The organism is Paenibacillus sp. EPM92 (assembly GCF_016586185.1).
GTDB lineage: Bacteria > Bacillota > Bacilli > Paenibacillales > NBRC-103111 > Paenibacillus_G > Paenibacillus_G validus.
Genome location: NZ_BCPS01000107.1, coordinates 1 through 50,537, shown reverse-complemented (window position 1 = coordinate 50,537; position 50,537 = coordinate 1). Strand labels below are relative to the sequence as shown.

Genomic DNA, 50,537 nt, shown 5'->3' with positions numbered 1-50,537 from the left:
CATGCGCATTCGTGGGTGCAGGGGCACGAGTCGGAGGACGAAGCGTTCCGCAAGTTCGCTGAAGCGCTGCCCGATCACGTGACGCTGCTCGTCGATACGTACGATACGTTGAAGAGCGGCGTGCCGAACGCGATCCGCACAGCCCGGGCGCTTGAAGCGCAGGGCAAGCGGATGCAGGCGATCCGGCTGGACAGCGGCGACCTGGCCTACTTATCGAAGACGGCTCGGGAGATGCTGGACGAAGCGGGACTGTCCTACGTCCGGATTGTGGCGTCCAACGACCTGGACGAGAGCATCATCTTCAACCTGAAAGCGCAGGGGGCCCGCATCGATACGTGGGGCGTAGGCACGCAGCTTATTACGGCAGCCGATCAACCGTCGCTCGGCGGCGTATATAAGCTGGTCGCCCGGGAGCGCGATGGGGAGCTCGTGCCCGTCATCAAAATTTCCGGGAATCCGGAGAAGGTGACCACCCCCGGCCTAAAGGAGGCGTACCGCCTGATCAACAGAAGCACGGGGAAAGCGGAGGCCGACTACATTGCGCTGCGGCATGAGCAGGACGTCCGGCAGGGCGAGCGCATCAAGCTGTTCGACCCGGTGCATCCGTACATCTACAAGTATCTGGACGATTACGAGGCGATTCCGCTGCTGCAGCCCATCTTCGTGAATGGCGAGCAGGTCTACGCGCTGCCCTCGCTGGGTGAGATCCGCCGCTATCATCGAGAGCAGCTTGCGCTGTTCTGGCCGGAATATTTGCGCAAGCTGCATCCGGAAGCGTACCCGGTCGATCTCAGCACGGAGCTGTGGGAGCTGAAGATGGAGATGATCGCCAAGTTCCGGTATTAAGTTTTCCCCGAAAGTGGACCTTCCCCTGGAAAGGAACGTGTGCCGATGACCTCTGTTCAAAAAACAAAAACAATCAGCGTTACCGTAGATCGAGGACCCGGGGAGGTTTACGAATTTATAGCCAACCCGGAGCATCTGCCGCAATGGGCTCCGGGATTTTGCCGGTCGGTAAGGCGGGCAGAGGAGGAGTGGATCGCAGAAACGCCGGACGGCCCGATGACGATTCGTTTCGTCCCGGGCAACGAGTTTGGCGTGTTGGATCATTACGTCAGCCCGGCGCCGGGACAGCTGATTCTGAATCCGATGCGCGTTATTCCCAACGGGCCCGGGTGCGAGGTCTTGTTTACTGTGTTCCAGCAGCCCGGCATGTCGGATGAGCAGTTTACAACCGATATACGTTTGGTGGAAAACGATTTGCAGACCTTGAAGGGCGTGCTGGAACGTTTGCTGTAACAGGAAACATTGGCAGGCACCGCCAACGCCTTCTCTCTCCACCTTTCTAACGCCGCACATCCTCATGACTCGCAGGCTTGATACAAGCTGCGAGTCATGAGGCTTGGTTGGTTTTGATAACCGGACATGATATAGTAGAGTGAACGAAAAATCAATGATGTAAGGGGCCTGTGCACTCCATGATCGATCATATTGTACTTGTTAAATTCAGTGAATCTACGACCCAGGAGCAGTTGACCGAGGTTGTGGAACGGTTCAAAGCGCTGCGGAGTCATCTGACGGGAATCGTCGATCTTCAAGCAGGCCTGAATTTCTCGGAGAAAAATCAAGGCTATCAAGTCGTGTTGTCGGTTCGCTTCGAAGACCGTGCCGCGCTCGAAGCCTATGGGCCGAACCCGGAGCATCAAGCGGTCGCCGCTTATATTCGGGAAGTCGGACGCGTGGATAGTATCGTGGTTGATATTGAAGTTTAAACATGCGAAAGAAGCCGGCTGCCGCGAGCAGCCGGCTTCTTTCGCTTGAAAGGCGGAACTCTGCGGTGTCATTGATTTTGGCCGGGGGCGAAGGATTGGCCTTTACGGGTCATTTCGGCCAAACGCATCCACTGCTCTTCCGTAACGTCAAGCAGCTCGTTGAATTGACCTGCTCCCTGCAGCCACTCCCCGCCGTCGATTGTGACGACCTCGCCGTTCAAATAACCGGCATAATCGGAAATCAGATAAGCGGCCAAGTTCGCCAGCTCCGCTTGATCGCCCACCCGCCGCAGCGGCACCCGGTTAACCAGCTTCTCGGCTAACTCTGGCGTAGGGGCAAGTCTGGACCCGGCTCCATCCGTTGGGAAAAGTCCCGGCGCAATGGCCGCTTGCCGGATTCCGTGATGCGCCCACTCCACGGCAAGAGAGCGGGTAATCGCCAGTACGCCTGCCTTAGCCGCTGCGGATGGAACGACAAACCCTGAACCGGTGGAAGCATACGTAGTGACGATATTTAACATCGTGCCGCCCGTTCCTTGCTCGATCCACCTTTTTCCGACCTCCAGCGTCATGTAGAAGGTCCCGTGCAGAACAATGTTCAATACCGCATCCACAGCACGCGGGGACAACCGCTCCGTAGGGCTGGCGAAATTTCCGGCCGCGTTATTGATCAGAACATCGATGCGCCCGAAGCGCCGTTCTACGGCATCTACCATTTCTTCAATTTGACGGGGATCTCTGACGTCACAGCTTTTATAATAAACCTCTTTCCCGCCGACGCCCATCTCCGCAGCGGCTCTTGCCAAAACTTCCTCGCGGCGGCTTGTAATCGCGAGCTTCGCCCCTAGTTCCAGGAATCTCTCCCCCATGGCCCGCCCAAGCCCGGTACCGCCTCCGGTGATCAGAACCACCTTATTCTTCAATAATTCCCGATCGAACATGCGCTGCACCCCCTGCAGAAAATGGTGTATACCGAAACAACCCCGCCAGCCGTTAGAGATACAGCTTAGTTCTCTGTATGATGCAGGAGCTCGCGATATGTCTGGATATGCTGGGATTTTGTTGACCCCACAGCGCATACAAAAAAACAGCCCGCCCTCTTCAAAGAGGACGGACTGTTCGGTTTTACAAGCTGAGGCTATAATCGTGAACCAGATGGCCCTCGAGGAATTTCTCGCACTCCAGTGCCGCCATACAACCGCTGCCGGCTGCTGTAATCGCTTGGCGGTATTTGCTGTCCTGTACGTCGCCACAGGCGAAAATGCCTTCGACATTCGTTTGCGTCGTGCCTGGCTTAACGAGGATGTAACCGACTTCGTCGGTTTTGATTTGACCTGCGAGGAAGCCGGTATTCGGCTTATGACCGATTGCGACGAAAATACCGTCGGTTTCGATCACTTCTTCGACGCCGGTTTCGTTGTTCAGCACTTTAAGGCCGGTGACGCCTTTATCGCCGGAGATGACTTCCAGCGGCGTGCGGTTCAAGCTCCATTTGATTTTGCTATTCTCTCTGGCGCGATCCTGCATGATCTTCGACGCGCGCAGCTCGCTGCGGCGATGCACCAGCGTCACTTCGGACGCGAAACGGGTCAGGAAGTTCGCTTCTTCCATGGCGGAGTCGCCGCCGCCGACCACGATAATTTTTTTGCCGCGGAAGAAAAAGCCGTCGCAAGTGGCGCACGTGCTGACGCCGCGACCGATGCTTTCCTTCTCGTTCGTAATGCCGAGCAGCTTGGCCGATGCGCCGGTGGAGATGATCAGGCTCTCCGCCACCAGTTCGCCCATGCCTTCAACGTTCAGCTTGAAGGGGCGCTGCGACGTGTCGACGCTGTTCACCCAGCCGGTCTTGAATTCGGCGCCGAACCGTTCGGCTTGCTTACGCATATTAGCCATCAGTTCCGGGCCCATGATGCCTTCCGGAAAGCCCGGGAAATTTTCAACTTCCGTCGTTGTGGTCAATTGACCGCCCGGCTCGGGACCTTCAATGACAAGGGGATTTAAATTGGCACGAGCCAAATAAATGGCCGCCGTTAAGCCGGCAGGGCCAGTACCGATAATAATCGCTTTGTGCATGACGAGTTCCTCCACTCTTCTGCTATTCTTGCAGTTCATTGGTGTATCTTTTCGACCATTATACCCCCCGGGGGATCGTCAAGTCATGATCGCTTCATGAGGGTTTGATGAAGAAATGATGAAGTTGAATGAAACCTGCACATTCGTGTCGAGTGATCGGCCGCTTTGCGCTTCGTTGGCCGTCATGACCCTAGAAATAAAGTAACCAGATGAGCGCTGCCAGTAGGATGCGGTAGATGGCGAACGGCACAAGCTTGACCCGCTGAATGATTCTCAGAAAGAAACGGATCGACACGAGGGCGAACAGAAAGGCGCTCATAAATCCGGCTATGAAAAACGGAAGCGCACCCGCCGTCATGTACTCCCAGTTTTTCAACAGCGATACGGCGCTGGCCCCCATCATAACCGGCACGGCCATCATGAAGGAGAAATCGGAAGCCGCCCGATGGCTCATGCCGAGCAGCACGCCGCCCGAGAGCGTCGAACCCATCCGCGAGAAGCCGGGACACAGCGCGAAGCATTGAAACAGCCCCATGTACAACGCTTGCTTGTAGCTCATCTGATCGACCGTCTCCGTGGTCGGGCGTTTAGGACGGAACCCGTCCGCCGCTATCATCAGAACGGCTCCGCCCATCAGGCCGATCATGACGGTCTGCACCGAAAACAAATACGTATCGATCACATCCTCGAAAATCAGGCCGAGCACGCCGAAAGGCAGCAGTCCGACGATGATCTGTCCCAGCTTCAGTCTATCGCCGAGTCTTTGGTCGACCGTTATATTTTTTTTCCATCCGAGCAGGTTCAGGAATCGGTCTTTAAATACGACAACGACGGCCATAATCGAGCCTAGCTGAATGACGACCTTGAAGGTGTTGGCCACCGGGGGCGAGAACAGCTCCTTCGAGCGGAACAGCAGGTCGTCCACGATGATCATATGCCCGGTCGACGAAATCGGAGCGAACTCGGTCAACCCTTCTACAATGCCTAGCACGACGGCAACGAAAATTTCCCATAAGTTCAACAGTGTAGTTTCCTCCCGACATGAAATCATGCTTTTTATCCAATTTATGCCCTTGTCCGAAACCTCATGATAACCGTCCCGCATGCCTCTTGCGAAACGGCTATGCGTTCCGGGCCGGCCGGCCTTCTTCATAGACGTCCAAACCGCGGCTTTCCCCTTCAGTTTCCTACTTCCAAACGGTTTTTTTTTCTGGTACATTGATTACACAAATGTGAGGATATGGGGGACCGGACGATGTACAAGCTGATTTTGGCAGAAGACGAAGAAGACGTCCGAGAAGGGATCGTGCAGGAAATCGACTGGGCGCGATACGGCTTCGAGGTGGCGGACACGGCGGAGAACGGCAAGGACGCGATGGAATTGATCGAACGGTGGGTGCCGGACGTCGTGGTGACGGATATCAAGATGCCGTTCATGGACGGCCTGCAGCTGTCCGAATGGATTCGCGAGCGGTACCCGACGACGAAGGTGATCATCCTCACCGGCTTCGATGAGTTCGAGTATGCCCAGAAGGCGATTAAGCTGCAGATCGACGAGTATGTGCTGAAGCCGTTCTCTGCTCAGGAACTGATCGACGTGCTGGTCAAAATCAAGGAGCAGATCGATGAGGAGACCGAGCGCAAGAAGAACATGCTGACGCTGCAGGAGCATTACCGTCAAAGCCTGCCGGTACTGCGCGAAGTATTTCTGTCATCGCTGGTCACGCGCAAGCTGCCGCGCCGCCAGATTGAGGAGAAGTGCCGAAACTATCAAATCGAGCTGGATGGCGACGCGTATGTCGTCTCGGTCATCAGCCTCGATAAACCGGGGGAAGAGGAGCCGGGGGCCGGACAATCGGCCGAATCGCTGCGTTTTTCCAACGATATGGAGCTAAAAGCATTCGCTGCCCTGAACGTGACGGAGGAAATTGCCGACAAGCACAACCTCGGACTCGTCTTTTTGCACAACGGACAGCTGGTGGCGATTACAATTCACCGGGACGAGGCCAACGAACCGGCTATAAAGAAAACGCTTACGATCATGGAAGAAGTACGTCAAAGCATCGAAAAATATTTAAAATTTACCGTGTCGATCGGCATCGGTACGGTTTGCCGCGATGTGACCGATTTGTCCTACTCGCATCAGGATGCGGAGCTGGCGCTCGACTACCGGCTTATTCTCGGAGGCAACCGGCTGATCAGCATCGACGACGTGGAGACTCGTTTTGTGGAAAAGCTGCGATTTGACGAGTTGAAGGAGCACGCGTTGATCCGCTGCCTGAAGGTCGGGACGACGCAGGAAATGCAAGAAACCGTGGACAGCCTGTTCGAAGGCATCGTCGATCTGCAGGTGTCGGTGAAGGATTACCAGATTTACCTGATGGAAATCTTGACGGCGATTCTGAAGGCGGCCAAAGACGCGCGGGCGGACCTCGACGCGATCTTCGGAGCGGACTTCATGCCACTGGCGGAGCTGCACCGGTTCGCCGAGCTGCAGGAAGCGAAGAGCTGGGTCGTCGGGCTGTGCACGCGCCTCATGCAGGCCATAGCATCCGACCGGCAGTGCACGTACAAGTCGCTGGTCGATCAGGCGAAGGAATATACGTTGAACCACTTTCACGAAAGCGACATTTCCATTAACAAGGTGTGCGGCCATCTGCATATTAGCGCAGGCTACTTCAGCAGCATTTTCAAGAAAGAAGCGAAAATGACGTTCGGCGCCTACCTGATGCACATTCGCATGGAGGCGGCCAAGGAGCTGCTGCGCACGACCGATCTGAAGGCATTCGAAATCGCCGAGAAGGTCGGCTATACGGAGCCGAACTATTTCAGCTTCAGCTTCCGCAAGCACGTCGGGGTTTCGCCGAAGGAATACCGCGGCGCCTCGTCGGAGGGCGCTTCATGAAAGCCGGACGCTGGCGGCGCAAGCTGCTCGATACGTGGAGGGGCAAGAGCATCCAGTTCATCATCACGGCTTCGTTCACGCTGATTACGCTGCTCGTGATGATCGTCGTCAGCGGCATTCTGTACAACAAGTTTTCCGGGACGGCCGAACAGAACGCGTTCCTCAGCAATGAGCAGATTGTGGAGCAGGTCAAATATAATCTCGAGATTTATTTGCAAAATATGGCGCAGGTGTTCGAGAAGGTCGATAGTAAGGTTCGAGCCGGCGACGCCGTGTCGAACGAACGGCTGCTGGAGCAGATCGGCACGATTCTCGAAACGCGCAGCGATGTCGTGTCGATGGGCTTGTTCGGCGAGGATGGGACGTTGATTAACGGCCTGCCCGCCGCGCCGATGCGCGCCAATACCCGGTTGACCGAGCAAAGCTGGTTTCGGGCGGCGCTGGAAAACCCGAACCACCTGACCTTCTCGCTCCCGCACGTACAGAACTTGTATAAAGGCGAATACAAATGGGTCGTGTCGATGAGCAAAGGCATCAAGATCAACCGCGAGGGCCGCACGTATAACGCCGTGCTGCTGGTGGACGTCAACTTTCGGACCATCGACGACTTGCTGCGCCGCGTCAGCCTGGGCAAGAAAGGATACGTGTACATCATTGACGATTCGGCGGGCAATATCGTATACCACCCGCAGCAGCAGCTGATCTACGCCGGGTTGAAGTACGAGAACGTGGAGCAGGCGCTCAAGTATACGTTCGGCAACTATGTCGATTCCTCCAGCGGCGAGAAGCGTCTCATTACCATCAAGACGGTAAACAACATCGGCTGGAAAATTATCGGCGTCTCGTATATGGACGAAATCGTGACGACGCGCAAAGAGATCGGCACGTTCATTTCGTGGCTGCTGCTGTTCGTTATCGTGTTCGTGCTGCTCATTTCGGCCTTCATGTCGGCCCGCATCTCGATGCCGATCAAGCGGCTGGAACGTTCGATGCGCAAGGTCGAGCAGGGGGACTTCGACATTCATCTGGAGGTGCAGGGCGAGGACGAGGTCGGCCGCTTGTCGCGCCGCTTTAATTTCATGGTGGTACGCATTCGCGAGCTGATGGGTCAAATCATCCACGAGCAGGAAGCGAAGCGCAAGGGGGAGCTTGAGGTGCTGCAAGCCCAGATTAACCCGCATTTCCTCTATAATACATTGAATTCGGTTGTGCGCATGGCAGGCAGCGGCAAGAGCGAAGAAGTGATCACGATGATTACGTCTTTGTCCAAGTTTTTCCGAATCAGTCTCAGCAAGGGCAAGCATATTATTCCCGTGCAGGATGAGCTGGAGCATGTGCGCCATTACCTTATCATTCAGAAAATGCGCTACAAGCGCAAGTTCGACTTCGTGATCGAGGCGGACGACGAGGTGTTGGCCGTCCCGACGCTGAAGCTTATCCTGCAGCCGATTGTCGAGAACGCCATCTACCATGCCATGGAGATTATGGTCGACGACGGGCTGATCGAGATCGCCGCGGAACGGCTTGGCAGCCGGGTACGGCTTCAGGTCCGCGATAACGGGCCGGGCATTCCGCCGGACAAGCTGGAGCGGCTGCTCTCCGGCGATGCCAGGAGCGATGAGGGCTCGGGCGTCGGGGTAAAGAACGTGCATGAGCGGATCCGGCTGCATTTTGGCGAAAGCTACGGTCTGGAGATCGAGAGCAAGCTGGAGGTCGGAACGACGGTCACACTGTGGATCCCGTTCGACTCGGGGCGAGAGGGGGCGGGCGTATGAACCGGAGCAAGAAGCTGCGTTGGCGCTGGTGGACGGCGGCGCTGACGCTGGCCGTCATGACGCTGCTGCTCGCTTCCTGCAGCAAAGAGACGACGCAGCCGCATATCGCGGAGGCGAAGAAGCAAGTGGCGCTGGTGCTCAAGACGCAGCACAGCGACTTCTGGCGAACGGTGCGCACGGGGGCGGAAGCGGCCGCCAAAGAGTTCAATGTCGAGCTGATTGTCGAGGCCCCGGTGCAAGAGGAAGACGTGGCGGGGCAGGTGAAGTACGTGGAAGAAGCGATTAACTTCAAACGCGACGCGCTCGTGCTTGCGGCTAACGACGGCGCCGCCCTGGCAGAGCCCGTGAAACGCGCCGCTGCGCAGCGGATGCCGGTCATCGCGATCGACACGGAGGTTGAGACCGGTAAGACGGAGGCGTTCATCGGCATCAACCACTACGAAGCAGGCCGCAAAGCGGGGAAAAAGCTGGCCGAGCTGCTCGGCGGGAAGGGCCGCGTGGCGCTCGTCAGCTACAAGCCGGACGCAAGGAATGCGGCCGAGCGCGAACGCGGCGTGCTGGAGTCGCTGGCGCAGCATCCGGATATCCGGATCGCCGATAAGACGTATTGCTACTCCGATCAGCGGTTGTGCGGCGAGCATGCCCGGCAGCTCGTGCAATCCGCCGAGCCGGTCGACGGGATCGTGGCGCTGCACGCCGTGTCCTCGATCGGCGTCGCCGAGGAGATCGAGCGGCTCGGGCTGCAGGGTAAGGTCAAGGTCGTCACGTTCGACAGCACCCTGGAGGATATCGAATACCTCCAGGAGGGCGTCATTCAGGCGACGATCATCCAGAATCCGTTTAGCATGGGCTATCTGGGCGTCAAGTATGCGGTCGACTTGCTCGGCGGGAGCAAGAAGGTGCCTGCTCGTTACGACACAGGCACGACGGTCATTGACCAGAACAACATGTTCTGGTCGGATAATCAGAAGCTGCTGTTCCCGTTTGTGAAGTAACTTGGTTGTAACGACCGTTTGAATTGAAAGCTTGAAAGTGAAACGACAGCGTTACGGACTGGGGAGACTGGTCTGTGACGTTGTCTTTTTTATCTCCCTATGGCCCGGGCAGTGTCATCCCCCGAGATCAACATATGAGAATTTCGATAGAACACATGAGAATATTGCATGGGAATAACGAAGAAAATCGCAGATAATAATCATGCAAGCGTTACATTTCCATTCCAAACATAAAACAAAACGGAGGTCTTTAAGCGATGAACAAAAAAGTGGTATCCATGGTAGTCGCAGCTGCTCTGGCGGCAACGGTTGCAGGTTGCGGCTCTTCGGGCAAAACCGGGGCGAACACAGGCGCTGCGCCGGCGGCCGGCTCAACTTCAGGCGGAGCGGCGGCAGCTCAGCCGACGATCGGCGTCGCGATCTACAAATTTGACGATACGTTCATGACCGGCGTTCGGAACGCCATTTCCGCAGCAGCCGAAGGCAAAGCGAAGGTCGACATCGTAGACAGCCAAAACTCGCAGCCGACGCAAAACGATAAAGTCGACCTGTTCATCACGAAAAAAGTAAACGGTCTGGCGATCAACGCCGTTGACCGTACGGCAGCGGGCGTCATTATCGACAAAGCGAAGGGCGCGAACATTCCGGTCGTCTTCTTCAACCGCGAGCCGCTGGCCGACGATATGAAGAAATGGGATAAAGTCTATTATGTCGGCGCGAAAGCGGAGCAGTCCGGTACGATGTCCGGCCAATTGGTCGTAGACTACTTCAAATCCCATCCGGAAGCGGATAAAAACAAAGACGGCGCGCTTCAATACGTCATGCTGAAAGGCGAGCCGGGTCACCAGGACGCCGAGCTGCGCACGAAGTTCTCCGTGAAAGCGGTCGAAGACGCCGGCATCAAGGTCGAGAAGCTCGCGGAAGACACGGCGATGTGGGATCGTGTAAAAGGTCAGGAGAAAATGGCCGCGTTCCTCGCGTCCCATGGCGATAAAATTGAAGCGGTCTTCGCGAACAACGACGACATGGCGCTCGGCGCGATCGAAGCATTGAAGGCGAAAGGGTACTTCAAAGACAACAAATACATTCCGGTTGTCGGCGTAGACGCGACGGCTCCTGCGCTGAAAGCGCTTGAAGACGGCACGATGCTCGGAACCGTATTGAACGACGCGAAAAACCAGGGTAAAGCGACGCTCAATCTGGCGCAAGTGTTAGCTTCCGGCCAAACGCCATCCAAAGACAACATCGGTTATGAGCTCACAGACGGCAAATACGTATGGGTTCCTTATAAAAAAATTACAAAAGAAAACATGAACGACGCGAAATAAGACAGCGTAGAAATCGGGGCAGGGGCAAGGGAGAATGCATGCTTAAGCCCTTGCCCTTTTCCATGTTATTTCCCTCATAAGCCTCTGAATGTCAGAGGGCGAGGCGTTTCAGGCGCAAGGAGGCGTTAATCAATGACGGAAACCCGTTATTTGCTTGAGATGAATCAAATTACGAAAGAATTTCCCGGCGTGAAGGCGCTGGACGGGGTCACCCTCAAGGTGCGCCCGGGTACGGTTCACGCGCTGATGGGGGAGAACGGCGCGGGTAAATCGACGCTGATGAAATGTTTATTCGGCATCTATAAGCCGGACGGCGGCGACATCATCCTGGAAGGCCGTCAAGTGAGCATTAACCATTCGAAGGATGCGCTGAGTATGGGAGTCTCCATGATTCATCAAGAGCTGCATCCCGTTCCGTTCCGCAATGTGATGGAAAACATCTGGCTCGGCCGGTTTCCGGTGAAAGGCTTCGGGCCGTTCAAAATAGTCGATCATAAGAAAATGTATGAAGATACCGTCAAGCTTTTTCAAGACCTGGACATGGATATCGATCCGTACACGATCGTTCGCGAGCTGTCCGTGTCGAAAATCCAATCGCTCGAAATCGCCAAGGCCGTTTCCTTCCGATCCAAAGTCATTGTCATGGATGAGCCGACATCTTCCCTGACCGGCAACGAGGTCGAGCAATTATTTAAGATCATTCATCAATTGCGCAGTCGCGGCGTCTCCATTATTTATATCTCTCACAAAATGGAGGAGATTTTGCGGATTTCCGACGATGTCACGATCATGCGCGACGGCAGGCTGATCGGCACTTGGGAGGCCAAAGAGCTGACGACCGACCTGATCATTCAGCGAATGGTCGGACGCGATCTCAGTCAACGCTTCCCGGAACGGCATAATACGCCGGGCGACGTGCTGATGAAGGTAGACGGGCTGACGAGCCCGCACCCCAAATCGTTCCGCGACGTATCGTTCGAGCTGCGCAAAGGCGAGGTGCTCGGTGTCGGCGGATTGGTGGGCGCCCAGCGGACGGAGCTGATCGAAGCGTTGTTCGGTCTGCGCACGGTCGCTTCGGGCGAGATCCACATCCACGGGAAGAAAGTGAAGATCAAGACGCCGATCGACGCGAAGAAGCACAAGATCGCGCTGCTCACGGAAGAACGCCGGGTGACCGGGATTTTTCCTGTGCTGAACATTAAAGAGAACACGATCATCGCCAACCTGGACCGCTATTTGAATCCGTTGAAGCTGATCAATGATCATAAAGCCCGGATCGATACGGATCAAAATATCGGGAAGCTGCGGGTCAAAACCCCGAATTACAAGACGCTGATCAAAAATTTATCGGGCGGCAATCAGCAAAAGGTGCTGCTTGCACGTTGGCTGCTTACCGAACCTGAAATTTTGATGCTGGACGAACCGACTCGCGGCATCGACGTCGGTGCGAAGTTCGAAATTTACTCGATCATTGCCGATCTGGCCAAGCAGGGCAAAAGTATCATCATGATTTCTTCGGAGATGCCCGAACTGCTCGGGATGTCGGACCGGATCATGGTCATGTCTGACGGACGTCTGTCCGGCATTATAGACGGTGCTAAAGCGACCGAAGAAGAAATCATGCGCCTGGCTGCCAAGCACCTGGGTTAACGGAGGGAATAGGAACATGGATACAAAAAAACTAACCGGGTTCGTCACCCAAAACGCCATTTACATCGTGTTGATCCTGCTGGTGGTCGGGATTGCCTTTAAAGATCCGCGCTTTTTGTCCGTCGATATTCTCCGGGATATTTTGCTGCAAAACTCGACGCGGGCCATTATCGCTCTAGGGGCCGCCTTCATCCTGATTACGGGCGGCACCGACTTGTCCTCCGGACGCGTCGTCGGTTTATCGGCGGTGTTGTCGGCCTCGATGCTGCAGATCAGCGATTACCCGAGACGCTTCTTCCCCGACCTGCCTGAGCTGTGGGTAGGGCTTCCGATTGTGTTCGGCATTCTCGCAGGCTTGATCGTCGGGCTTATCAACGGCTGGGTGGTGGCGAAGCTCAATGTGCCGCCGTTCATTGCCACCTTAGGCACGATGGTCATCGTATACGGCGTCAACTCGATTTACTTCGATATGAAACCGAACGAATCGCAGCCGATTGCAGGGTTGCGCAAAGATTTTACGGACATCGGATCCGGGTTTGTCGGGCCTAACGGGCCGTACTCCATTCCTTACATTGTCATTATCGCGGTCATCGTGTCGCTTATCGTGTGGGTTATTTTCAATAAAACACGGCTGGGCAAAAACATGTACGCCATCGGCGGCAACGTGCAGGCGGCGACCGTATCCGGGATTAACGTTGCACGCAACCTGATCTACATCTACGCGATCGCAGGTGCGCTGTACGGCCTCGGCGGGGTTCTCGAAGCGGCGCGAACCGGCGGCGCGACGAACAACTACGGGAACATGTATGAGCTTGACGCCATTGCGGCATGCGTTGTCGGAGGCGTATCGACGGCTGGCGGGATCGGTACGGTGCCGGGCGTGCTGGCCGGCGTGCTGATCTTCGGGGTCATCAACTACGGCTTGACCTTCGTCGGAGTGAGTCCTTACTGGCAATTGATTATTAAAGGCTTAATCATCGTCGCGGCGGTCGCTTTCGACATCCGCAAATACTTGGCTAAGAAATAATGATGGACAGAGGCTGCCAGCGAGAAACTGGCAGCTTTTTTAACAATAGCGGTTGGCGGTGAGGGTGTGCCGGCATATCCGACATGACCGTAAAGGGGGCGCTGTCAGCATGACATTGAGACAAAAAGTGGTTGGTGTTTTTATCGTCATTTCGTTGCTCGTTACTTTGAACAGCTTGTTTTCATTCTTATTCTTAAAGCAGATGCAAGGCTCCTACAAGTCCTTGATCGACAGGGGACTAGCCGTTCTTGAGCAGGTCGGGGGCATCCGCGAACAGACGGAACGGCAAAACTCGCTGCTGTTCGGCCTGTTGGTCGATCCGTCGAAGGAGAAAGAACAGGTTCTTGCAACCGTGAATGCGAAGTTGTCGGAATCGATCGCGCAGCTCGAGCAGCTGTCGGAAACCGATGAAGAGCGGAGCGAGGTGCGGAAGCTGGCCGAAGCGAACGCCACGTTCGCCCGTTTGACGCAGAAAATTACGGATTACCTCAACCGGGGTGAGCCGGGGCTTGCGAGTCGATCCCGTTGTCGGAAACGTTGACCCAATCCTCGACACGCATTCAACAGATCGAGCAGCAGCTGATGACGGGGAAGCAAGCGGCGAACGAGCAGTTGGTTGCGAAGACGATCCGCTCGCTGATGGGGGTAAGCGCCGCTGCGTTGGCGTTCGCTATAGCGGCCGGATTTCTGCTCTCGCGCTTTATCGTCAAGCCGCTTCGCGCTATGGCGCAGGCGGCCGCAGCTATCGCGTCCCGCGATTTGACGGTTTCCGATATCCAAGTGACAAGCCGCGACGAGATAGGCAAGCTGGCGTCGGCCTTTAATGGAATGAAAGCGGAGCTGCGGACCATGGTCATGGAGCTGACCGAGCATGCGGAAGAGGTGGCGGGCGCTGCTGAGCGGCTGAGCGGCAGCTCGGAGCAGGTCAGCCATTCGCTTGAGCGGATCACGGAGATCGTCGGGGATATCGCAACCGGCACGTCGGAGCAGATGCAATCCGTCAACGAAAGTGTCTCTTTGATGGAAACGATGTCGCGTTCCGTCGATCACATCGCCAGTGCGACAACAACGGCGGATGCCAAATCGTCGGCCGCCCTTACAACCGCGGCCGGGGGCAGACAAGCCATCGCCACCGTAAGCGGGCAAATGGACTCGATCCGCAGCACGATGACCGTCATGGCCGAAGGCGTCTCGCAGTTAGGCAGCCGGACGATGGAGATCATGAAGGTGAACGAAGCGATCGCCGCCATCGCGAAGCAAACGAACATGCTGGCGCTGAACGCATCGATCGAATCGGCGCGAGCCGGCGAAGCGGGCAAAGGCTTCGCGGTCGTCGCGGAAGAAGTGCGTAAGCTGGCCGTTCAGACGTCCGCCGCAGCCGGCAAGGTTGTGGAGATGATAGCAGGCATTTCGCAAGAGAAGGACCGGGTTATCGCCTCGACGCAAACGGGGTTGCGCGAGGTGGAAACCGGTATGGACGTCGTGCGGCACGCAGGCGACGCGTTTCACCGCATCCAGCAGTCCGTCGAAGAAGCGGCGCTCTGCATCGGCGAAGCGGGCGATCAGTCCGGGCACGTCGTGCGGCAATCGCACAGCGTCGTAGACAAGGTGCGGCAGGTACAGACGATTGCCGAAAGGGCCGTAGCCCATACGCAGGATGTCTCAGCGAGCGTAGAGGAGCAGTACGCCTCGATGGAGGAGGTGGTTTCATCGGCCGAGGTGCTGCATACGATGTCCGGCCGGTTGTCCGCCCTGATCGGCCAATTCCGGGTGTAATCTCGAGAGTCAGGCTGCAGGCGCAACCGGATGTCTCCAAGCAAGCGTCCTGTACAGCGCCCCGAGCCCGCGCTTGCAAGCACGGGCCTTGCAAACACGGGCTATACAGCACCGGGCCTAGCAGCAAGCGTTACTTTGCCTTGTTCACCGGGACGCCCTTGGCTGTGTACTCCTCCAGCGTCAGCCCTTGCTTCACGATATCCTTGGCGAGATCCACGCCGACATAACGCAAATGCCACGGCTCGTACTGGTAGCCGGTAATGGCTTCCTTGCCTTTCGGGTAGCGGATGATGAAGCCGTATTCGTGGGCATGCTCCGCCAGCCATTTGGCTTCTTGGGTCGCGCCGAAGCAGTCTTGGGCCGGACATTTGCCGTTGCTGCCGGCAACGTCGATGGCCAGCCCCGTTTCGTGCTCGCTGTGGCCGGGCTTGGCGCTGTACTTGTTCGCCTTTTCTTCCCCTTCCTGCTTCACGTAGTTGTTGTAGAGGGCCGTTTGCGTTTCGTGCGAACGGTAGGCGGATACACCGGCCAGCGGTAGTCCGGCATCCTTAGCGGCCTGGAACAGTTTCTCCAGGGCAGCGGCCGCTTCCTTGCGCATTTTGCGTTTCTCCAGCTTTTCCTTGAACGTAAAAGGCACGTTCGGATCGACCAGATCCTGCGGCTTGTAGTCTTCCGGCAGCTTGGAGGTTTTGTTGACGAGCACAGCGATCTCCGCAGGCTTAGCGACCACTTGAACGGCCTCGCCCTTGGAAGCGCCGGGTGCAGTCGAGCTGCCGCTTGCCCCTTTGGGGTCCGGCTTTGTGTTCGTACTGTCTGTCCCTGGCGCCGGTGCTGCCGGCTGAGCGGGCTTCGTCCCGGCGTCGCCGCCCGATGCTTGCGGATTCGTGCCGTTCGCGCCGGAATTCGGCGCTTCCGAAGCAGGGGGCGTTGTCGGAACGGCGGTTTGTCCCGCCGCGTTCTGGGAAGACGCATCGCCGCAGCCGGAAGCGATAACCAGCAGGCAGGCGAGTGCGCCCACCGTATACCAGGTGGGTCGAGCATTTCGCATGATGATAATTCCTTCTTTCGCAAGTGATGATATCTGTTAGACGGAACCGGTTCTCCAAAGGTTCCGGTCCTTGTGCCCGAATCCTTCTATTGTACCGCTCAGCGTCCGGCGATTCAACGGATCGATCCGCGTCTCTTGCCGAAGTTGCCGAGGTGGCGTACATTTAGACTAAAAAGGGTTGAAGAACATGACGACGAAAGAGAAGTCGGCGGAGCTGGAGCCCCGGATTTATACGGATAAGCTGGAGGCTTGGTTAAGGCCGTATGCCGATGAGGAAAAGGCGGGACCGATGCGGGCCTATATGCGGGATCAGTTCGCTTTTCTGGGCATTCGGTCGCCGGAGCTAAAGCAGCTGATGCGCGAATTTATCAAGGAGCATGGAATTCCCGTCGGGGACCGGCTGCAGGAAACATTGCGCATGCTGTGGCGTCTGCCGGAGCGGGAGTTCCAGTACGCGGCCCTGGTGCTGCTGGACAAGCGGGAGCGGACCTTGTCCGCGGAGCACCTCGCGCTGCTTGAAGAGCTGATTGTAACGAAGCCGTGGTGGGATACGGTCGATCTGTTGGCCGGCCATGCGGTAGGCGCCATCCTGAGCAGACGTCCCGATCTGATCGAGACCTATGCGGACAGGTGGATAAACTCCGATTCGATGTGGCTGCAGCGCACGGCGCTTCTGTTTCAGCTCCGGTACAAGTCCGGTACGGACGCGGAGTTGTTATTCCGGTTAATCCGGCAGTGCGCCGATTCGAAGGAGTTTTTCATCCGCAAGGCGATCGGCTGGGCGCTGCGCGAGTATTCCAAAACAGACGAGACTGCGGTGCGCCGCTTCGTGGCCGAGACGGCGCTCTCTCCGCTCAGCGCCCGGGAGGCGCTGAAGTACATGGACCGCAAACGCTGAATCGTACGGAACCGTTAATCGAGCCGAAACCCTTGTCCCTCCAAAAACGGCCGAATGTGCGCCCGCACCGGCTTCCGGTACTTGTCCGCAATGCCGCGCGACCAGTTCGTTAACGTCCGGCCTTGCGTACGTACTTTGTAATATTCGTGCATCGTGCGGTCGTAAGCCTCTATGCCGCTGCGGACGGCTTCGTCGCTATAGGCGTTCTCGTGCAGCAGGCCTGCAAGCGGCAGCCGGGGGCGAATCGTCGGCTCCTGATCGGGGACGCCGATGCACAGCCCGAAGATCGGATAGACCAGCTGCGGCAGCTCGAGCAGCCGGCTGACTTCATCGGGCGCGTTGCGGATGCCGCCGATGTAACAGACGCCGAGGCCGAGCGATTCGGCGGCTACGGCGGCATTTTGCGCGGCGAGCGCGGCGTCGACGGTGGCGACGATGAAGCTTTCGGCGTTCTGATGGAACGGTTCGCCGTGCTGCGCTGTGGCGATCTGCAGCCGGTTCAGGTCGGCGCAGAAGACCAGGAACATGCCGTTATGCGCCACGTACGTTTGATTGCCGGCGAGGCGGGCGAGCGTTTGTTTTTTATCCGGATCGGACACCGCGACGATGCTGTATGCTTGCACGTTGCTGGATGACGACGCCATCTGGGCCGAGGTCACGATCGCCTCGAGCTGTTCCTTTCGCAGTGGAATGTCTTTGAATTTGCGGATGGAACGGTGGCTTTGCAGCAGCTGAATGACGGCATTCATGGAACGTGTACCTCCAGGTTTATTTTGTCATATGCTTCCATATTATCGAAATCGTTATTCCGCCGTCAAACCGGCAGCTCGCGAGCCCGGGCACAGACGCGGCAGGGTGCCGTTTTTCCCGCAGGAGAAGGCGGGGGAGGCGGCGCTCCGGCGTGTTTTTTCATAGACAATGCGATATAATGGGACTCGTACCCAGCGTGCGATTGCGAAAGGAGACACTTACTTATGGCAGGCAGGAAAGAAGACGAACTGGACTTGACGCTGCTCGGCAACGAGAAAACGAAATACCCGATGGAGTATGCGCCGCAAATGCTCGAGTCCTTCGATAATAAACATCCTTACCGGGACTATTTTGTGAAGTTTAACTGTCCGGAGTTTACCAGTCTGTGCCCGATTACGGGCCAGCCGGATTTCGCGACGATCTATATCAGCTACATCCCCGATATTCGGATGGTTGAGAGCAAGTCGCTGAAGCTGTACTTGTTCAGCTTCCGCAACCATGGCGATTTCCACGAAGACTGCATGAACATCATCATGAACGATCTGATCAAGCTGATGGACCCGAAATACATCGAAGTATGGGGCAAATTTACGCCGCGCGGGGGCATTTCAATCGATCCGTACTGCAATTATGGCCGCCCCGGCACCAAATACGAGCAGATGGCCGAGCATCGGCTGCTGAACCACGACTTGTATCCGGAAAAAGTCGACAACCGCTAAAGGTTGGCGCTGCGAGAGGAGACGGCTGCGATGTTGAAGCTGGGCATATTGGATCAATCGCCGGTGTTCCCCGGCTATCAGGCGGGCGACGCGATTCGGCATACCGTCGAATTGGCGAAACAGACTGAGTGCTGGGGCTACTCGCGCTTCTGGGTGTCGGAGCATCACGACACGTCGCGACTGGCCGGCTCATCGCCGGAGGTGCTGCTCGCGGCGCTCGGCGCGCACACGTCGCGCATCCGCATCGGCTCGGCCGGCGTGCTGCTGCCGCACTACAGCCCGTTCAAGGTCGCGGAAAATTTCCGCGTCCTTGAAGCGCTGTATCCCGGCCGCGTCGATCTCGGCATCGGCCGGGCCCCCGGCGGGATGCCGATCGCTTCGCAGGCGCTGCGCTACGGGCGGCCGAAGGAGCGGGATGAGCTGTTCGGCGAGACGCTGCGCGACTTGGCCGGATTTTTAAGCGACCGGCTGGAGCCCGGCCACCGGTTCGAGGGCGTGCGCGCGGCTCCGCTGGTGGAGACGGCGCCCGACATTTGGCTGCTCGGCTCGAGCGGCTTCAGCGCGGAACGCGCGGCCGAGCTTGGGGCGGCGTTCTCGTTCGCCCATTTCATTAACGGCGACGGCGGCCATGAGGCGATGCGGCGTTATTTCGCCGATTACCGGCCGGGGCCGCTCGGCCGCGCTCCCCGCGCGAATGTATGCGTGATGGTCATCTGCGCCGATACCGAAGAGGAAGCGGAGCGGATCGCCGTGCCGCTCGATCTGTCGATCCTGCTGCGCGAGCAGGGCCAATTTCAGCGGCCGTTCCCGACCTACGAGGAGGCCGTCGCCTACCCGTACACGGAGTGGGACCGGATGCGCATCCAAGTGAACCGGAACCGGATGATCGTCGGCGATCCCAAGCAGGCGAAAGCGCGTATGCTTGCGTTCAGCGAGGAGTACGGGGTGAACGAGCTCATCGTCGTCACCGTCACGGCCGATCCGCAAGCCCGGCTGCGCTCCTACGAGCTGCTCGCGGAGGCGTTCGCGCTGCGCGGTTGAGCGCGCCGGGCACGGTGACGTCTAGCCGGGCGCAGCAGTGCGGCGCATGCCGCCGCTGCGAAACCCGGTGCATGCAGCTCGCATCGCTGGCTTTCGCCGGAATTGGCGGAACGCCGGTATCTGCATTTGGCTGGAATCAGGCAGCTAAATCGAAATAGCGGAACAGAGGTATCTTATTCGCCGCCAAAACGGGCCTTGAGCCCTGACTTTTGGAACAATAAGGTATCACCGTTCCGCTATTTTTGTTAAGTACGGCTCATTCCGTGGGAATAGCGAACGTTAGTTCCGCTATTGTACAGGGACGGATCGAGCCCCTGCCGGTTTATGGACGCGTTCGACCCGCAATTGAATTTGCTTATCCAGATGCTCCGGCTTGATGCTCGGGTTGCCCGCATTGATGCGCGGGATTTCCATGGGATTGGAGCTGCGCGTCGCCATCTCGCTGACGATCGTGAACGCGTACCGGAATCCGGCGTCCCGTATAAGCGACTTGGCCGTATCAGAGAAAATGCCGAACGGATAGGCATACGCCTTGGCTGCGTCCGGGCTGCCGTACAGCTCTTGCAGCCGCTGCGCGCATGCTTGGCTGTCCTGGCTTACCCTCTCGATATACTGCGCTTCGTTCTCCGGACCGCCGCCTGTTTCGAGCCGGCCGGTCAACGCTCCTTCACGTCCTGCTTTATAATGCAGCGCGTTAGAGTGACACTGTACGTCGAACATCCCGGCCCGGTAGCCGAGCAGCTCGCGGATATTTTCCCGGCTCAGCGCCGGAATCGAGGGGGCGTCGGGAGCAGCCAAATCCTGCGTGACGATAAAATTAACCGCGGGGATATCGAGTTCTTTTAGAATCGGAAACGCATAGTCATAGAAGCTTCTGTACCCGTCGTCGAACGTAACGAGCACCGCCTTCTCGGGCACGGGGGCCCCTTCGTAAAATCGGATGAATTCGGAGAGCGAGATGAAGGTGTAGCCTTGTTTTTTTAAATACGACAGCTGGTCGCGAAACAGAGCGCTGCTGACGGTGCTTGAGCTTTGGTCCGTGTCGTGTACGTGGTGGTACATCAGTACGGCGACTTGATCGCGGTACGTCTGCTTCGGATTCGTTCCCCACAGCTCAAGCAGGCTGATGAGTATTACAGCGACCAGAAGGCCGGTCAACAACTTTCGCGTCATGGTCTAATCTCCTTCAAGGCCCGGTAGGGTCTATATACAGTTATAGCGATTAGCCCGGGAAATTTCAAGCAAGCGTGAGCCCTGCGCCCGCTGAACGTATTTTTTTATGCATCGGCGCGTTGCTTCGGCAACTTTTTCCATGGTGAGGGCGTCAATAAAGTGGATTGATAAGCCTTCATAAGGAGAGGAAGATTCGCTTGAAACTGATCAAAAAAGCCAGCTCGATCGCCGTCGCCTCCGCACTCCTTCTTACCTATGCTCCGCTTGCCTGGGCGGACGAAGCGGCATCTCCGTCAAGCAGCGTCGGCGCACCGGCGAAAGGCAAGGAAGAGACGCTGCCAAGCAACGTGAACATTACGAAAGAACGGGCCATCGAATTGGCCAAATCGTACATCGACCTTCCCGAAGGGTATGCGCTGCAATCGGTTAACCTGAATGCTTACGCGGTGTTCCGGCAGAAACCGGTTCCGACTTGGAATCTGTACTACGCCAAGAGATCGAAAGATCACGATTACGGCAGCATCAACATCACGATCAACGGGTTAACCGGCAAACTGACAGGGTACTCTTTCTATAACAACGATCCGAATTACAAACCGAGCTACCCGCCGAAAGTGAACTTCCAAGGTGCGAAGGAAATCGCGTCCCAATGGATCGATAAGCTGAACCCGGCAGACCGGAAGGAGCTTCGTTACAACGACCGCCAAGAACAATCGTTCCGCCCGCCGTTGAACGGCGATTATCAGTACAATATCCGCTTCGATCGTCTCGTCGGGGACGTGCCTTTTCCGCAGGATGGCATTCAAGTGTCCGTGAACGGAGAAGGCCAGGTAACCGGTTACAGCTATTCGTGGACCGATGCCGTGAAGTTCGAGCAGGGCGTAACGCCGATTGGCTTGGAGAAGGCGGCTCAAGCGTTCCGCGACAAAGCGGATGTGAGCCTCTCGTATCAAGTGCCGTACGAATCCCGCGGTGAGAAGAAGCCGCTGATCTCGTATGGGATGAGTACGTTTTTCTTGGCTGCGGCGAAGGGCGAACCGTGGAACCCCAGCGATTTGCCGCTGATCTCCTCTGGAGAACGGAAACCGTTGACGGACCAGCCACTTGGGGATGCGCCGTCTGCAAGCCTCAATTTGTCCAAGGAAGAAGCGGCAGGGAAAGTCTTGAGCGTCTTCAAGCTGCCGCAGGATGCGAAGCTGGAGGATGCTTCTTATAATGAGTATACGAACCCGGAAACGGGCAAAACCGAAGCCAATTGGAACTTGCGCTGGAACCTGGCCCCGGACAAAGATACGCTGGGCAAGGGCGAGAATATGGTCTGGGCGAGCGTGAACAGCCATACCGGCGAAATCAAGAACTTTAACCGGAACCTGTACATGGAGTCGTCCAAACCGATCGAACCGAAAGTATCGGCGGAGGACGCTTCGTCCAAAGCGGTGGAGCTGGTGAAGCAGCAGCTGCCTGCTTATACCCATCAGCTCGTGCTGGATGCGGGCGTCTTGAAGCAAATTCCCGAAGAACGGCTGAAGAACATGCGTACTTGGGACGTGCGCTTTAACCGCGTCATTGACGGCGTCGCTGCCGGCGGAGAGGGTGTGAACATCAGCATCGACCGGGAAACGGGCGATATCGTCAACTACTACTTCTCTTTCAGCGAAAGGCCTTATCCGCAGCACAAGCCGGATGTGATCGCCCTCGATAAGGCAAAGGAGCTGCTGTTCTCGCAATACGATATCGAACTGTCGTACGTGCTTGATCAAGGGATTACTCCTTATCTGTCGAGCGGCCTGGCGGATAAATACAAGCTGATGGTAGCCTCCGGCGAGATTTCGCCGGGTACGCAGCCAGGCTCGGGTACGGACATAGCGCCGGAAGCAAAGCTGGTGTACGGCCTGGTGCCGAAGTATACAAGGGAGCCGTTCTTCCTGGATGCGCAAACCGGCCAATGGCGCAGCGCTACGACGGGCGAGCCGATTACGCTGGAGAAAGCGGTCGCTACGGATATCGAGGGCCACTGGGCGCAGCGAGAGCTTCAATTGATGCTCGACTATCAAGCGCTCGACGTCAAAGACGGCAAAGTGAACCCGCAGCAGGCGATGACCCGCGGGGAAATGATCAAAATGCTCGTCATTGCCATGAACGGCGGCAATTACGGCATTTATTACGCGAGCGACCGGACGGCCTCCTTCGCCGATGTGAAGAACGGCTCGACCTACTTCGCGTACGTCGAGAATGCCGTAGACCGCGGACTCCTCGACCCGGGAGCCGAGTTCAACCCCAACGCGATCATGACGCGGGAAGAAATGGCGCAGCTGATCGTTCGCGCGCTCGGCTACAAAAACTTGGCCGAATACGAGGCGGTATTTAACGCCAATATCGCGGATGCAGCCAAGCTGAAGCATATCGGTCAAGTCGCCATCGTCGTCGGCTTGAACATCATGTCGCTGACGGACGGCAGCTTTAGTCCGGACGAACAAGTCACGCGGGCGGCAGCGGCAACGGCATTTTTCCGTTACTTGCAGAAGCGGGCGGAGCTGCAGCAGCCCCCGCGCTATTACTACTAAAAAATGACCAAAAGCACTGCCTCCGGGCAGTGCTTTATTCGTAGAAGCTGGAGCGAAGTACAGTGTAGCGGGCTTAAGCTATTCGGCGAACCGGTCGGCCACGGAGCTTGCGCCAAAAGACAACGGTTTAATGCGCGCCTCATAGCCGACCGATGTGACCCAACCGCAAATTTCTTGAATCAGCGCTTTCGTCTCGCCCTGCTGTCCGATATCGATATGGATTTCGAGCGGCCATTGCGACAGCAATTGGTCCATGCCTTTGCGGTTCAGGACGTCGACGAGCTCCAGGCTTAGCTCGGTCTCCTTGTAGATGCGTGTGCGGAGGTCGTTTAAGGGACGGCTGTTTTTCCGGCTGTAAAAGAAACGGGCCCCTCTGCCGATTCGGTGAATGATCACAGCGGTAATGAGCGTCGTATACTTGCGGGTCGTGTGCGAATCGGTACCGATGACGATTTTATACTGCGCATCGGGGTCGGCCTGCACGAAGGCATGCAGATCCAAGATCATGTCTTCCAGCGTGACGGAACCTTTGGTAGGGCTAACGAACATAAGCGGCTCAACTCCCTCCAAATTTGAAATGGACCTCTCTCTATATTTTACGCCAAATGAAGCAAAATAGTTTAAAGTTCCGCGGCTTCAGCCGCCTAATTATCGTTCAATCCGCATGAAACAAGAATAGGCGGGTCAACCTGGGACAGAGATTTCTAAAAATTCTGAAAAATAGATGCAAGTGCAGCGCTTTCATCATATAATAGAAGTAATCTGCCGGCATTGGCCGCAGCAAAAGGAGGCATGGAGTCATGGAAGGAAGATTGTCCGTCGGGTTGATGTTCGGAGTGATGCTCAGCGTTCCCCTTTGGCTGTCCATGATCGGATGGATGCGGTTGGTTGAATCGGCTGTCGGGTATTTGTCCCGGCTGCACGTGCTTTAATTTTACTATCGCTTTACTTGTTAACGCTTACAATATAATTTCCGGTGAAGATTACATGCGGCTGCGGATATGGAAGGACTGTGTTTCGGGAAGGCTTGGTGCCTGCTCGAAATGACAGTCCTTCTTTTTGTTTTATCCCTCTCCTAAACCTGTCAGGTTCCCTCGTGTTCCTTTTTGCGCGGCATGCTTGTACAATAAAACTTATCGGATAACCTAGCGTATGGCTTGTCAAAAGGAGGCTGACCCATGCCAGGGACTACGAATAAACGACGCACGCCCGGGAAGGAAATGCGCGTGTTGTCCATAACGCTGGCAGGGTTGCTGCTGCTGTTCGCCCTGCCGTGGCACACTGCCCATGCCGGAATAGTAGAACGGATTAAAGATATATACGGGATGCCCGAGCAAGTCGGGCAGCTCCAGGAGCAGTATGAAGAGACGAAACGGCAGCTCGAGCAAAGCCGGGAACAAATGGAGGAGACGGTGGCCCGATCTGAGGAAGCCGCCCGGCAATTCCGGGAGGCGGAAGCGAGGCTGCTGGAGGAGAACCGTGAGCTCCGCAGCCGCAACGATCGGCTCGAGCAGCTGCTCGAGCAAATGGAGGCCGCAAGACGGGCCCAATCGGTCCGAAATCGGCAAATTGCCGCTACCGCGCTGACTGCTGCCGGATTGGCGCTGCTTTATTTCATCATCACCCGGGTCATCCGCTTTACTTTATGGCGGCGGGGACGGGGCGGCGCGCAAGGGGGATCCGAATGAACATTCACGTGGACGGAACGGGGACGGAAGGACAAGCGGCGACGGTGGAGCTGTTCCACGGGGATACCGCGCATGTGCTGCACCCTTCCCGGATCATCGCTTATCAAGGCTCTCCGCAGGGGCGAGAGGACCGGATTTTAAATTTGTCCGGCATGTACCGCAAGAAAAAATGGGTCGAATCGCGCATCGCCGGACCCGCCCGGTTCGTGCTCGGTGTGCCGATGGGATTTCGTTTAAAGCCGTTGGAGCTGCCCGAGCAGAGCGACCTGCTGTTCGATATCCGCCATGTGCTGTTATATAGCGGCGGGATGAAGCTCGAAAGCCGCTTTCAGAAGGTCAAGCAAGCGCTTGTTACGCAGGACTGGGCGCGGATGAAATTTTCCGGGGGCGGACTGCTCGGGCTGCTGTCGGCCGGACCGCTCTGCGATTTGACGCTCGACCCGCACCGGCCCGTATATGTCGATGTCGGCTGCCTCGTCGCGTTCCCGGAGAAGGCGGCGATGCGGCTGCGTGTGTACGGCAATCCGCTCGCCAGCCAGCGGATGAATTATCAGTGGGAGATGACCGGGTACGGGAAGGTGCTGCTTCAGCCGACGCCGCGGGATAAAGCGTTCGCCGCCGGGATGCGGCAGGATTCGCTGCTTCGCCGTGTATTAAGAGAGGCGTTGCCCTTCGGCGGCATCTTCATTAAATGACATTTTATGTATATGTTAACAACTTTTATAGGTTTACGTGGGAAAAGAAGGAATTTATAATCATACGTTAGAATTACTATATAGAGAGGACTTTATGTCATACAGCCTACTTAATTGAGGTGAAGTATGGAATACCTGCACGGAACTTACAGTTTACCTCTTGTGCTGCTCTCTGTATCGATTGCTTTCTTTTCTTCTTATTGTGCGCTGTATGTAAACGAACGCTTACTCACGATGAAAGGCAGATCCAGGGCGGTTGGGATGGGGCTCGGTGCGGTGGCCGCGGGGCTCGGCATCTGGTCGATGCATTTCGTCGGCATGCTGGCGTACCGTCTGCCCGTTGAAGTTCACTATGATACGACGTACTTGATCTTGTCGATGCTGCTGCCGGTCGCGGGGGTGTGGGCGGCGCTGTGGTTCATGACGCGAAGCGCCATTTCCGGTTTGCAATCGCTGGCCGGCGGGCTGTTTACGGGGCTGGCTATCGCCGGGATGCACTATACGGGCATGGCGGCGCTTCGGCTGCCCGCGGTGCTGTCTTACGAACCGTACCTGGTTGCGTTGTCCTTCCTCCTTGCGTTTGCGCTGTCGTTCGCCGCAATTCGGCTTTCGCTCCTGCATCGGCGAAAGCGCAGCCCATCCTCGCCTTGGAGGAAAGCCGGGGCAGCCGTCGTGTTCGGAACGGCGATCGTGGGCGTGCATAACCTCGGTATGCTGGCAGCTCAATTCAAAGCGCAGGGCCAAGTCGATGTCGTTCATCGCGCCGTTCGTATTGATGAGATGCTGCTCGCCTCATGGCTCGGCGCCGCCGCGCTGCTGATCGTCGGGATCGTTGCCGTCAGCCAGCATATGGACGGGCGCTTCGCGCTCCGGGTTGCCCACTTGAACAAGCAAAGATACGATTCGATCTTCGAGCACAATCCCGACATGGTCTGTATGTTCGACCTGAACGGTCGGCTGCTGCGTACGAATCCGGCGGCGGAGCGGGTCACGGGTTACGAATCCGGCGCCTACCTGGGCAGGCCGTTCACCCAATTTTTAAGCCGCCGCGACAGCCTTAAGATTCGTTCCTGCTTCGCAAGAGCGCTGCAGGGAACGCCGCAAACCGTCGAATGTACAATCCGCCATCGTTCCGGGCAAGAGATTATTCTGAGCACGACGATTGTGCCGATGATTGCGGACGGGAAGATCGCTGACATTTATACGATTTCCAAAGACATTACCGAGCAGAAACGTACGGAGAAGCAGCTGCTGCAAGCCAAGCTGGAGGCGGAACGGGTGGCGCGGATCAAGAGCGAGTTTTTGGCCGTCATGAGCCACGAGATTCGCAACCCGCTCAACGGCGTGATCGGCATGAGCGAACTGCTGCAGGAAACGGCGCTCTCCGCTGAGCAGCGGGAATATGTGAAGATCATCGCCAAGAGCGGCATGGGGCTGCTCACCGTCATCCAGAACATTCTCGATTTCACCAAGATGGAATCCGGCAAAATGACATTGAATCAAGACCCCTTTAGCCTGCAGGTTACGCTAGAGGAGACGCTGCAGCTGTTCCTGCGGCAATGCCAGCAGCAGGAGCTGGATGTACGTTGGCAGCTGGATCAGGCGCTCCCCGCTTTGGTGGTCGGCGATGAAGGGCGGCTGAAGCAGGTGCTGCTCAACCTGATCGGCAATGCCGTTAAATTTACCGAAAAAGGCGGGATCGACATTCACATTCGCCAAAAAAAACGCGAGGGGGATCGGTTACAGCTTGAATTCACGGTTCGGGATACCGGCATCGGAATCGCCGAAACGAATTTGCCGCATTTGTTCCAGCCCTTCTATCAGACGGAAAATACGGCGAGGAAGCATGGGGGGACCGGGCTTGGCCTGGCGATATCAAGGCGGCTCGTCGAATTGATGGGCGGGACCATCGCCGTGGAGTCGAAGATAGGCGAAGGGACGAAGGTCATATTCACCATCCAGGCGCGCGTTTATGAAGATCGGACTGCAGTTGTCCCCTTATAAAGCCAGGCGCTTTCGCTCGCGGCTTGCAAGCTTCGGATTTCGATCCGGAGCTTGTTTCCGGTTGCAAGGAAATATCCGAATTTCCTGAAAACGTAAGAAACCTTTTTGCCGTGGCCGTCGTATTATAGTTGGTTGGGCACATTATAGCTAGTAAGGTTTGGAGGATGAAACAGATGGCTGCCAAAGCGGCGGGGATGGACGGGTTGTTTCGCAACCGGTTCGTGCAGGTGATTTTGTTGTCCGGTTTGCTGTTGCAGATCGGGATTTGGGTACGGAACTTCGCTATTCTTTTGTTTGTGGTCGATCAAACGAACGGGGATTCGTTGGCCGTTTCTTTAATTTCGGTGGCGGAGTTTGCGCCTATTTTTATTTTCTCCTTCATCGGCGGGACATTTGCGGATCGCTGGAAGCCGAAGCGGACGATGATTTGGTGCGATATCTTAAGCGCGCTTTCGATCTTCGTCGTTCTGTTGACGATGTCGGTTGGCTCGTGGAAAGCGGTTTTCTTCGCCACGCTCGTCTCCGCGATTCTGTCGCAGTTTTCTCAGCCCTCCGGTATGCGTCTGTTTAAGCTGCATGTCCCGGAGGACAAAATTCAAGCGGGGATGTCGCTGTATCAGACGATGTTTGCGCTTTTTATGATTTTGGGGCCGATTCTCGGCACATTCGTTTATCAGGAGTACGGCATTCGAGTGGCGATCGGCATTATGGGCATTGCGTTCCTGCTTTCTGCGGCGGTTTTGTTATTTCTGCCGAAAGATCCGGAGACGGAGCTTGACAGCGGCCTGAAGACGTCGCTGTGGGATGAGATGGGTGCGGGCTTTCGTTACGTGCTGTCCCGTAAGCTGCTCACGACGCTCGGCGCCTGTTTTGTGACGGCTGGTCTGGCGCTCGGCCTGATTCAGCCGCTCGGCGTATTTCTTATCACCGAGCAGCTCGGCTTGGATAAAGAGAACCTGAAGTGGCTGATGACGGCCAACGGGGTAGCGATGATTGTCGGCGGAGCCATCGCCATGGGCATGTCGAAGAAAATGTCGCCCCAATGGATGCTCGCGGTCGGTATGGCCGTCAGCGCGATAAGCCTGGCGATTACCGGCTTCTCCACGATGTTCTGGTTGACCCTTGCCGCCCAGTTTCTCGGAGGACTGGTGCTGCCGGCGATTCAGATCGGAATTAATACGGTCATTCTGCAAAATACCGATTCGGCTTTCGTCGGTCGGGTGAACGGCATTCTCAGCCCGATGTTCATGGGCGCTATGGTCGTGACGATGAGCATGTCCGGCGTCCTGAAAGAGGTTTTCTCGCTGATCGCTATGTACGAAGCGGCGGCCGTCTTGTTTGCGGCCGGCATTCTGGTGCTGACGCCGATTCTGAAGCAGCCTGCTTCAGCGGCTGTAGGGCAGAAGGTGTAGCCTGAGCGATGGATACGATCACACATACGTTATTCGGGTTAACGTTGTACGGCGCCGTTAACAAAACGGGGATGACGCGCAAAGAGAAGCAGGCGCTGCTGTTTACGACCGTAGCCGGGTCCCAGATTCCCGATATCGACGTCATCTCCTCGTGGTGGGACACGGCGGGCCGTTATCAGATGTGGCACCGGGGCTTGACGCATTCCGTCTTTCTCGTTCCGGTGTGGGCGGCTGTGCTGGCCGTGCTGGGCCGATGGATCTGGAAAACGCGCGGCTGGTTTTGGCTGCTGATCGGCGCCCTGGCTGTGTTCATCCACGATACGAGCGATTTGTTCAATGCTTGGGGCACCGGCTATTTGGAGCCGTTCTCGGCGGAACGCGTTACGTTCGGCACGATTCCGATCGTGGATCTGACGTTTTGGGCGCTGATGCTCGGCGGCTGGCTGGTGGTTCGTTACCGGCGCCGGCGGCGACAAGGAGCCGGCGGCCCCGCACACCGTGTGTACCGCTTCGTCTGGCTGCTGATGGTGCTGCATGTGGCTGTGCAGTCGGCGCAGGGGTACATGCTGTACCAGCAAGCGTCCGAGCGTTACGAACAGGTGGCGCTGTCGGCCGATTTTATTCCCGGCGTCTTCACCGTCATCGGGAAGTCGGGGGCGACCGTCGATTTGGCCCGCGGCACATGGTGGACAGGCGTGACGACGCAAACGCAGCTTCATTCGCAAGAAACGGCCGATCTGACACAGCTTTTCGAGACAAATCCGAAGGCCAAGACGCTGCAGGAGTGGTCGCCCTTCGTCGTCGTCGTGGACGACGAGAAGCGGCTCGGCGTGTACGATCCGCGCTTCTATCGGAACGGACAGTCGTTTCTGTTCGAATTTATGGAGAAGAGCGGGCTATAGGTAACACAATGCGATGTCAACATAAGGCGGCCCGTCGCCGCCCCCAAAAAAGCGCCCTCCTTTGGAGCGGCGCTTTTTGGGCGTGACCGGATTACGGCGTGAAGAAATTCTGCGTATAGTAAATGTTCATCGGACCGCCGAACGCGACGCCGACGCCCAGCCTCTTGATATCGCTGAGCAAGTTTTTACGGTGGCCCTCGGAGTTCATCCAGCCGTGGTGGGCGAAGATGGCGCTCGTCTGACCGGCGGCGATATTCTCGGCGGCGGCACGGTAGGCGATGCCGTCGTTCTCCATCCGATCGAACGGGCTCAATCCGCTGCGGTTCGTATGATCGAAGTAGCCGCGGTCGGCCATATCCTGGCTGTGCTTGCGGGCGGTGGCGGAGGCGGCGTCCGACCAGACGAACGCGTCATACCCGAGCTTGGCCCGAGCCGCATTGGCCAGATCGAACGATTGACGCTCGAACGCCTGCACGAGCGCAGCGCTCTTCCCGGCGTAGAAGGCGGCCATAGCCTGCTCGGTCGCCTGGCCGATCACCTGCACGCCGGTCACGATGTCGTTGCGGTGGACGTCATAGAAGAACGTGACGTAAGCGCCGTCGATGTCGTAGGTATCGTATTCGCCCTTGGCGTTATTCAGCATGAAGCGCGTGTTGCCTTTCAAAATATAGGTGAGCGGGCTGCCGTATTGCTTGTGCACCGTACTTTGGGCAGCGCCGTCTTGAATGCCCAGATCGGTGTGCCAGTTATCGGAAGGGGAGTACAAGGCGACGACCTTCCCACCGGCGATACCAACCTGAATGTAATTGCTGTAGTCCTGGTTATACACATACCAGGTGAAGCCGTACTCCGAAGCGTCTTGGCGGGCGGGCTGCCCAAGCTTTGCCGTCACTTGCCCCGCCGTATCGCCAATCGCGATTCCGCGCACGGATACGGATGCCTCGCGCGCTTCATCCTTTACGGCGGATGCCTGAGCCGCCTTCAGCTCCGTTACTTTCGATCTCAGGTTCATGATGAACTGGACGGCTTCGGCACGGGATAACGGTTCCGCCGCGCGGTAGCCTTCGACAGTAGCCGCTGTCTTGCCTTGCGAGAGGCCGGCGTCGAGCAAATATTGGACGGACGCGTTCAAGTCGAGCGTCCCCTGCTGGGTAGAAGCGATCAAGCGGGCGACATACCCGCGGTTATACCGGTTGCGGTCGGGATTATTCAATAAGGACCAGTGCCGGCTGGCGGCAAAGACATAGTAAGGCTCGTACCAGGCTTGCCCGATTTCGGCCGATCCGATCGGGGAAGGATAGGCGCGCAGCAGCATCGCGAGAAATTCCGGCTCGGACACGATGTTATCGGGACGGAATGTGCCGTCTTCGTAGCCGTCGACGATCCCTTGACCGGCGGCCCATTCGATCGCCAGCGCCCCCCAATGACGGTTCGTATCTTTAAATCCTTGAGCGGCCGAAACGGTTGCCAGGGAAGCTGCGGGAACGGTGAAGGCCAGCGTCATCAATGCGACCAGCCCCATTTTTATGCATCGTAGTATCAAGGCGGTTACTCCTTTTTTGCCAGACATTGCATGCCTGTCTTATCCTTTAACTATAGTAGCCGTGCGGCGGTATGTCCATGTTAATCGCATCCAGAAAGGCTGCCCGGCAGCAAAAAAACCGTCCCGGAGGGACGGTTTTGCGGCGCGTAAGGCGGAAAAAAGAAGGTTTATTTACGTCTAGGCTCGCAGGCGTTCGCATCGCGGGATACGGTATCCTCCGCCAGCTTGTCGCCGAATTGGTCCAAACGGCTCGGGCTGCTCGCCGGGCCATTGTTTTTCGGTTTGCTGTTTCTTCCGGACATGGTTGATCACCTCCGAGGTTAGCGTGTGCCTGCGGACTTCACTTTATACCGGATAGACCGGCATCTATTCGGTTCAAGTCGGCATCGGCAGCGGACCCGCGTACGCCGGAGGAGGGCTAACGAGGCTCACGCATTCGAAGCAGCAGCAGGCCGCTGACGAACATCCACAGCGAGCCGATGTAGAAGATAAGATCGATCGTGAACAGATCGATCAGGAAGCCGCCCGCGATCACCGCAAGCCCCGAGAACAGGCCGACATAGCCGTGGTACCGGCCGATCGTCCGGCCCCGGCTTCCGCCGCCTTCTTGCTGGCCCGCGCGGTCGGTCAGGTCGGCGATAAGCGCCTTTTCCCCGGTTTTCTGCATGGCGCCGAACAGGCCCATCAGCACCTGCAGCACGTACACCTGGCCAATCCACGTCACCAAGGGAAACAGCAGGAACAGCGCGGCCATCCCCCAGCCGCTCCACAGCAGCAGCGCCTTTCGCCCGCACCGGTCGGACCAGGCGCCGAGCCGGGTGTGCAGCAGGGAGGAGCAGATCGTGAACAGGCCATAGGCCAGCGCATATTCCGTAAAGCCGGCGCCGATCTCTTTAATGAAGATCAAGTAAAACGGGAAGACGAGGCCGCTCCCGAACAACGCCGCGCTTTGCGAAGCGATGAGCAGCCGCATCGGAGTCGGTGCAGCCGCCTGCGCGTTCCCATTATCGTTTCGATTCGCTTCCACTCGGATCACCCGCATACCTTTCGTAAAATAAATTCATAAACAGCCCATTCGGGTCATATTTCCGCTTAACGGCGAGGAACGAATCCGCCTCCGGATACGCCCGCCTCATTTGCTCGGGGGTCGGATACAGCTGGTACGTCAAATAATACGTGCCGCCCTGCGCGAGCGCAGCCTCGACCAGCCGCTTGGTGGCGGCTTCGGCCTGGGCGACGCCGGCCGCCGACAGCTTCTGGTTGATCAGCAGCACGACGGCGAATCCTTCCTGCGCCGCATACGATAGGGCCGCCTCCTCGCTGCGCGGCATGTACCTGACAGTCGCATTCAGCAGATTGACCCGGTTCTCGCGGACGATGCGCCGCACATCATCGATGAAAGCCGGGAAGCGCGCGCTAGGGATGAAATATTCCTGCAAAATGTCCGAGTCGCGCGAAGACGCATGCTCCAGAAACTCCACTTCCGGACGCATGGCATTGTTGCGCGACAGCAGCCCGCCTTCCTCGCTCCGGGTGTAGTACGCCTTCTGCACCGCCCAGCTGAACCGCTTGCCCCAGTCCCACTTGCGCGACAAGCCGAACAAGAACTTGTTGCGCTCGACGTTCCGCTCCTCGGACAGCTGGAGCAGCTCCGGCGTACGCTGCGCTTCCGTCCGGCTGTAAGTGGTCACATACATCTCCTCGAGCAGGCTGTCCGGCGAGACGGACAGCCTTGCAATCGCAAGCTCCTTCTCCGGCTTAGCCAGCACTTCACGGACGAACCAGCCCGGGAAGGACCGGTAATCGGTGAAGTCGGTGCGGACGCGGTAAATCGGGTTGTCGGTGACCCGCAGGTCGACGTCCAGGATGACGCCGAACAGACCGAAGCCGCCGATCGCGTGGCGGAACAGCTCGGCGTTCTCGCTGCGGCTGACGTTCCGGATCGCGCCGTCCGCGGTCAACAGGCGGAAGCTGTCCACGGTCTCGATGACCGGCCCGAACCGGACGTCGCGGCCGTGCACGTTGGAGCTGAGCGAACCGCCGACGGTAAAGATGTTGGACGACTGCATGACGCGGACGGACAAGTCGTACGGGTTCAAGTAGTTTTGTACGTCCGCCCACGTAGCGCCGCTCTGGACGCGTACGAGTCCGCGCTCGCGGTCGAGGCCGAGGATGCGGTTATACCCGCGCATGTCGAGGACAACCGCATGATCGTAGAACGTATGGCCGCCCTGACTGTGACGGGCTCCCGCTATCGACACGGGCAGCCCGAGCCCGGCAGCCTCGCGGACAGCCTGCTGCAGGCTTGCCGTATCTCCTGCCGGCAGGATGCGCTGCACCTGGCGGGACTGCAGGCGGCTGACGTCCGTCATCAGCCGTTCGGGCTCGCGATTCCAGCTGACGTAAGCGGAGGCGGCGAATAGCAGCACATAAGCGGCGATAAACCCAACGTATCGTGTTTTCATAAATATAAGTTTACCATAGGGTGCTCATACGGCGAAATCGCTTCACGGCATGCGTAGTTTTGGACAAAGTAGGGAAAAAGAGAGGAGAGGCCCTAATTTGGTCAAAGGAGCGATGTTGAATGAGCAAGCGGCTGCAAGCTTATTTTCAAACCGAAGATGAGGCTGAACACGTTCGAATTTTGCTTCAGGCGCACCGGGCGGATCAGATTGAAGTGGGAGCTGTAGGCGACACGCCGGGGCGGGATGTCCTGCTGATGCCATTATCGGCGACAGTCGGCTCGGGGAGCGTCGGAGTTGCCGGCTCGTCCGGGCTGTCGACAGGGCATCCCGGTGAAGGAGCGCCTGGGGCGTTCGTCGGCTTTCATGCGTTGGACGAGCCCGGACGCGACCGCGGCGGGGAGGACGACCGGGAGCTGCGGTATGTGCTGAGCGCCCATGTCGATGAAGCCGAATACGAGAAGGTGGCCGAGCTGGTCCGCCGCAACAGCGGTCACGTGCTGAAGCTTGAAAGGTAGACCGCTTCCGATGGAAAGCGGGAAGAACCTATCGTTATGGCATCCATAGGTTTTTTGGCATAAGCGGGAAGGCCCGACTTTGTTCACCGTTCCCCGATCTCCACGCGAATCGGGGTACAGTGATAACCGTTACAGTTGCTTTCCTCGCAAGGGCAGGCGGAAATAGCCGCAATGAGATCCATTTCTGCTCTCAGCATCATGTAATCGCCGGCCGCGGATAAAGGGGTTTTGACTTGAATACGACCTGAATCATCAATCACCGTATTCATGAACATGTTAAACGAGTAGTGCTGATCCGGCTGAGGGATGCCGAATTCGGCAAGCGCGGTATTTAAATTGTGATAGCAGCTTTCGTGTTCAGGTTTGTTATATAAAAACCCGTACATTTCCGGGCGGCATGCGGGATTGAGCAAATCATGCTTGCCGACGGTATCCTCCAGCACAGTAAGCATGGGCCTGTACATGTTGGAGTACAAAACATCGTGCGGTCGAACATTCATGGTGCGCAGCGCATCCATGGTGACGCCCGGATCCAGCCGTTCCTGTAGATGATTGGCATGATAGGCGACAAAATCTGCCACCTGCTGACCGTCTGCGTCAATCACCTTCACCGTCTGTCCCTTCTTGAGGGTAAAGCTGCGCCCTTGTTTTGCAGGAATCGTAAAATGATGGATGATCCGTTGTTGGGTCATAATACCTCCTGTTCATGAACTGCCCTATCAGTTTATCTAACCTCCTATCAACTTATTCAACAGACGGGGCATGCCAATTCCTGTTGCATAATTTGAATAAAAATGACCAACCGTAAAGGGGTATTCCACACATCCAAGGAGGTAATCAACCCGTATGCAAAACCCGTATTCACAACCAGGCGCAGCTCCGATGTCTTCCATGAATCATGGCGGCCATGAAATGTTTGATTCGCATGAAATTTTATCGAGCTTCATTAGTTTGCTGGACCAATATGTCATCTTTGAGCAGTTCATTCAAGACCAGGAGCTCAAGCGGATCCTGTATCATCAGCACCAATTCATTACCGACTTGTACAACATTACCGTAGAAGCCTTCGCCACAGGCAAGAAACCGTCACATCCCACACAGACTTATAACATGGATCAAAATAATCAAGTGATCTATGGCTTAGTGAAGACGGCGCCGAGAAAACCGATGATGTCGATCCGGGAAATCAGCGATCAAGGCATTTCCGCTTATATGCTGGGGCTTGTTAAATCTACGGCCTCCCTGCTTGCGATGGCCTCCCTGGAGATTACCAATCCGGTGCTTCGGCGTATGATGGCGGATAGCGTGCCTAATTTTATTGAAATGGGGTACGAGCTGTTCTTGTATCAAAATAAAAGACACTTTTATCAAGTTCCACAGCTGACTCAGCAGGATATGGCACAGTTGCAGCAAAGCTATGCCCCTTCGCCCTATCTCGTGTAACCTCATATCGTTGCTCCAGGCCAAAGAACCTTTCAAAGTAAGCTTTGAAGGGTTCTTTCGGTATTGGCGAGTCGCGGGTCATTAGAAACAGGCAGGGAGGCGGAATCATGAGAACACGGCAAGGACATCTCACATGGTGGCATTTATCTTTACTCGGAACAGGGTGCACGATCGGTACCGGATTTTTCCTGGGCTCCGGCATCGCCATACAAAAAAGCGGCTTTACCGTGCTGATTTTGTTTGTTCTTGCAGCTCTAGGCACCTCTTTTGTTTTCGCGACTTTGGCTAAAATGACGGCCGCCTATCCGGAGCAAGGCTCCTTTCGTACCTATGCCAAGCAAGCCTACGGGCGCTGGGCCGGATTTAGCAGCGGCTGGATTTACTGGTCATCCGAGATGCTTCTATCCGGAAGCTCTTTGACAGCGCTATCCCTATTTTCGCAGTTTTGGTTTCCTCAGATTCCGCTCTGGATCTTGACATCCGTCTATGCGGCGCTTGGCCTCACGGTGGTGATACGGGGAGCCGGAGGCTTTGAAAAAACAGAGGATGTGCTGGCCATTCTCAAACTTTCCGCCCTCGTCTTATTCATCTTCGTTGCCTTGTCCGTTTGGCTGGGAAGGTCCGGTATGAGTCATTCAGGGCCGAAGCTTCCTGCAAGTCTGGACGAATGGTTTTCTCCGGGTTTCAAGGGCATGTGGACGGGCCTCATTTATGTATTTTACGCTTTTGGAGGAATTGAAGTGATGGGACTGATGGCAGCGGGATTGCGTGAACCTCATCACGTGATGAAGTCCGGCAGGGTGATGCTTCTCATCGTGACCGTCCTCTATATGACGTCCATGGTTCTGCTGCTTGTTCTTGTTCCGCTCGAGCAGCTGCAGCAGCAGGAGAGTCCGTTTATTTCAGGCTTAAGAAGCTTAGGCTTCCATGTCCTGGTGCATGGGTTTAACGCGGTGCTCATCATCGCCGGATTTTCTACGATGGTTGCTTCTTTGTATGGGGTTACGCTTATGCTGGTCACGCTCGCAGAGGATGGGGATGCTCCCCAATGCTTCTCCGGCAGGAAGGGAAACCGGAGAATGCCCTATGCCGCCCTAGGTTTAACCGCAGCAGGATTGGCGGCATCCGTCCTTTTGGCGTTATGGACACCTAAGCATATCTTCGAGCATATCGCAACAGCATCAGGGCTGGTGCTCTTGTATACCTGGTGCTTTATATTGATCTCGGCTCCCAGAGTGGTGAAGCTTACGACCGGGGATAAAATAAAGTCCTTCAGCGCTCTCCTGCTTATCGGTGCGGCTGTCTCGGGGACGCTTGCTGAAGCATCGAGCAGACCGGGATTTTGGGTCAGCCTGCTAGTAGTCGTGATAATTGCCGTTGTCACACTGTTCATGAGGTTAAAGTGGAGAAAACAAGAAGCTAAGCGGAAGTACGGCATCGGGTCGGTTTAAGAAAGCAATTTATGAACCGCGCGCTTCATCCTTGTAAAAGGGCAGCGGGAGGGGATACGGTTATGATCGTGCAAAAAATATTGCTTCCACTCCAGATTGTCCTCCTGGCCGTACCACTTTAAGGAAGGATGCGCCGGGATTCCGTCGTATTGTTCCAAACGGCTCCTGATCGCTTTCTTCATGCTTTGGCCGAAATGCGTGGAGTTGTTCATTTTCTCAAATACCCAGCGGGGCTGAAAAGCGAGCAGCAGGTAGGGAAAATGCCTGCTTTTGCGTATAACATGGGCGGGCGTTGCACAAAAGGCGAAATAAGGATTTCCGTCAAAGCAAAATTCCCAGGAAGGGTGGGAGGGATCGGATGAAATGTCATCCGGCCATACCTGATCGTCGAGTCGGCTTACCCCGCTCAATAGAGCCCAGAACAGCTCTTCGTAAGCTTCAACCGGGCAACCGGTCCACCCGGCAGAGGAGGTATTGAAAAATACGACCAGAGAGGCATAGCGGCCGGTTTCTCTTGAGCATCGTCCGTATTGCTTAAGCAAAGCGGCAAGGTCCTGGGGAGCGGTTTGGGAGGCAGGGTCTTCGACAAAGCCGAATCGCAGATGATCGGATACGAACCCTTGTCTTCCGGGAATACAGGGGTAAGTATTCGAATCATCGTGAATCATCGCGGCGAATTGCCGAAAAGCGTCCTGCTGCCATGCCCTGAATTCAAACCGGTGCTTCTCCAGCCAGCTTCTCGTGTATAGCTCTGACATGTGAAATATCCTCCTTCATCGTGTACGTGATATGTGTATGATGAGGAGGGGAACCAGGTGAATGTCCCGTATTTACAAAAATAACGCCTTAAAGGCCTGATAGCCGAAATAGAAGCCAAAGCCGATCAGGGATATACCGGCCAGTCCGGAGATCCAAGGCAGGATCTTCCTGCTTCCAACCTTGTACAGGGTGCTTGCAATACCAGCCATAATCAAATCCCACAGCAAGATCCCGATAAATATGCCCAGACTATAGATCCATACTTTACCCACGCCGTAAGACTCCACGGTTTGGGCCAGGATGGATCCATAAATGCCGAGCCAAAATAAAATATTGAGCGGATTCGACAGCGCCATCAGAAAGCCCGAGATCAAAGACTTCGAAAGCGCTTCGTCCTTGGCCGCGTTCGCGGCGAGGCCCCCTCTGCTATGCAGCAAGCTCTCAATCCCCGTATACACAAGTACAAAGCAGCCAAAGCTCCACAAGAACGTCTTCATGAAAGGCGTCGTGAGCAAATGAGCGAGACCCAGGTAAACAACCAGCATGTACACGGCGTCCGCTGCCATAGCGCCAACCCCGACAAGCCATGCGTGAAGAAAACCGTATCTCGCTCCTTTGTCCAGCTGTGCGGCGTTAATCGGCCCGATTGGAGCCGATAAAGACAACCCTAAGAGGATATAAGAGATGAACATGCTCACGAACGCATACCCCCTGAAGCATACTTGTACAAGTGATTGTATTCCTGGGGAGAGACAAATAGAATACGGGTCGCTTCGAATTGCCCTCCCTGGCTGCTTGACTTTAAAGTTTGCTCATTAATTTATCGCACCATTCGATATATAGACGTTCATATTGAATACCGAATTCAACGACCGAGATGCTGGAGGCAATCGGATCATGGCTGCTGCCGGACGTTTCAAGCAATGGGGTGAGCTCCTTCACTTTGTCCAAATAGGCGGCTAACCTCTCTTCATGCTGCTTCTTCATTTCCGCAATTCGAACGGCCATTTGCCCGGGCTCTACGAGCCAGGAATTGTAAGCCTTGAGCAGAAAATCATCACGGACACTATGTTCAAGCTCCATAGGCTCTATCGTCCACTGTATTAATGCCTCTCGTCCGGCTTCGGTGATCTCATACAATTTCCGGGCGGGGCGATACGTATGCTGTTCGACCCCTTGAAGCTTTACCAAGCCCTCCCCTTCCATTTTAGACAATTCCGGATACACCTGATTGCTGCCCACTTTCCAAAAAGGCCCCAGTCGATTGTTCATGTGCTGCTTGATATCGTAACCGCTGAGAGGCTCGCGCGCCAATAAAGAAAGCAAGGCATAACGCATGGAACTCATAAAAACAACTCCTTTTATAGGTAAGTTAAATGTAATATAGGTTCTTTTTAATATATATTTATTTTTACAATTAATCAAACGGATTTTATATATGTTAAAAATGACTTATGTTTTTGTTGACTCATGAAATGTTATATGTTATTTTTGATTTAGGTTAAATTTAACATATAGTCATTCGGTCCATATGTTAAATAAATATGAGGAGGAATTTTCTATGCGTCTTATTTTCCAAGATCAAACATTTTCATTCGAGCTGCTGCGTACTTTGAGTTACGCCCCATACGGAGGAGCGGATATCGGCGAATGTCTGTCCACTGCGTATCGGATCAAAGAGGGCGATTTTGAAAGCTGGTATACGGAATGGTATCGAACAGCCGAACGCATTCATGCGCTGGCTGTCGACAGTTTAGAGCGGGGCAAACGGGTCAGTGCCCGCGAGTGCTATCTGCGAGCCCATAATTACTATCGGACCGCGGAATTTTTTCTGCATGGAAATCCGAAAGACCCGCGTATCTTGGAAACATGGGGGAAAAGCCGGAGTACGTTTCGCCAAGCTATTAAATTGATGGATACATCGGTGGAAGAAGTAGCGATTCCTTATGAAGGGACCTATTTGCCCGGCTATTATTACCGTGTGGACGATACACCGCGACCTACCTTACTTATTCACGGAGGGTTTGACTCAACAGGCGAAGAACTTTATTTGGAAGTAGCGGCGGCTGCGCTGCAGCGTGGGTACAACTGCCTTACTTTCGAAGGTCCGGGACAAGGCGCTGTCATTCGTGAGCAGCATATCCCGTTTCGTTATGATTGGGAGAAGGTTGTCACACCTGTGGTCGATTACTTGCTGACTCGCCCCGACGTGGACCCCGACCGGATTGCGCTAATGGGCATCAGCCTCGGAGGATATTTAGCGCCTCGTGCTGCAGCCTATGAACATCGGCTGGCTGCTTGCATCGCTAACGACGGTTTGTTCTCCAATCAATTCGGAGAGATCGCCCGCAAGCTTCACCGGGGGAACGATGAGGACTTAAACAATCCGGCGTATGTGGAGAAGTTCCTTGAAGTATTGACCTCCCAATATACCGGTGTTCGTTGGGCCATTGAAAATGGCATGTTCACGTATCAGGCTGAATCCGTTCACGAACTCATCCGGAAAACAGAGCCTGTCACGCTGGAAGGCGTGGCGCATAAAATCAAGTGCCCGACGCTGGTATGCGAAGCCGAAGCCGATCATTTCTTCGCCGGCCAGCCGAAGATGCTCTATGACGCTCTTACCTGCCCCAAAACGTTCATGCTTTTCACCGCGGAAGATGGAGCTGAAGAACACTGTCATTTCGGTGCGCTGCTTTATTTAATCAACGTGTCTTCGAGTGGTTGGATGAGACGCTGGATATCAAGTAACACCTAACCGCTCTCCCCAAATAACTTCATTGGCTCTGACGCCGGTGAAGTTTTTTTATATATGTAACTTTTGGTTCGGGCTGTACGTGTATACAGTGAGGGGGGAGGCAATGAATCGGGATTCCTTGGATACCATGTATCAAAAATATGTGAATGACGTTTATCGTTACTTGTTCTCCCTCTGCCGCGAACATCATACCGCCCAGGACCTGGTACAGGAAACCTTTTACCGCGCTTATTTGTACTTGGAAAACTGCAAGGATGACAGGGTAAAGCCATGGTTGTTCAGGGTGGCCTACAATGCGTTTATCGATGTCAAGCGCAAAGAAAAACACAGCTTCGCTCAAGATATCCGTTACTTCCAGCAGATGCCGGACCGGGAAACGCCGGAAGAACAGATGCTGCAGCGGGAACGAAGGCAGGAAATGGAGCAATGGATCTTGGATCTGCCCGAAAAACAGCAGCAAGCGATTTTACTGGTTGATTTCAACGGGTTGTCTTATCAAGAAGCGTCGGACATTATGGGAATCGGATTGCCGCACCTCAAAATCCTGTTATTTCGGGCTCGGCAAAAACTTCGGCGGCAGAACGAAAGGATGGATGCAAATGAGTGAAGAATTCAGAAGGAAGCTGCAGCTTTACGAGGAAGGCAAGCTGCCTGCGGAGGAAAGGGAAGAGGTGGAACGGGAGATTGAAAAAATGGAGGCTTATCAGTCTTATATGGATGAGCTTATGGGAAAAGATCGGGAAGCAGAAGCCGAGACCGCAGATTCATTAAAAGAAGCCAGCATCATTCGAAAAGGAAAATGGAAAGCACGGATAAATACTTCGTTTACCGTTATAGGCATGGTATTCCTGGTCATGTTAATCTGTTCGATTTGCACCAATCTCTTTTACGCTGCGGGAGAGCCGAATCGGATGGAGCATTATAAAGATATCGTTGCCTCAACGATTGCCGTGACCCGTCCGAATGTCGAGGTTGCGTTAAGCTCGAACAGTAATCTCTTTTTTACCATGGACTTACATGGAAAAATGAGAAGGCAGATTGGAGATGAAAGGGCGGTTGTCGGTGATTTCTCCTTCTCATTTGTATTCAACCGTCCGGGCATCGGACAGATGTCATGGTTGAATGACCATACAAATACGGCCGTCTTTCAGTTTCCCAATACGTTTCGTCAGGATAGCGGCCAGGAATGGAGCAAATTGGAGAAGCTGCCGGAGGGTACGGTGACGGAAGCGGCTCTCTCGTTTGACAGAATGTTTACGACGGACGAATTGCTTCAACAATTTAAAAACAAAAACATGACACCCGTCTGGTTCGCGGCGGATACGGGCCTTGAGAAAACGTCGGAAGAATCGATCGTTTGGAACCCGGTCGGTTTTCCCTATCGCCCGGTCTGGCACCATGACGATATGCGGATTACAAGCTACAAAGAACAGAAAAGCGGCTGGTTCGGGAAAATTGTCACCAAAGGAGGCAGCTACCCTGCGATTGACACATATGGCAGCGGAGAGCTGAGAAACGAAAATTTCATGAAGACGCTGCGATTGCTTCAAGATTACAGATCGATCACAAAAACATTAGCGCCTTCGTTACAAATCGATCAAGCGATCCAGTACCTGGAAACGAACGGTGTCAAGCTTTACGGAGCTGTAGTTACCGGACCGACCAAAGAAATATTAAAGCTCAAGCAGGAGCCATGGGTAGCCAGCATTCGCGTGGGTGAGGTCCGCTTATGGAATTGGCAGGACAGACCTTGAGATGGGTTCAATAAAGAGACGGCTGACCATAACGGGGTACAGTTCCCGTACGGTTGCCGTCTCTTATCTTGAATCAGGAGATGGTTGCATCCCTATTTAGATAAACCATCTGGATACAATGACCAGAAGAATGAACAGAACAAGAATTACACCTGTGGTAGTCCCTAAACCGCCGAAACCTCCGCAGCTTCCACCGAAACCAAGAGCACCCATCGTTCAAAACCCCTTTCATTTGGTTATTGTCCTACATGAACACTGTATGAACGTACCCGGCAATAAGTATGGACGAATGCCTGAGGTCGAAAAAAAGAGTTAACCAAACACTCCGTATCGCATCGATACGGGGTGTGAGCCGCAGCTATTTTACGTACGGCGGCGATTCAAGTGAATGAACGTAATCGCTAGCGCCATGACCAGCACGGCCCCTTTAATGATATCGAACGCATAATACGGCATGTTCAGCATCGTCAGACCGTTCAGCAGCACGCCGATCAGCACGGCGCCGAAGAACGTGCCGATGACGTTCGGCTTGCCCGCGCCAAGCACGGAGTAACCGACGAACACGGACGCGACCGCTTCCATCAGGATCGGAGCGCCGGCGTCGATTTGCCCGGAGCCGACCCGGGCGGCGAACAAGATCCCGCCCACAGCGGCGAATATACCGGATAAGACGTAAGCGAACGTGCGCACCCGGTTGACGGAAATGCCGGACAGCCGGGCCGCTTCCCGGTTGCCGCCGGTGACGTACATTTGACGCCCCCAGCGCGTGTAGGTTAGGAAAATATGAACGAGGATAACGGCGATAATCATGATCAGGACGGGAACGGGCACGCCAAGCAGCTTGCCTTGTCCGATCCACAGGTAGGAAGGGTCGAATTTGCCCGGCGCCTTCGTGCCGTCCGTCATTTGCATATTGTTGTAGATGGAGAAGCCCTTGGTATACGTCTTGTGCACGCCCCCGATGATGTACATGACGGCAAGCGTCGCCAGCAGGTCGGGGATCCGCACCTTGACGATAAGCAGCGCATTCAGCAGGCCGACAACGATCCCGATCAGCAGCGGGACGATCAGCACGACGATCAGCGGCAGCTGGAACCAGACCATCAGCGTGGCTACGACGACGGTCGTCAAGGATACGGTGGCCCCGACCGACAAGTCGAACCCGTCGACGATCTGCGAGAAAGTTACGCCGATCGCCACGAACGTGACGATGGAGATTGACCGCAGAATGTCCGCCATATTATCGTACGAGAGGAAGTTTTCGTTGACGAGCGAGAATGCGGCAATGACGATGGCAATAACGGCCAACGCGCCGTATTTATACGAATAATCGAGTAGTTTGTCTTTCACTTTCGGTTAAGCCTCCCCGCTGCTTGCGTAGTACAACACTTGTTCCTGTGTGGCCTCAGCCCGCGACAGCTCTTTGACGACGCGTCCGTAGCTCATGACCAGAATGCGGTCGGCGATCCCGAGAATTTCCGGGATTTCGCATGAGAAATACAGAATGCCCTTGCCTTCCTGAGCGAGCTTCCCGATCAATCGGAAAATGTCGCTCTTCGCACCGACATCGACGCCCTTCGTCGGTTCGTCGAACAAATAGACGTCGGCGTTGGTTGGCAGCCATTTGCCTACGGCGACCTTCTGCTGGTTGCCGCCGCTTAAATATTTAACCAGCTGGTTCTTGTTCGCAGGCTGAATGCCGAGCTCGGCGATGCGCGCTTCCGCGTTCGCCGCTTCCTTCCCGCGCTGCACGAAGCCGAGGCGGCTGAGCGCGCGGAGAATCGGCAGCGCCAGATTCGCCATCACCGGCAGCTCGACCAGCACGCCCTGCTTGCGGCGTTCCTCCGGGATCAGCGCCAGCCCGGAGCGGACCGCATCGGCCGGCTTCGCCAGCCGCAGCGGCTTGCCGCGCAGCAGTACCTCGCCGGCATCAAGCGGGTCCGCGCCGAACAGGACGCGCGACAGCTCGGTCTTGCCTGCGCCGACGAGACCAACCACGCCGACGATTTCGCCCTGCCGCACGGACAAGCTGATGTCGCGCACCTTCGTGCCCGACGTCAGCCCGCGCGCTTCCAGCAGCGTGTCGCCGATGGCGACCTGCGCTTTGGGGAACTCCTCGTCGAACTTCTTGCCGAGCATCTCCTCTACGACGGCAGCGGCGTTCGTATCGGCGGCCGCCTTCGTGGAGATGCGGCGTCCGTCGCGCATCACCGTCACGCGGTCACTGATGCGGAACACCTCGGCGAGCCTGTGGGAGATGAAGATGCAGCCGACGCCGTCCGCCTTCAACCGGTTCATGAGGCGGAAGAGCTGGTCGGCTTCTTCATTGCTGAGCGGTGCGGTAGGCTCGTCGAAAATAATGAACTTCGCCTGCTGGGCGAGCGCCCGTGCGATCAGCACGAGCTGCTTCTGGGCGATCGAGAGCTCGCCGGCTTGCCGCTTTACGTCGATCCCGGTCAAGCCAAGCTCGCTTAGCAGCCGCGCGGCATCTTGCTGCAAGGCGCTCCAATCGATCCAGCGGCGCCCGCCGGTGATCCGGTCCAGCATAATATTTTCGGCGACGGTCAGCTGAGGGACCAGTGCGGTATCGACTTCCTGATACACGCATTGAATGCCGAAGCGGATCGCGTCAAGCGGCTGCTCGATCGCAAGCGGTCTGCTGTCGATCGCAATGGTGCCTTCATCCGCACGATAGGCGCCGGAGAGCACCTTCATCAGCGTGCTTTTGCCTGCGCCGTTCGCGCCGAGCAGCGCATGAATTTCGCCGCCCCGCACCTCAAAATCGACCTTGTTCAGCGCCCGTACGCCGGGGAAAGACTTCGTAATGCCCAACATGTTCAACAGGCTGACGGAAGAACTTGCCATCGGATGTGCTCACGCTCCTTCAATGGAAAATCCCATCGGACCTTGAGCGGCCGATGGGATCGGAATATTCAAATGCTTACTTGTTCTCCGCCTGCTTCAGCCAATCGGTGTAGCCTTGCTGGCTGCCGCCCCAGCCTTTGACGTGCTTGCTGAGCTCGGTTGTGGAGATTTGCTCTTTCGGAAGCTGATCGCGGGACACGAATACCGGCTCCAGCACGACTTTCTCCGGCGTTTCGTCGCCGTGCAGCTTCTGGTACAAATAACGAACCTGGATGCGGCCGATATCTTTCGGATCGACGGCGGCGGAGGCGATCCAAGGATTTTGCGGGTCCTGGATCATTTGCAAGTCCTCGTCGCTCATGTCGATGCCGTACACTTTAATTTCCGTACGGCCGGCTTGCTGGATGGCGCGTGCGGCGCCTTTGGCGAACTCGTCCCAAGAAGCCCAGACGGCGGTGATGTCGCCCTTGTTCGGATATTTCCTCAGGATCGCTTCCATTTGCGCCTGCGTGTCAAGCGCGGTATTTTGCGTAGCGGCGCCGAAGGCAGCCACTTCTTTAATGTCCGGGTATTTAGCCTGGAAGGCTTGGTAAGCGACTTGGCGGCGTTCCATCGGCGCGAAGCCCGCAACCCAAATTTTGACAATGTTGCCTTTGCCGTTAATGTCCTTCGCGAGCTGTTCGAGCGTTTGCTCGGCCATCTTCGCGTCGCCTTGCTCGAGCACCGTTACGCCCGGCACTTTCAAGTCGGCGTCGAACGCAACGACCGGAATTTTTTTCTCCAGCGCTCTCTTCACGCCGGCTTCGAGCGCTTCCGCTGTCCCGTGGTCGATCAGAATGCCGTCGACCTTCTGATTAATCGCAGCGTCGAGGTTCGAGGACATTTTGGCGAGATCGCCGTCAGCCGGGTTGACGGTGACCGTACCGCCGAGCTTTTCAACCTGCTCTTTCACGCCTTCTATGTACTGGGCCGAGAACGTTCCTAAATTGATTTGCATAATGAGTGCAATTTTCTTGCCTGCCAGCGGGTTCGCTTGAGCGCTTCCCGATGCAGTGGCGTTATCCGCCGGTTTTGCCGCTTCCTGAGGTTTCGAGCCGCAGGCGATCATGGCGATCGACAGAACGAACACGAGCACGAACAGGGCGCTTTTTCTCCAAGTCAACATTCTGATTTCTCCCCTATCATTTGAATATTATATAATTCCAATGGAATTACTAGGTTATTACACCTTACCACGTTATTTGACGATCGGTCAATAGAACGCGATATTAGTGCTATTTCGCTATGTATCTACATAAAACGACAACGCCTCAACTATAATAGCATAGAAGTTTCATTCTGAACATAACGCAAAAAAAGCCTTCTCCCCGCATCCCGGCAAAAGGCTCTTCCTTATTCGTCTGATCTCTTATTGAAGCAGGAACGCGGTCGCCACCAACGCAACGGCCATGTAATACAGCAAATCCAGCCATTGTCTGTTAAGCTGCTGCGACAAGAGGAACACCATAAACACCGAGCGGATGATGATAATAAGCAGCGCGATTTGAATGAAAGCTTCCGGCACGCGATTCTCCCTCCTTGGGGTCGATTCTATACCCTAAACATATGCGGCTGTCGGCCGGTCATGACAGTCGCAGGCAAGCGTTTGTTCGTCCAAATGGAAGAAAGGTTGCCGTGAAGCTGCAACCTTTTGCACCGGGGGTCCGTTCATATAGATAACTCCGGAGTATTCTGTAAAAGGTGGGATTTTAATGATAAAAAAGTGGATAACCGTATTATCGGCAACGACGCTGTTAACCGGGGCCTTGGCGGGGTCTGCGCTTGCTTTTAACGATGTGGATGCGGATCAGAAGGAACCGGTGATGGATCTGAAAGCTCGCGGGATCGTAAGCGGGGTAGACGATAAGCATTTCGTACCGAAGGGCAAAGCCAGCTATGCGCAAAGCGTGCATATGCTGGTGAAGGCGTTCGGTCTGAACATCGATCCGTTGAAGTTTGTGAAGAAGCCGGAAGCTACCGACTACTTCAAGAAGGTGCCGAACAACGCCTGGTATGCGGAGTCGTTCGTGATCGCGCACTTGAACGGCCTGCCGATACCGAGCGATATTGACCCAAGCGAATCGATTACGCGCGAGCAGTTTGCGGATTTGTTGATTCATGCGATCGACACGAAGGGCGCCTTCCCGGTTATTAAAATGTGGATTCAGTTCACGGATCAGGACGATATCGAACCGGCTTACAATAACAGCCTGCAGCGGATGGTGCTGCACGGGATCGTGAAGCTTGGCGAAGACCGCAAGTTTTTCCCGAAGCAGGAGCTGACCCGCGGTGAAGCGGCTGTTTGGCTGCACAAGGCAATCCGTTTCGTGGAAACGCATACGAAACCGCAGGCGCCTCAAGAAGAAGTGAGCGTATCCGTGGTGAAAGTGAACGACGACGTGAGTAAGGTCGTCCTGTCCCGCGGCCAGAAGCCGACGGCCGGTTATGGCATCCAGGTTACCGGCATCCGCTTTGAGGGTGACGACCGTGCAGTCGTCACCTACACGCTGACCGATCCGGAGCCGGACAGCCTGAACGCGGCTGTAATTACCGAGCCGAAAGCGGAAACGTACGTTCACAGCAAGTACAAAGTTGTGGCTGAACCGGCTGCCGCGAAGTAACCGGCCCGCTGCGGATCAAGTCCTTGCTGCAGTAGATGTCCCTGCCCAGGTACTGGAACCCGCGGATTTCGGCGTTGTCCATAGAAAACACAGCCGAAAGCCCCCGGTAAGGGGGCTCTTCGGCTTGGAAGGAGACTCGATCGGCGTTTGTGCCCGGGCAGGGACTTGTGGATACCGCTCAGGGAGCAGGGGTGCGCGCGCCTTCTTTCGCAGCGGCGTCGGCCGCGTTTGAGCGTAATCGGACATATAAGGCGCAGAACATTTGCACAGCAAGCAGCGTGACGACAAGCCCGGCCAAGGTAGCCAGTACGGCAATAGGTGTCGTCCAGAAATGCTGCGGTTGCGCAAAATAAGGGACCAGCGACACCGCTAAAATCGGCGGCGCGTTCAAATGAAACCTCTTAATCAGGAAGAAAGTTGTAAGGACGGTCAGCATAAATCCCATCAATCCAATCTGAGCGATATACAGCCCAGTGCCGATCATCGAGGCGGCGCCTGCGCCAACAGTCATTCTTACCAGGTCTTTAATTGCGAACGATCGACTTGCGAACAAGTAGCTGAAGGCTCCGAGCGTAGGATAGAACAACGATTTAAGGGAAGGAAAATGCAGCGAAAGCCAGTATACAAGCAGCAAGTACAGGCAAACGGCCAGCGATTTGATATCCATGTAGGGGAGTCCTGCCTTTATCATGAGACATGTTTGCGAACGAACAAAACCTGAATTTAATGTTACTACCGCAGCTTTCCGGGCGTCAATCCGGTTTTTTCATGCCGATACTTTTTTAGGAAGGAGGAGGGCGCAGACGGTTCAACCAGGAAACGATCGGGTAAAACGGGTATACTATCCTTAAGACTTTCAACGATAAAGGGAGGACCCGTATATGAAGACAAAGACGGCGGATATGGGCGGCTGGAATTTGGCCTACACCGATCAAGGAGAGGGCGTACCCGTTGTGCTGCTGCACGGCTTTTGCGGAAGCGGCGCTTACTGGGACGAGATCGTCCCGCTGCTCGAAAGCGGCTGCCGGGTCATCGTTCCCGACCTTCGCGGCCACGGGGCGTCCGGTTCCCCGAACGAATCGTACTCGATGGAGTCGATGGCCGGGGATATCGGCAAACTGATTGACGGGCTCGGACTGGGCGAGAACAAACCCGTCGTGCTGGGACATTCGCTCGGCGGCTATGTGACGCTGGCGCTGGCCGAGAAACAGGCGGACCGGCTGCGCGCGTTCGGCCTTGTGCATTCGACGGCCTACCCGGACGACGAGAAGGGCAGAGCCGGTCGCGAGAAGGCGAAGCAAACGATCCAGGAGCAAGGCTTGCCGGCGTTCCTGGACGGCCTGATCCCGAAGCTTTTCGCCCCGGCTCATTTGCAATCGATGCCGGAAGCCGTGCGTAAAGCGAGAGAGATCGGCCTCGGAACAAGCCCGGAAGGAGCGATGCGCACCCTCGAAGCGATGCGGGACAGGCCCGACCGCAACGCGGTGCTGTGGGAGACGAGGCTGCCGGTGCTGCTTGTCGCCGGAGCGTCGGATCAGGTCATTCCCGAGGAGCGCACGTTTTCCGTCAGCGGTGAGACGATATCGCAGCAGCGAATTGAAGCAGCGGGGCATATGAGCATGATGGAAACCCCGGGCATTTTGGCGCAAATCATAAAGAATTTCATAAGCGGACTATAAAGTAAGCAAGCATTGGAAGCGGAGCGGGCCTGAAGGGGGCTCGCTCTTTTTTATCGCAGACGAGAAGCAGGTAGACACGGGAGATAAAGTGCCTGTTTTTCGCGGCAGGGTGCAATCGTCGTTGACGATCCAAACGAGGCAGGAGTAAACTAAAATTATCAAAAAAAGTGAGTGATCACTCATTATTATTGCGATCTGAAAGCGGAGGCGATACGGATGACGCATCGGATGATCGAAACGGATGTTTGTGTAGCCGGGGGAGGGCCGGCCGGCCTGTTTGTCGGTCTGCTGCTCGCCAAAGCCGGCGTTCGGGTAACGGTTCTCGAGAGCCACGATAACTTTGACCGCGAATACCGGGGTGAAGTGCTGCAGCCTCGTTTTTTGCAGCTGCTCCAACAGCTGAATCTGCGCGACTACATCGAATCGTTCCCGGGGGCGAAGGTACGCCAA

General features: G+C 55.9%; 51 protein-coding genes. 30 read left to right on the top strand and 21 right to left on the bottom strand.

The features are described from left to right. The 3 genes from JMF85_RS26770 to JMF85_RS26760 all read left to right on the top strand — a co-directional run. Positions 1 to 846 (top strand): beta/alpha barrel domain-containing protein (locus JMF85_RS26770; RefSeq protein WP_483874227.1); only part of this gene is annotated, 846 nt, incomplete at its 5' end. Between the two features lie 45 nt (positions 847 to 891). Continuing rightward, positions 892 to 1,299 (top strand): SRPBCC family protein, encoded by a 408-nt coding sequence (locus JMF85_RS26765; RefSeq protein ID WP_127607904.1) that lies wholly within the window; start codon positions 892 to 894, stop codon positions 1,297 to 1,299. A gap of 179 nt (positions 1,300 to 1,478) precedes the next feature. Next, on the top strand, positions 1,479 to 1,772 hold the full coding sequence (locus JMF85_RS26760; RefSeq protein WP_127607905.1) for a Dabb family protein: 294 nt from the start codon (positions 1,479 to 1,481) through the stop codon (positions 1,770 to 1,772). A gap of 68 nt (positions 1,773 to 1,840) precedes the next feature. Here the strand turns inward: JMF85_RS26760 and JMF85_RS26755 are convergent, their stop codons facing one another. The 3 genes from JMF85_RS26755 to JMF85_RS26745 form a co-directional block, all read right to left on the bottom strand. After that, on the bottom strand, positions 1,841 to 2,713 hold the full coding sequence (locus JMF85_RS26755) for an SDR family oxidoreductase (protein WP_127607906.1): 873 nt from the start codon (positions 2,711 to 2,713) through the stop codon (positions 1,841 to 1,843). A gap of 184 nt (positions 2,714 to 2,897) precedes the next feature. After that, complete coding sequence (gene trxB / locus JMF85_RS26750; protein WP_127607907.1) at positions 2,898 to 3,845, bottom strand: thioredoxin-disulfide reductase; 948 nt, start codon at positions 3,843 to 3,845, stop codon at positions 2,898 to 2,900. A 190-nt stretch (positions 3,846 to 4,035) separates the two neighbouring features. Then, positions 4,036 to 4,866 carry an undecaprenyl-diphosphate phosphatase gene (locus tag JMF85_RS26745; protein ID WP_201319294.1) on the bottom strand — a complete coding sequence of 277 codons (831 nt, stop codon included), beginning with the start codon at positions 4,864 to 4,866 and terminating at the stop codon, positions 4,036 to 4,038. A gap of 234 nt (positions 4,867 to 5,100) precedes the next feature. Between JMF85_RS26745 and JMF85_RS26740 the strand changes: the two genes are divergently transcribed. The 8 genes from JMF85_RS26740 to JMF85_RS26705 all read left to right on the top strand — a co-directional run bounded on the left by JMF85_RS26740 (position 5,101) and on the right by JMF85_RS26705 (position 15,301). Beyond that, positions 5,101 to 6,750, top strand: a complete 1,650-nt coding sequence (locus JMF85_RS26740) for a response regulator transcription factor (protein ID WP_201319293.1) — start codon at positions 5,101 to 5,103, stop codon at positions 6,748 to 6,750. Further along, the gene (locus JMF85_RS26735) at positions 6,747 to 8,525 is read left to right on the top strand and encodes a histidine kinase (RefSeq protein WP_155614466.1); all 1,779 of its coding nucleotides are present in this window, start codon (positions 6,747 to 6,749) and stop codon (positions 8,523 to 8,525) included. Before JMF85_RS26740 ends, JMF85_RS26735 begins: the two co-directional genes overlap by 4 nt. After that, entirely contained in the window at positions 8,522 to 9,520 is a 999-nt protein-coding gene (locus JMF85_RS26730; protein ID WP_054797886.1) for a substrate-binding domain-containing protein, read from the top strand. The genes JMF85_RS26735 and JMF85_RS26730 overlap by 4 nt, the downstream gene beginning before the upstream one ends. 257 nt (positions 9,521 to 9,777) lie before the next feature. Continuing rightward, positions 9,778 to 10,848, top strand: a complete 1,071-nt coding sequence (locus tag JMF85_RS26725) for a galactose ABC transporter substrate-binding protein (protein ID WP_201319292.1) — start codon at positions 9,778 to 9,780, stop codon at positions 10,846 to 10,848. A gap of 132 nt (positions 10,849 to 10,980) precedes the next feature. Next, on the top strand, positions 10,981 to 12,498 hold the full coding sequence (locus JMF85_RS26720) for a sugar ABC transporter ATP-binding protein (RefSeq protein WP_155614468.1): 1,518 nt from the start codon (positions 10,981 to 10,983) through the stop codon (positions 12,496 to 12,498). Between the two features lie 16 nt (positions 12,499 to 12,514). Further along, positions 12,515 to 13,525 (top strand): galactose/methyl galactoside ABC transporter permease MglC, encoded by a 1,011-nt coding sequence (gene mglC / locus JMF85_RS26715; protein ID WP_127607912.1) that lies wholly within the window; start codon positions 12,515 to 12,517, stop codon positions 13,523 to 13,525. A 109-nt stretch (positions 13,526 to 13,634) separates the two neighbouring features. Further along, a complete protein-coding gene (locus JMF85_RS26710) occupies positions 13,635 to 14,066 on the top strand; it encodes an MCP four helix bundle domain-containing protein (protein ID WP_201319291.1) in 432 nt (143 codons plus the stop codon). After that, positions 14,051 to 15,301 carry a methyl-accepting chemotaxis protein gene (locus JMF85_RS26705; RefSeq protein WP_201319290.1) on the top strand — a complete coding sequence of 417 codons (1,251 nt, stop codon included), beginning with the start codon at positions 14,051 to 14,053 and terminating at the stop codon, positions 15,299 to 15,301. Before JMF85_RS26710 ends, JMF85_RS26705 begins: the two co-directional genes overlap by 16 nt. A 130-nt stretch (positions 15,302 to 15,431) precedes the next feature. Here the strand turns inward: JMF85_RS26705 and JMF85_RS26700 are convergent, their stop codons facing one another. Then, positions 15,432 to 16,349, bottom strand: coding sequence for a M15 family metallopeptidase (locus JMF85_RS26700; protein WP_155614470.1), 918 nt, complete (start codon positions 16,347 to 16,349; stop codon positions 15,432 to 15,434). Between the two features lie 187 nt (positions 16,350 to 16,536). Here JMF85_RS26700 and JMF85_RS26695 point away from each other — a divergent pair, with 187 nt between their 5' ends. Next, positions 16,537 to 17,247, top strand: a complete 711-nt coding sequence (locus JMF85_RS26695) for a DNA alkylation repair protein (protein ID WP_201319289.1) — start codon at positions 16,537 to 16,539, stop codon at positions 17,245 to 17,247. 14 nt (positions 17,248 to 17,261) lie between these two features. Here the strand turns inward: JMF85_RS26695 and nfsA are convergent, their stop codons facing one another. Continuing rightward, on the bottom strand, positions 17,262 to 17,996 hold the full coding sequence (nfsA, locus tag JMF85_RS26690) for an oxygen-insensitive NADPH nitroreductase (protein WP_127607916.1): 735 nt from the start codon (positions 17,994 to 17,996) through the stop codon (positions 17,262 to 17,264). A gap of 225 nt (positions 17,997 to 18,221) precedes the next feature. On the opposite strand from nfsA, the gene queF reads away from it, so the two are divergent. Both queF and JMF85_RS26680 read left to right on the top strand, forming a co-directional pair. Beyond that, entirely contained in the window at positions 18,222 to 18,716 is a 495-nt protein-coding gene (queF, locus tag JMF85_RS26685; RefSeq protein WP_054799830.1) for a preQ(1) synthase, read from the top strand. A 30-nt stretch (positions 18,717 to 18,746) separates the two neighbouring features. Beyond that, entirely contained in the window at positions 18,747 to 19,757 is a 1,011-nt protein-coding gene (locus JMF85_RS26680; RefSeq protein ID WP_201319288.1) for an LLM class flavin-dependent oxidoreductase, read from the top strand. 288 nt (positions 19,758 to 20,045) lie between these two features. Here JMF85_RS26680 and JMF85_RS26675 read toward each other — a convergent pair whose 3' ends face one another. After that, on the bottom strand, positions 20,046 to 20,930 hold the full coding sequence (locus JMF85_RS26675) for a polysaccharide deacetylase family protein (RefSeq protein WP_127607918.1): 885 nt from the start codon (positions 20,928 to 20,930) through the stop codon (positions 20,046 to 20,048). 197 nt (positions 20,931 to 21,127) lie between these two features. Here JMF85_RS26675 and JMF85_RS26670 point away from each other — a divergent pair, with 197 nt between their 5' ends. Next, positions 21,128 to 23,494: an S-layer homology domain-containing protein gene (locus JMF85_RS26670; RefSeq protein WP_201319287.1), complete on the top strand. Its 2,367-nt coding sequence runs from the start codon at positions 21,128 to 21,130 to the stop codon at positions 23,492 to 23,494. A gap of 78 nt (positions 23,495 to 23,572) precedes the next feature. Here JMF85_RS26670 and JMF85_RS26665 read toward each other — a convergent pair whose 3' ends face one another. Continuing rightward, the gene (locus tag JMF85_RS26665) at positions 23,573 to 24,043 is read right to left on the bottom strand and encodes a ribonuclease H-like YkuK family protein (protein ID WP_127607920.1); all 471 of its coding nucleotides are present in this window, start codon (positions 24,041 to 24,043) and stop codon (positions 23,573 to 23,575) included. A gap of 251 nt (positions 24,044 to 24,294) precedes the next feature. On the opposite strand from JMF85_RS26665, the gene JMF85_RS28505 reads away from it, so the two are divergent. The 6 genes from JMF85_RS28505 (at position 24,295) to JMF85_RS26640 (ending at position 30,195) form a co-directional block, all read left to right on the top strand. After that, positions 24,295 to 24,426: a hypothetical protein gene (locus tag JMF85_RS28505; protein ID WP_258313439.1), complete on the top strand. Its 132-nt coding sequence runs from the start codon at positions 24,295 to 24,297 to the stop codon at positions 24,424 to 24,426. 246 nt (positions 24,427 to 24,672) lie between these two features. Then, the gene (locus JMF85_RS26660) at positions 24,673 to 25,182 is read left to right on the top strand and encodes a hypothetical protein (RefSeq protein WP_141335253.1); all 510 of its coding nucleotides are present in this window, start codon (positions 24,673 to 24,675) and stop codon (positions 25,180 to 25,182) included. Beyond that, complete coding sequence (locus tag JMF85_RS26655; protein WP_127607922.1) at positions 25,179 to 25,877, top strand: AIM24 family protein; 699 nt, start codon at positions 25,179 to 25,181, stop codon at positions 25,875 to 25,877. The genes JMF85_RS26660 and JMF85_RS26655 overlap by 4 nt, the downstream gene beginning before the upstream one ends. A 126-nt stretch (positions 25,878 to 26,003) precedes the next feature. Further along, positions 26,004 to 27,881 carry an MHYT domain-containing protein gene (locus JMF85_RS26650; protein WP_201319286.1) on the top strand — a complete coding sequence of 626 codons (1,878 nt, stop codon included), beginning with the start codon at positions 26,004 to 26,006 and terminating at the stop codon, positions 27,879 to 27,881. A 173-nt stretch (positions 27,882 to 28,054) separates the two neighbouring features. Continuing rightward, a complete protein-coding gene (locus JMF85_RS26645) occupies positions 28,055 to 29,293 on the top strand; it encodes an MFS transporter (RefSeq protein ID WP_054798055.1) in 1,239 nt (412 codons plus the stop codon). A gap of 8 nt (positions 29,294 to 29,301) precedes the next feature. Next, on the top strand, positions 29,302 to 30,195 hold the full coding sequence (locus JMF85_RS26640; RefSeq protein ID WP_201319285.1) for a metal-dependent hydrolase: 894 nt from the start codon (positions 29,302 to 29,304) through the stop codon (positions 30,193 to 30,195). Positions 30,196 to 30,286: 91 nt separating this feature from the next. Here the strand turns inward: JMF85_RS26640 and JMF85_RS26635 are convergent, their stop codons facing one another. The 4 genes from JMF85_RS26635 to JMF85_RS26625 all read right to left on the bottom strand — a co-directional run bounded on the left by JMF85_RS26635 (position 30,287) and on the right by JMF85_RS26625 (position 34,203). Continuing rightward, on the bottom strand, positions 30,287 to 31,738 hold the full coding sequence (locus JMF85_RS26635) for a CAP-associated domain-containing protein (protein WP_230876286.1): 1,452 nt from the start codon (positions 31,736 to 31,738) through the stop codon (positions 30,287 to 30,289). Between the two features lie 167 nt (positions 31,739 to 31,905). Then, positions 31,906 to 32,040, bottom strand: coding sequence for a hypothetical protein (locus JMF85_RS28500; protein WP_258313521.1), 135 nt, complete (start codon positions 32,038 to 32,040; stop codon positions 31,906 to 31,908). 116 nt (positions 32,041 to 32,156) lie between these two features. Continuing rightward, positions 32,157 to 32,774, bottom strand: coding sequence for an MFS transporter (locus tag JMF85_RS26630; RefSeq protein WP_236596011.1), 618 nt, complete (start codon positions 32,772 to 32,774; stop codon positions 32,157 to 32,159). Beyond that, positions 32,743 to 34,203 (bottom strand): FAD-binding oxidoreductase, encoded by a 1,461-nt coding sequence (locus JMF85_RS26625; protein ID WP_054798056.1) that lies wholly within the window; start codon positions 34,201 to 34,203, stop codon positions 32,743 to 32,745. Before JMF85_RS26625 ends, JMF85_RS26630 begins: the two co-directional genes overlap by 32 nt. 119 nt (positions 34,204 to 34,322) lie before the next feature. Between JMF85_RS26625 and JMF85_RS26620 the strand changes: the two genes are divergently transcribed. Next, complete coding sequence (locus JMF85_RS26620) at positions 34,323 to 34,718, top strand: hypothetical protein (RefSeq protein ID WP_054798057.1); 396 nt, start codon at positions 34,323 to 34,325, stop codon at positions 34,716 to 34,718. Between the two features lie 83 nt (positions 34,719 to 34,801). Here JMF85_RS26620 and JMF85_RS26615 read toward each other — a convergent pair whose 3' ends face one another. Further along, positions 34,802 to 35,410, bottom strand: a complete 609-nt coding sequence (locus JMF85_RS26615; protein WP_127609745.1) for a DUF1989 domain-containing protein — start codon at positions 35,408 to 35,410, stop codon at positions 34,802 to 34,804. Positions 35,411 to 35,564: 154 nt separating this feature from the next. Between JMF85_RS26615 and JMF85_RS26610 the strand changes: the two genes are divergently transcribed. Together JMF85_RS26610 and JMF85_RS26605 are read left to right on the top strand one after the other, a co-directional pair. Then, on the top strand, positions 35,565 to 36,161 hold the full coding sequence (locus JMF85_RS26610) for a spore coat protein (RefSeq protein WP_054798059.1): 597 nt from the start codon (positions 35,565 to 35,567) through the stop codon (positions 36,159 to 36,161). 107 nt (positions 36,162 to 36,268) lie between these two features. Further along, a complete protein-coding gene (locus tag JMF85_RS26605) occupies positions 36,269 to 37,612 on the top strand; it encodes an amino acid permease (protein ID WP_155615420.1) in 1,344 nt (447 codons plus the stop codon). On the opposite strand, the gene JMF85_RS26600 is transcribed toward JMF85_RS26605, so the two are convergent. The 3 genes from JMF85_RS26600 to JMF85_RS26590 form a co-directional block, all read right to left on the bottom strand. Next, the gene (locus JMF85_RS26600) at positions 37,609 to 38,370 is read right to left on the bottom strand and encodes a YqcI/YcgG family protein (protein WP_127609741.1); all 762 of its coding nucleotides are present in this window, start codon (positions 38,368 to 38,370) and stop codon (positions 37,609 to 37,611) included. The two genes, JMF85_RS26605 and JMF85_RS26600, sit on opposite strands and share 4 nt — an antisense overlap. Positions 38,371 to 38,442: 72 nt before the next feature. Then, positions 38,443 to 39,069: a LysE family transporter gene (locus JMF85_RS26595; RefSeq protein WP_127609739.1), complete on the bottom strand. Its 627-nt coding sequence runs from the start codon at positions 39,067 to 39,069 to the stop codon at positions 38,443 to 38,445. Between the two features lie 103 nt (positions 39,070 to 39,172). Continuing rightward, positions 39,173 to 39,718 carry a PadR family transcriptional regulator gene (locus tag JMF85_RS26590; RefSeq protein ID WP_054798060.1) on the bottom strand — a complete coding sequence of 182 codons (546 nt, stop codon included), beginning with the start codon at positions 39,716 to 39,718 and terminating at the stop codon, positions 39,173 to 39,175. Between the two features lie 214 nt (positions 39,719 to 39,932). Here JMF85_RS26590 and JMF85_RS26585 point away from each other — a divergent pair, with 214 nt between their 5' ends. The 3 genes from JMF85_RS26585 (at position 39,933) to JMF85_RS26575 (ending at position 42,883) form a co-directional block, all read left to right on the top strand. Further along, a complete protein-coding gene (locus JMF85_RS26585; protein WP_236596010.1) occupies positions 39,933 to 41,129 on the top strand; it encodes an alpha/beta hydrolase family protein in 1,197 nt (398 codons plus the stop codon). A gap of 103 nt (positions 41,130 to 41,232) precedes the next feature. After that, a complete protein-coding gene (locus JMF85_RS26580; protein ID WP_054799836.1) occupies positions 41,233 to 41,736 on the top strand; it encodes a sigma-70 family RNA polymerase sigma factor in 504 nt (167 codons plus the stop codon). Continuing rightward, positions 41,729 to 42,883, top strand: coding sequence for an anti-sigma factor (locus JMF85_RS26575; RefSeq protein WP_201319284.1), 1,155 nt, complete (start codon positions 41,729 to 41,731; stop codon positions 42,881 to 42,883). The genes JMF85_RS26580 and JMF85_RS26575 overlap by 8 nt, the downstream gene beginning before the upstream one ends. Before the next feature lie 96 nt (positions 42,884 to 42,979). Here JMF85_RS26575 and JMF85_RS28285 read toward each other — a convergent pair whose 3' ends face one another. From JMF85_RS28285 to JMF85_RS26555, 5 genes are all read right to left on the bottom strand, one after another. Continuing rightward, entirely contained in the window at positions 42,980 to 43,096 is a 117-nt protein-coding gene (locus tag JMF85_RS28285; protein WP_127609733.1) for a sporulation protein YjcZ, read from the bottom strand. Positions 43,097 to 43,246: 150 nt separating this feature from the next. Then, positions 43,247 to 44,233 carry an ABC transporter permease gene (locus tag JMF85_RS26570; RefSeq protein ID WP_201319283.1) on the bottom strand — a complete coding sequence of 329 codons (987 nt, stop codon included), beginning with the start codon at positions 44,231 to 44,233 and terminating at the stop codon, positions 43,247 to 43,249. 6 nt (positions 44,234 to 44,239) lie between these two features. Next, entirely contained in the window at positions 44,240 to 45,748 is a 1,509-nt protein-coding gene (locus JMF85_RS26565) for a sugar ABC transporter ATP-binding protein (RefSeq protein WP_141336364.1), read from the bottom strand. A gap of 76 nt (positions 45,749 to 45,824) precedes the next feature. Further along, positions 45,825 to 46,913 carry a sugar ABC transporter substrate-binding protein gene (locus tag JMF85_RS26560; RefSeq protein WP_127609727.1) on the bottom strand — a complete coding sequence of 363 codons (1,089 nt, stop codon included), beginning with the start codon at positions 46,911 to 46,913 and terminating at the stop codon, positions 45,825 to 45,827. Between the two features lie 243 nt (positions 46,914 to 47,156). Beyond that, positions 47,157 to 47,312, bottom strand: coding sequence for a hypothetical protein (locus JMF85_RS26555; RefSeq protein ID WP_181410238.1), 156 nt, complete (start codon positions 47,310 to 47,312; stop codon positions 47,157 to 47,159). Positions 47,313 to 47,499: 187 nt separating this feature from the next. Between JMF85_RS26555 and JMF85_RS26550 the strand changes: the two genes are divergently transcribed. After that, a complete protein-coding gene (locus JMF85_RS26550; protein WP_201319282.1) occupies positions 47,500 to 48,408 on the top strand; it encodes an S-layer homology domain-containing protein in 909 nt (302 codons plus the stop codon). A gap of 178 nt (positions 48,409 to 48,586) precedes the next feature. Here JMF85_RS26550 and JMF85_RS26545 read toward each other — a convergent pair whose 3' ends face one another. Further along, positions 48,587 to 49,075, bottom strand: a complete 489-nt coding sequence (locus JMF85_RS26545) for a hypothetical protein (protein WP_141336365.1) — start codon at positions 49,073 to 49,075, stop codon at positions 48,587 to 48,589. A gap of 214 nt (positions 49,076 to 49,289) precedes the next feature. On the opposite strand from JMF85_RS26545, the gene JMF85_RS26540 reads away from it, so the two are divergent. Both JMF85_RS26540 and JMF85_RS26535 read left to right on the top strand, forming a co-directional pair. Then, positions 49,290 to 50,087 carry an alpha/beta fold hydrolase gene (locus JMF85_RS26540; protein ID WP_054800438.1) on the top strand — a complete coding sequence of 266 codons (798 nt, stop codon included), beginning with the start codon at positions 49,290 to 49,292 and terminating at the stop codon, positions 50,085 to 50,087. Between the two features lie 216 nt (positions 50,088 to 50,303). Continuing rightward, the coding region (locus JMF85_RS26535) for an FAD-dependent monooxygenase (protein ID WP_201319281.1) at positions 50,304 to 50,537 on the top strand (234 nt) is incomplete at its 3' end.

What these genes read in the sequence shown, in the direction of transcription:
- JMF85_RS26640 (WP_201319285.1), top strand. Translation starts at nt 29,302, where the DNA reads ATGGATACGATCACACATACGTTATTCGGGTTAACGTTGTACGGCGCC.
- JMF85_RS26605 (WP_155615420.1), top strand. Translation starts at nt 36,269, where the DNA reads ATGAGAACACGGCAAGGACATCTCACATGGTGGCATTTATCTTTACTC.
- JMF85_RS26600 (WP_127609741.1), bottom strand. Translation starts at nt 38,370, where the DNA reads ATGTCAGAGCTATACACGAGAAGCTGGCTGGAGAAGCACCGGTTTGAA.
- JMF85_RS26695 (WP_201319289.1), top strand. Translation starts at nt 16,537, where the DNA reads ATGACGACGAAAGAGAAGTCGGCGGAGCTGGAGCCCCGGATTTATACG.
- JMF85_RS28500 (WP_258313521.1), bottom strand. Translation starts at nt 32,040, where the DNA reads ATGTCCGGAAGAAACAGCAAACCGAAAAACAATGGCCCGGCGAGCAGC.
- JMF85_RS26730 (WP_054797886.1), top strand. Translation starts at nt 8,522, where the DNA reads ATGAACCGGAGCAAGAAGCTGCGTTGGCGCTGGTGGACGGCGGCGCTG.
- JMF85_RS26575 (WP_201319284.1), top strand. Translation starts at nt 41,729, where the DNA reads ATGAGTGAAGAATTCAGAAGGAAGCTGCAGCTTTACGAGGAAGGCAAG.
- JMF85_RS26755 (WP_127607906.1), bottom strand. Translation starts at nt 2,713, where the DNA reads ATGTTCGATCGGGAATTATTGAAGAATAAGGTGGTTCTGATCACCGGA.
- JMF85_RS26665 (WP_127607920.1), bottom strand. Translation starts at nt 24,043, where the DNA reads ATGTTCGTTAGCCCTACCAAAGGTTCCGTCACGCTGGAAGACATGATC.
- JMF85_RS26620 (WP_054798057.1), top strand. Translation starts at nt 34,323, where the DNA reads ATGAGCAAGCGGCTGCAAGCTTATTTTCAAACCGAAGATGAGGCTGAA.
- JMF85_RS26680 (WP_201319288.1), top strand. Translation starts at nt 18,747, where the DNA reads ATGTTGAAGCTGGGCATATTGGATCAATCGCCGGTGTTCCCCGGCTAT.
- JMF85_RS26625 (WP_054798056.1), bottom strand. Translation starts at nt 34,203, where the DNA reads ATGAAAACACGATACGTTGGGTTTATCGCCGCTTATGTGCTGCTATTC.
- JMF85_RS26720 (WP_155614468.1), top strand. Translation starts at nt 10,981, where the DNA reads ATGACGGAAACCCGTTATTTGCTTGAGATGAATCAAATTACGAAAGAA.
- JMF85_RS26655 (WP_127607922.1), top strand. Translation starts at nt 25,179, where the DNA reads ATGAACATTCACGTGGACGGAACGGGGACGGAAGGACAAGCGGCGACG.
- trxB (WP_127607907.1), bottom strand. Translation starts at nt 3,845, where the DNA reads ATGCACAAAGCGATTATTATCGGTACTGGCCCTGCCGGCTTAACGGCG.
- JMF85_RS28505 (WP_258313439.1), top strand. Translation starts at nt 24,295, where the DNA reads ATGGAAGGAAGATTGTCCGTCGGGTTGATGTTCGGAGTGATGCTCAGC.
- JMF85_RS26590 (WP_054798060.1), bottom strand. Translation starts at nt 39,718, where the DNA reads ATGAGTTCCATGCGTTATGCCTTGCTTTCTTTATTGGCGCGCGAGCCT.
- JMF85_RS26550 (WP_201319282.1), top strand. Translation starts at nt 47,500, where the DNA reads ATGATAAAAAAGTGGATAACCGTATTATCGGCAACGACGCTGTTAACC.
- JMF85_RS26580 (WP_054799836.1), top strand. Translation starts at nt 41,233, where the DNA reads ATGAATCGGGATTCCTTGGATACCATGTATCAAAAATATGTGAATGAC.
- nfsA (WP_127607916.1), bottom strand. Translation starts at nt 17,996, where the DNA reads ATGAATGCCGTCATTCAGCTGCTGCAAAGCCACCGTTCCATCCGCAAA.
- JMF85_RS26585 (WP_236596010.1), top strand. Translation starts at nt 39,933, where the DNA reads ATGCGTCTTATTTTCCAAGATCAAACATTTTCATTCGAGCTGCTGCGT.
- JMF85_RS26565 (WP_141336364.1), bottom strand. Translation starts at nt 45,748, where the DNA reads ATGGCAAGTTCTTCCGTCAGCCTGTTGAACATGTTGGGCATTACGAAG.
- JMF85_RS26645 (WP_054798055.1), top strand. Translation starts at nt 28,055, where the DNA reads ATGGCTGCCAAAGCGGCGGGGATGGACGGGTTGTTTCGCAACCGGTTC.
- JMF85_RS26760 (WP_127607905.1), top strand. Translation starts at nt 1,479, where the DNA reads ATGATCGATCATATTGTACTTGTTAAATTCAGTGAATCTACGACCCAG.
- JMF85_RS26650 (WP_201319286.1), top strand. Translation starts at nt 26,004, where the DNA reads ATGGAATACCTGCACGGAACTTACAGTTTACCTCTTGTGCTGCTCTCT.
- JMF85_RS28285 (WP_127609733.1), bottom strand. Translation starts at nt 43,096, where the DNA reads ATGGGTGCTCTTGGTTTCGGTGGAAGCTGCGGAGGTTTCGGCGGTTTA.
- JMF85_RS26540 (WP_054800438.1), top strand. Translation starts at nt 49,290, where the DNA reads ATGAAGACAAAGACGGCGGATATGGGCGGCTGGAATTTGGCCTACACC.
- JMF85_RS26675 (WP_127607918.1), bottom strand. Translation starts at nt 20,930, where the DNA reads ATGACGCGAAAGTTGTTGACCGGCCTTCTGGTCGCTGTAATACTCATC.
- mglC (WP_127607912.1), top strand. Translation starts at nt 12,515, where the DNA reads ATGGATACAAAAAAACTAACCGGGTTCGTCACCCAAAACGCCATTTAC.
- JMF85_RS26615 (WP_127609745.1), bottom strand. Translation starts at nt 35,410, where the DNA reads ATGACCCAACAACGGATCATCCATCATTTTACGATTCCTGCAAAACAA.
- JMF85_RS26545 (WP_141336365.1), bottom strand. Translation starts at nt 49,075, where the DNA reads ATGGATATCAAATCGCTGGCCGTTTGCCTGTACTTGCTGCTTGTATAC.
- JMF85_RS26660 (WP_141335253.1), top strand. Translation starts at nt 24,673, where the DNA reads ATGCCAGGGACTACGAATAAACGACGCACGCCCGGGAAGGAAATGCGC.
- JMF85_RS26735 (WP_155614466.1), top strand. Translation starts at nt 6,747, where the DNA reads ATGAAAGCCGGACGCTGGCGGCGCAAGCTGCTCGATACGTGGAGGGGC.
- JMF85_RS26740 (WP_201319293.1), top strand. Translation starts at nt 5,101, where the DNA reads ATGTACAAGCTGATTTTGGCAGAAGACGAAGAAGACGTCCGAGAAGGG.
- JMF85_RS26610 (WP_054798059.1), top strand. Translation starts at nt 35,565, where the DNA reads ATGCAAAACCCGTATTCACAACCAGGCGCAGCTCCGATGTCTTCCATG.
- queF (WP_054799830.1), top strand. Translation starts at nt 18,222, where the DNA reads ATGGCAGGCAGGAAAGAAGACGAACTGGACTTGACGCTGCTCGGCAAC.
- JMF85_RS26700 (WP_155614470.1), bottom strand. Translation starts at nt 16,349, where the DNA reads ATGCGAAATGCTCGACCCACCTGGTATACGGTGGGCGCACTCGCCTGC.
- JMF85_RS26765 (WP_127607904.1), top strand. Translation starts at nt 892, where the DNA reads ATGACCTCTGTTCAAAAAACAAAAACAATCAGCGTTACCGTAGATCGA.
- JMF85_RS26560 (WP_127609727.1), bottom strand. Translation starts at nt 46,913, where the DNA reads ATGTTGACTTGGAGAAAAAGCGCCCTGTTCGTGCTCGTGTTCGTTCTG.
- JMF85_RS26725 (WP_201319292.1), top strand. Translation starts at nt 9,778, where the DNA reads ATGAACAAAAAAGTGGTATCCATGGTAGTCGCAGCTGCTCTGGCGGCA.
- JMF85_RS26710 (WP_201319291.1), top strand. Translation starts at nt 13,635, where the DNA reads ATGACATTGAGACAAAAAGTGGTTGGTGTTTTTATCGTCATTTCGTTG.